We start from the raw sequence: 53,136 nt of genomic DNA, 5'->3' as shown, positions 1-53,136 counted from the left end.
CTCGCGAGCGCGGTCGTGCAGGCGCTGCTGACGCTGTCGATGCTGCTCGGGTTCGGCCTGTTCGTCTTCGTCTGGTGAGAAGGAGCCGCGACGCCGTCGGTTCGGCAGCTACTCGTGGGCGAAGTACGCCACGGAGCCGTCCTCGTCGTGGGCGTCGACGCGGGCGAAGCCCACGCGCTCGAACTGGACCATCGTGTCGACCGGCTGGTCGCGGACGCCCGGTTCCGCGTACCCCTCGACGACGCCGTCCATCGTCCAGAGCTCGACGGGCTCGTTGTCCTCCGCGGGCACCCAGTGCACCACGTCGACGCCCTCCTCGCGCACCGCCGAGATGTCGTCGCCAGTGTACTGGAGCGCGTCGCGGGTGAACCGGAAACAGCCGAGGCCCTTCAGCCAGACCCGCTCCTCGCGCTCGGGCAGGTCCTTCGGTTCGAGCAGCACGGCGGAACTGACCGGAATCTCGCGGACACCGCGGTCCTCGTGGTCCGGGTGGACCGGCGGCTCGCCGAACTCGGGCGCGCCGCCGACGATGCCGAGTTCGGTGCCGTCGCGCACGAGGAACTGCCGGTCCGCACCGTCGTCGATGAGGTCGCGGTTCTTCGAGTAGACCGACGACATCGCGAGGTCGACGTTCGAGGTCGAGGTGCCGAGTTCGATCATCGACTCGACGATGGCCTCGCCGCGGATGCCCCGCCGTCGAAGGCTCTTGATGGTCGGCGCGCGCGGGTCGTCCCAGCCGTCGAGTTCGCCCGCGTCGATGAGCTCCTTCAGCGTCGAGGTTGACATCTTCACGTCGTAGGCGTCGACCTGGACGTGGCCCCAGTGGACGACCTCGGGGTACTCCCAGCCGAAGTAGTCGTAGACGAACTGCTGGCGCTTCGCGGAGTCCTGCAGGTCGATGCCGCGGATGATATGCGTGATGCCGACGAGGTGGTCGTCGATGCCGGACTGGAAGTCGAGCATCGGCCAGCAGCGGTACTCCTCGGCCTCCGGACGGGGGTGTGGTGTGTCTATCATCCGGAACGCCACCCAGTCACGGAGCGCGGGGTTCTTGTGCTCGATGTCGGTCTTCACCCGCAGGACCATCTCGCCGGAGCTGTACTCGCCCGCGACCATCTCCTCGAACTCCGCCATCGTGGTCTCGGCGTCCTTCCCGCGATGCGGGCAGGCCTGCCCACTGTTCTTCAGGTCCGAGAACTCCCCCTGCGGACAGGAGCAGGTGTACGCCCCGCCCATCTCGATGAGCTCCCGTGCGTGCTCGTAGTACGTCTCCAGGCGGTCGCTCGCTTTCAGCACCTCGTCGGGCTCGAAGCCGAGGTACTCGATATCCTCCAGGATGCCGTCGTAGGCGTCGAGGTCCGGGCGCTTCGTCTCCGGGTCGGTGTCGTCGAACCGGACGCAGAACCAGCCGTCGTAGCGCTCCTTGTACGTCCCGATGACGGCGGGCATCCGCGCGTGGCCGACGTGCCACGGCCCGTTCGGGTTCGGCGCACAGCGCATCCGGACCTGGTCGTACGCCTCGGCGTTGTCCAGGTCCGGCAGCGTGTGCTGCTCGCCCTCGTCCTCGCTGTCGAGCTCCGCCAGCAGCTCCGGTGCGAGTTCGCCAAGCCGCTCGCGCTTCTCGGCGTGGTCCATCTGGTTGACGCGCCCGCAGACGCCCCCGACCACGCCGGGCACCTCGTCGCCGTGCTCGCGGAAGGAGGGGTTCTCGCCCATCAGCGGGCCCATAACCGCGCCGACGGCGGCGTCGCTCTCGTGCTTGACCGCGTTGAACAGGGCGTGCTTCTCGGCCGCTCGCTCGACCTGCTCGCGTAGCGAATCGTCCATTGACAGGGCGTACAGCCGGAACCGTCAAAACAGTCGTGATGTTCGTCCCGGGAGTTCGAGTCGCGATGAGCCGGCACCAGCGACGTAATCGGGCCAGCCGGGGCTTTCGGGCTGGCCTCGACTACGAAAGTATCCGTCCGGAAAGCCAGCAGACCCGGCGTGCTCCAGCCACCGTGGAGCCACCCACGTACCGCATCCACCAGCCGCACCGCAGGTAGCCACTATCACACCGAAGTCGTCGTCGCACGCACCGCAGTCGTTGCCTCCGCACCGCAATCGCACCGCAGACCGCACGTGTCGACCGGCGTCGCGCCGGTCAGACCACCCAGATTCGGAGTGCCGGTCGGGAAGCCGGCACAGCCACGGACACAGTTGGTGTCGCCCTACTCGGTCGCGGATTCGGGGAACCGGCGCGTGTTGAACACGCGCTGGGCGACGAGCGCGTCGGACATCTCGCCCGAACGCCACTGGTCGACCCACGTCGCCTCGACGTGGTACTCCTCGGCCTGGCTCTCGAACCGGTCGGCGATGGCCGCCTCGAGCCGGGTCGAGGGGCCGCCGCTGTCGATGATGAGCCCGTACGAGGAGATGACCTGACCGATCTCGTCGCGGGACTCCGCGCGGTCCGACGCCTGTGACTCGTACTCGAGGGTCACGACCTCGTCGCTGTACGTCATGCTCGTCACCGACATACCGTGTGTCTCCTCGAGGATCCAGCGCAGTTCGCCGAGGGTTCCCTCGCCGTCCTGGTTCGGTTCCGACTTCTGTACCTGGTTGCCGCCGAGGCACCCGGCGAGTCCCGCCAGGGCCGCGGCACCACCCGCGAGGACGCTCCGTCGCGTCGTGCTGCTGTCCTGTGGCATAGCTACGGGTAGACCGGGACAGCCACTAAAACCGCGGAGGGTTTCGCCCCGCGATACGGCGTTCGACTCAGGAACTGAGTCGTGCGAGAACAGTCAGTAGCCGCGCTCTATCAGGTAGTCGGCGATATCGCACAGCAGGTCGCGCGCCTCGTTGTCCGGGAGGACCTCGAGCCGGGACTTGCCGCGCTGCACGAGGTCGCGCGCGGTCTGGTTGGCGTACTCGATGCTGCCCGCCTCCTCGAGCGTCGCCACCGCGTCGTCAATCTCGGGTTCGGTGACCGCCTCCACGCTGTCGGTGTCGACCAGCCCGCCGACGTCGACGCCCTGCTCGCGGGCGTGGACCGTGATGAGCGTCTGCTTGTTCTCGACGAGGTCCGAGCCGCGCTGCTTGCCGAGCTGGTCCGACGGGACGGTGAGGTCGAGCACGTCGTCCTGTATCTGGAACGCCCGCCCGACGTCGAGGCCGTAGCCGTACAGCGCGTCCACGACCTCCTCGTCCGCGGAGAGGAGTTCGCCGGCGATGGCGGCCGAGGCCGCGTACAGGACCGCCGTCTTCTGCTCGATCATCTCGAGGTACTCATCGGGGTCGACGTCGCGTCGCGTCTCGAACGAGACGTCGAGACTCTGGCCCTCGCAGATCTTCGTGCAGGTCGACGCCAGCGTGTCGGTGGCTGCGACGACCCGCTCCGGTGGGGCGTCCGTCTCGACCATGATCTCGAACGCCTTCGAGTACAGCGTGTCGCCCGCGAGGATGGCCGTCTCCAGGTCGTACTCCTTGTGGACCGCCGGCACGCCCCGCCGGAGGTCGTCGTCGTCCATGATGTCGTCGTGGATGAGGGTGAACGACTGGATGACCTCGACGCTGACGGCGGCGGCCATGAGGTCGACGGGCTCGTCGGTCAGTGACTGGAACTCGCGGTAGTCCGCCGACATCGGCTCCACGTCGGTCAGCGCCTCCCCGACGACGAGCAGCACCGTGGGCCGGAGCCGCTTCCCACCCGCGTCCAGCAGGTAGCGAGATGCCTCGTACAGCCGCTCGGGCGACTTGATGGGCAGCTCCTCGGTGATGGCCTCGTTGACGAGTTCGCGTCGCTGGCCCACCGCCTCGAGCACCGTCTGTTCTCGCGTCTGCGGGTCTGTCATGCTGTCACTCGGTCAGCTGGATGAGGTTGCCGTTACGGGTGACGTGGAGGTCGCGGCCCATCTTGTAGCCCTCGCTCTCGCAGAGGTTGACGTAGCCGCTGAAGCCGCTCATGTCCTGGTGGGCCGGGATGATGTTCTGGGGCTGGAGCGCCTGCAGCATCTCGTAGTGACCCTCCTGGTTCAGGTGGCCGGAGACGTGGATATCGTCGTAGATGCGTGCGCCCTGCATCCCGAGCAGGCGTTCGGACTGGTAGCGCTGGCCCTCGTTCGTCGGCTCCGGGATGACCCGGGCCGAGAAGATGACCTTGTCGCCGTCCTCTAACTCGTAGGGGGTCTCGCCGCGTCCCATCCGGGTGAGCATCGCGCGCGGCTCGCCCTGGTGGCCCGTGACGATGGGCAGGAAGTTGCCCTTGCCCTCCTTCATGACTCGCTTGAACGTTCGGTCGACGGACTTCCGGTGGCCGAACATCCCGAGGTCGCCCGGGAAGTCGACGAAGCCGAGACGCTCGGCGGTGCCGGAGTACTTCTCCATCGAGCGCCCGAGCAGCACCGGCTGGCGGCCGATGTCGCGGGCGAACTCGACGAGGGACTTCACGCGGGCGATGTGGCTGGAGAACGTGGTGGCGACGATGCCGCCGGAGTAGTCCTCCATCGAGTACATCACGTCCTTGAGGTGCCGTCGCGCGACGGACTCGCTGGGCGTGCGACCCTTCTTGTTCGCGTTGGTACAGTCCTCGATGTAACAGAGGACCCCCTCGCCCTCGCGGCCGATCTCGCGGAACCGCTTCATGTCGATGGGGTCGCCGATGACCGGCGTGTGGTCCATGCGCTTGTCCAGCCCGTAGACGACCGCGCCCTCGGGCGTGTGCAGGACCGGGTTGATGGCGTCGATGATGGAGTGTGTGACGTTGACGAACTCGAGCTCGACCTGCCCGGAGTCGCCGATGGTCATCGTCTCGCCGGCGTCCATCTTCACGAGGTCGTTCTCGACCCCGAACTTCTGCTCGCTCTCGACCTGCTGCTTGACGAGCTCGATGGTGAACGGCGTCGCCACGACGGGCGCGTCGTAGCGGTGGGCCAGCTTCGAGATGGCCCCGATGTGGTCGAGGTGGCCGTGCGTCGGCACGATGGCCTGCACGTCGCCCTCGAGTTCGCTCATGATCCGGTCGTCCGGGATGGCCCCCATGTCGATGAGGTCCAGGCTGTGCATCTTCTCGGTCTCGACGTTGTCGTGGATGAGAACCTGCGAGAGGTTCAGACCCATGTCGAAGACGACGACGTCGTCACCGGCTCGGACGGCAGTCATCTGCCGGCCGACTTCCTCGTATCCGCCAATGGTTGCGATTTCGATTTCCATGGTTGTGTAGCACCGAAATGCCGCGTCTCGGTATGTGCAAACTCCCCCGGAGAACGGAACGCTACGCCCCGGCGTCTTACAGCGCGTCGGCGCGCATCCCGCTATGTGGGCGCGGGCGCTGCCGGAGTCGCCGGCACCGTCGCGACCACACTTACCCGCGGGGTCTGTTAACCGACCCTTCTCGGTCCGAGGTTAAAAGCACGTGGGTTACGCGATGGCGACCGCCGGATGCGGGTTGGACTGTGCCGCGAGTGTGCGGCGCTGCGACACGGCCTCCGGGCTACCGCTGTGTGAACGTTCCACAGGTTTAACTTTCACTGTGCCGTACCCGAGGTATGGCGTCGTGCTCGTTCTGTGGGCGGTCCGTCGAGGGGTTCCCGTACTCCTGCAACGAGTGCGGCGAGACCCACTGTGGCCGCCACCGCCTCCCCGAGCGACACGAGTGTCGAGGACTGGCGCGAGTCTCGGACAGGGCCGACGAGGACGCGGCCTTCATCGGCCGGACCGAGGAGCACGACAGACAGGACGGCGGCGTCATCGCCCGGGCCTTCGACGCGGTGCTGGAACCACTCCGCCGGCTTCGGCGGTAGCAGCCCGCTCCTCGCGACCGCGGTTCACCCGACGGTCGTCCCCGGCGCCTCGCCGTCGAGGAACGCGGACAGGTCGTCCAGCCCGAACACGCTCGCCGGCGTCGGCAGAGCGAGCAGCGTCCGCACCTTCCCGGCCATCCCGCCGGAGACGTCCGTGGACTCGGCCCCGCCGAGCGCGTCGGCGGCGTCGTCGAAACGCTCGATTCTCGGAATCACCCCACCGTCGGTGTCGAGGACCCCGGGGACCGTCGAGCAGAGGCCGACCCGGTCCGCGTCGAGGTCCCGCGCGAGCGACGTGACGATCTCGTCGCCCGAGAGCACCGTCACACCCTCGCCGCGGTGCGCGATGACGTCACCGTGGAGAACCGGGACGAACCCCTCGGCCCGGAGCGTCGCGACCTGTTCGGCCGGCAGCGTGAGTTCCCCGCCCGGGTCCCGGCTCGCGGCCGAGAGCGGATGCACCGGCACCGCCGGTACGTCGCGGTCGTGCAGCCGCCGCAGCACGAGCCCGTTCAGCGCCTTCATCGCCGAGTGGATCTCGGTCAGACCCCCGATTTCGTGGGTCCCCGCAGTCGTGCTGACGCCGTGGGCCTCGGCGTTGTGGTGGCCGAAGCTCCCGCCGCCGTGGACCACCACGAGGTCGTCGGTCGCACGCGCAACCGCGTCCGCCGCCCGGTCGAGCGCCTCGCCGTCGACGGTCTCGGCCCGGTCCTTGTCGGTGATGACCGACCCACCGAGCTTGAGGACGGTCGTCACGGGACGATCACCCCGTCCCGGGCGAGCTCGGCACGGAACGCCACCTCGCAGGACTGCGAGTACGACAGCGCCGTCTCCGTCGCCGGCGAGTCGTCGAGCGCGACGATGCAGCCACCGCCCCCAGCGCCCGTCAGCTTCGCGCCGTACGCACCCGCCTCGCGGGCGGTCCACACCATCTCGTCGAGCGACCGCGAGGAGACGCCCAGCGCCTCCAGCAACCCGTGGTCGAAGTCCATCAGCCGTCCGAGCTCGTCGAGCGAGGGGTCGTCCTCGGTCAGGACGGCCTCGCCACGGCGGACGATGTCGCCGATAGCGGTGACCGTGTCCGCCGCGAAGTCGTACCGCTCGCGCAGGTCGCGGACTCCCGCGACCAGCTCGCCGGTGTTGCCCGACCCGCCGTCGAACCCGATGACGAACGGGAGGTCCGGCGCGTCGAGCGTCCGGCAGTCCTCGCCCTCGACGCGGACCGCACCGCCCATCGCGGAACAGAACGTGTCCGCCCGCGACGCCTGCCCGTCCTGGACGTCGCTTTCGACCTGGTAGGCGCGGGTCGCGACCTCCCGCGGGTCCAGCTCGACGCCGAGCTCCGCCGCGGTCGCCGCGATGGTCGCGACGACGACCGCCGCCGAGGAGCCCAGCCCTGCACCGAGCGGGATCTCGCTCTCGACGGTGACGTCGAATCCCACGTCCGACACGTCGCAGGCGTCCCTGGCCTGCTCGACCGCACCGTCGACGTACTCCGTCGCCGCCTCGAGCAGCTCGGTGGGGACCTCCACGCCGAGCTCGTCCGTCGCCGCGCCGTACTCGACGGTGAACCCCTCTATCTCGAGGTCGCGGGCGTCGACGCGGAGCCTGCCGTCGGCACGCTCCTCGACCGCGACGGTCGCCCGCCGCTCGACTGCACACGGGACCGCCGGCTCGCCGTAGACGACCGCGTGCTCCCCGAACAGGTACACCTTCCCTGGGGCGCTTGCCGTGACCATACCGACTCTCTCCCCCGCCACTGGTATGAGTGTTGTCGATTCCGCGGGAGCCAGAACACTCCTAAGTATCGCAACCAATCTACACGTTAGGCACGTGTATCCGTCTCTCCGCCTCTACATCGCTTCGATGCTGTTCTCGGCTGTCGTCGCAGGCGGCCTCGCTGTGCTGGTCTCGCGTCGCGACGACGGCCGGGGTGGTCGCTGGTTCGCGCTCTCGGTCGGCGGCATCGCTCTCTGGACGGGGTCGCAGTCCCTGTCGGTGCTGGCCACCACCCGAGCCACGTCGATACTCTGGCTGAAACTGACGTTCCTCGGGTCCGCGGCCGCCGGCGTCGCACTCCTGCTGTTCGCCATGGTGTACACCGGTCGCGGCCACCTCGTGACGCCGCGACTCGTCGCGCTGCTCTCCGCGGAGCCGCTGCTGACCCTGACGCTCATGTTCACCACGGAGCGCCACGACCTCCTCTACAGGTCCATCGCGCTCGACACGGAGACGGGGCGGCTCCTGATCGTCGAATACGGCTCGATGTACTTCGTGCACCTCGCGTACATGTCGCTCCTGCTCGCGGTCACCACCGCGTTGCTGGTACAGCTCTGCTTCCGCGCCCGGAACCTCTACCGGGGGCAGGCCGTCGCCATCCTCGTCGCGGTCGGGCTCCCGTGGGCCGGCACCGTCGTCGACGGCGTCGTCTCTCCACAGTTGCGGGTCACCGAACCCTCGTTCGCCGTCAGCGTGATATCGCTCTGGTTCGGGCTGTTCTGGTACGACCTCGTCGAGGTCCCACCCGTCGCCCGGGCCCGCGTCCTCGAGACCCTCTCCGAGGGCGTGCTCGTCGTGAACGGCCGCGGCAGGATGGTCGACCTCAACCCGGTCGCCGCGTCGCTACTCGACCTCGACGAGTCCGCCGTCGGCGACCCGGCGACGGACGCACTCGCTGCCCACCCCCCACTGCGTGCCGTCGTCACCGACCCGACGGCGCGTACAGCCGACCCCATCCGCATCGACGCCGCGGCCGGCGAACGGTACCTGGAGGTCGAACGCACCACCCTCGGCGAGCACGCCGGCGAGGTGTTCCTCCTCCAGGACGTCACCGACCGCATCCGCCGCGAACGCGAGCTCGAACGCCAGAACGAGCGCCTCGACCAGTTCGCCAGCGTCGTCAGCCACGACCTCCGCAACCCGCTGAACGTCGCCGAGGGCTACGTCGACCTGCTCCACGACCACGTCGACGGACAGGAGGGCACCACCTACCTCGAGGAGGTCGAGACCAGCCACGACCGCATGGGTCGTATCGTCGACGACGTGCTCGCACTCGCCCGCGACGGTGACGCCGTCGAACAGCCCGAGCCCGTCCCGCTCTCGGACCTCGTCGCGGACGCCTGGGCGCAGGTCGAGACCGCCGACGCCACGCTCGCCTGCGAACTCGACCGCACCGTCCAGGGCGACCGCGGCCAGCTCCAGCGCAGCTTCGAGAACCTGTTCCGGAACGCGGTCGAACACGCTGGCCGGACCGTGACCGTCACGGTCGACGAACTCGACGACGGCAGGGGCTTCTTCGTCGCCGACGACGGCCCGGGCATCCCCGACACCGAGCGCGAGGCCATCATCGACTCCGGCCACTCGGGCACCGACGGCACCGGACTCGGACTCGCCATCGTCGAGAACGTCGTCCGCGCCCACGGCTGGACACTCGCAGTCACCGACTCCGAGCCCGGCGGCGCGCGTTTCGAGATCCGGGACGTCGAGTTCGTCGCCGTCGAGGCCACGGCGTGAGAACAGCAGTCGCTCCGTGCCGGTGGAGAACGGGAAAAAGTCAGCCAGTTCAGATACCGCTCTCGAAGTCGTCGAGGGAGTACGTGGGCTCGGCACCGCGGCGGTCGAGCGTCTCGTTGGCCAGCAGCCAGTAGACGACCGACAGCGCCTTGCGCCCCTTGTTGTTCGTCGGGACGACGAGGTCGACGTTGCTCGTCTGGTTGTTCGAGTCACACATCGCGATGACCGGGATGCCGACCGTGATGGCCTCCTTGACGGCCTGGGCGTCGCCGATGGGGTCGGTGACGACCAGCACGTCCGGCTCGATGTAGCCGTCGTACTTCGGGTTCGTCAGCGTGCCGGGGATGAACCGGCCTGTCCGGGCGCGTGCGCCGACCGCGTCGGCGAACTTCTCGGCCGGGAACCGACCGTACTGGCGCGAGGACGTGACGAGGATCTGCTCGGGATTGTAGTTCGAGAGGAAGTCCGCAGCCGTCCGGATGCGGCTGTCGGTCGTCCCGACGTCGAGGACGTACAGCCCGTCGGTCCGGACACGGTGGATGAACCGCTCCATGTCCTTGGTCTTCTGCTGGGTACCGATGTGGACACCGGCACCGAGGTAGTCCTCGACGGGGATGAGGAGGTCGGCCTCGTCGTCGGCCATGACGTCCTCGTCCATCGCGGACTCCTCCTCCTCTGGTTCGGCCTCGGCCTCGACGGCCTCGGCGTCCTGTTCCTCGGTGGGCTCGGCGTCCTCGACGGGTGCCTCGTCGGCCGCCTCGTCGGCGGCGTCGAGGTCCACGTCGGAGTCGGACGCGTCGAGCCCCTCCTGATCGGGTTCCTGGTCTGTCATAGTGCGTCGTCTGCGATTCGGATGAGTTCGTTCAGCTTGGCGGTTCGCTCGCCGCCGACCGCGCCCGTCTTGATGAACGGTGCGTCGGTCGCGACGGCGAGGTGTGCGATCGTCGTGTCCTCGGTCTCGCCCGAACGGTGGGAGATGACCGGGTCGTAGCCGTTCCGGACCGCGAGCTCGACCGCGTCGAACGCGTCGGTCAGCGTCCCGATCTGGTTCGGCTTGATGAGGATGCTGTTGCCGGCGCCGAGCTCGATGCCGGTCGAGAGCCGCTCCGTGTTGGTGACGAACAGGTCGTCCCCACAGACGAGCGTGCGGTGGCCCACGCGGTCCGTGAGCGTCGCGTAGCTCTCGTAGTCGTCCTCGTCGAGGGGGTCCTCGACGTAGACGAGGTCGTACTCGTCGACGAGTTCGGCGATGTACTCGATCTGCTCGTCGGTCGTCCGCTCGTCGTCGCCGTAGCGGTAGACCCCCTCGTCGGCGTCGTACAGCTCCGCGGCGGCCACGTCGAGGCCGAAGCCGACCTCGAAGCCGACCTCGTCCTCGACGAGCTCCGTCGCCTCCTCGACGATCTCGAACGCCTCGGCGTCGTCGATAGACGGCGCCCAGGCACCCTCGTCACCCTTGCCGCAGGGGACGCCACGCTCGTCGAGCAGGTCAGCGACGGCCTCGTGGACGGCCGCGTTCGCGAACACCGCGTCCGCGACGTTCGGCGCGCCGACCGGCGCGGCGAGGAACTCCTGGATGTGGGTCGCGTCGGCGGCGTGTTCGCCACCGCCGACCACGTTGCCCAGCGGAACCGGGAAGTTCTCGCCGCGGAACGCACCGCCGAGGTGCTGGAACAGCGGCGCGCCGAGGACGTCCGCACCGGCCTTCGCCGCCGCCATCGAGATGGCGACCGCGCTGTTGGCGCCGATGCCGGAGAAGTCGTCGGTGCCGTCCGCCGCGTTGAGTGCGGCGTCGACCTCGCGCTGGTTCCCGGCGTACACCTGGCCGACGAGACGCGGAATCGCGTCCTCGCGGGCGTTCGCGATGGCCTCGCCCGGTGGGAGTTCGACCGCCTCGTACTCGCCCGTGCTCGCACCCGAGGGTGCGGCCGCACGACCGAAGCCACCGCTCTCGGTGAGCACGTCGGCCTCGACCGTGGGGTTCCCACGGGAGTCGAGCACACGTCGGAGTCGGACGTCGCTGACGAGCGTCATTCCTTCCCTCGTTTGACCGTGAACGGGAGCGCGTTCGCGTCGTACTCCTCCGCAGCGACGAGGATCGGCTCCGTCTGGTCCGTCTCGATGAGGACCGGCGCACCGTATGACACCTGCAGCGCTCGCGCGCCGAGGATGCGTGCCTTCTCGTACCGGTTGTATCGTTGTCGGGGCATTACTGGTAGGGGCTCACGATGTCGACGAGGTCCTTGTGCGAGACGAGCATCCGGCGACAGCAGTAGCGGTCGACGCCGAGCTCGTCGAGCACCTCTTCGGGGTCCTCGTCACCCTCTCGGGTCCGCGCTTTGAACTCCTCCCAGTGCTCGCCGACGACGTTGCCGCACGTGAAACACCGGACTGGTACCATCATGGACTGATCACCTTAGCGGTAGGACTTCTGGTAGCGGGCCCGAGCGCCGGGACCGCCCCACTTCTTGGGTTCGGACTGGCGGACGTCGTTGACCAGCAGCGAGCGGTCGAACTCCATGTACGCGTCGCGGAGTTCGGCGTCGCCGGAGTGCTGGACGAGGCCACGGGCGATCGCGGTGCGCACCGCGTCGGCCTGGCCGCTGATGCCGCCACCGGAGACCTCGACGTCGACGTCCACGTCGTCGCGGACGTCGTCGACGATGCGGAACGGCTCCAGCATCTTGAGCCGGGAGATCTCGGGTTCGACGAGCTCGACCGGCTTGGAGTTGATTCGAACGCGACCCTCGCCTTCCGAGACGGTCGCGCGGGCGATGGCCGTCTTCTTCTTGCCTGATGTGTTCGTTACCATGTGACGTTAGCACCCAGTTCAGCCGAGACCTCACCCAGCTGGACGAACTTGATGTTCGAGAGCCGATCCAGCGACGTGCCGTCGAGCACCTCGCCGTCGTCGTCGTACGGGTTGCCGACGTAGACGCGGACGCCCTCGAACGCTTCGCGGCCTGCCGTCGTCTTGTACGGCATCATGCCGCGGATGGACCGCTTGAAGATGCGGTCCGGGCGCTTCGGGTAGTACGGGCCGCTGTCGGAGCCGACCTCGACACGCTTCCGGTAGGTCGACATGATGTCGTCCTCCGAGCCCGTGATGACCGCCTCCTCGGCGTTGACGACCGCGACCGTCTCGCCGTCGAGTGCGCGCTCTGCGACCTGGGACGCGACACGACCGAGGATACAGTCGCTGGCGTCCACGATGACGTCTGCGTCGAACTCTGCGAGACTCATCGGATCACCCGGACGTTCGAGCCTTCGGGGTTCTGTTCGATTGCCTGTTCCAGTTCGAGCGATTCGCCGACCTGGTCGATCTTGGTCTCCGCGGACGACGAGAAGTCGACCGCCGCGACCGTGACCGACTTCGAGAGGGCACCCGAACCGAGCACCTTGCCCGGGACGATGACCGTCTCGTCTTCCTGTGCGTATCGCTCGATCCGACCGAGATTGACCTCCGCGTGCGTGCGTCGGGGCTTCTCGAGTCGGGTTGCTACGTCGCTCCAGACGTCAGCGTCCTTCTCTCTGGACACCGACTTCAGCTTGGCGATGAGACTGCCGAGCCGTGGGTTTGTCTTACTCATGACTTTCCTCCTGCTAGTTTCGGTAGAAGTGGATGCAGGGAGCAGGATTTGAACCTGCGGACCCCTATGGGACAGCGCCCTGAACGCTGCGCCGTTGGCCAGACTTGGCTATCCCTGCTCGCACCCTTGCGGGTACACATCCCTTCTGTGCCCCCCTTCAAACCACTTTCGATTGTCGACCACGAAGCGGGGACGGGAGCGTCGTCGCTCCGCGTGCGAGACCAGGTGGTCTCGCCCCCGCGAGCGGCAGTCAGGGTGTGGTTGGAAGGGGTCATATTCTTACAACGATACCGCGTCTTCGAGCTCGAGCGCGCGCGACTCGATGGAGTCGGTTGCGCGGTTGACGAGCTCCTCGACCGTCATCGACCCGTCGGTCTCGACGTGGAACACGAACGCCTTCTCGACGTCGTGCACCGCGACTTCCTTACCCGGGAACTTCTGGGTGAGGTCGTTGTCGAATTCGGCCGTGTCGACGAGTTCGCCGTCGATCTCGACGACGCCTCGCACGATGTTCGGTTCGCTCTCCTCGAACTCGTCGGCGTCGCCGACGACCTCCACGCGCTGGAGGTGCCGGTAGCCGACCGAGACGCCGCCCTGATGCTTGGCGTGAGCCTTGCCGGTTTCGAGGACCGCGTCGGCTTCGAGTTCGAGACGCTGGCCGTCCTTCAGCTCGATGATGGGGACGTTCTGGTCCGCGGGCTGGACCATGTCGTCCGCGCTGACGAGATCGCCGGAGTACGCCGTCGCCGGCCCCGCCACGTCGATGGAGAGCGTGACGACGTCGTCCTCGTCGAACTCGGCCGGCGGGGTCGTGAGCGGCACGAGCCCCAGGCGGAGCGCGATCTGCTCGTCGAACATCACCGACGAGTTCTCGATGACGCGAACCTCGTCGATTGCGAGGGTGGGCACGTCTGCGATCATCGTCCGGCGGATGCCGTTCGCGAACGCGGGGGTGACCCCGCGAACGAGGAACAGCGCCTTCCGGTCGCCGCGTTCGACGAACTCGACCTCGTAGTCCTCGTCCATGGCTCAGAACCCGCCCTTGCCTTTCGGTGCTCGGGACCCGTCGTGCGGGATCGGCGTGACGTCCTCGATGCGGCCGATCTCGAAGTCCTCACGGGCGAGTGCGCGAATCGCTGCCTGCGCACCCGGACCGGGGGACTTCTGCAGGTTGCCACCGGGGCCGCGCACGCGAACGTGCAGGCCCTCGATGCCAGCCGCGCGGATCTCGTCCGCGATGGACTCGACCATCTGCATCGCCGCGTACGGCGAGGCCTCGTCACGGTTCTGCTTGACAGCAGTTCCGCCGGAGGACTTCGCGATGGTCTCCGCGCCGGTCAGGTCCGTGACCGTCATGACGGTGTTGTTGAACGATGCGTGTACGTGGGCGACGCCCCACTTGTCGTCTTCTTGTTCTGCCATGTTACTGACCCTCCGCACGCTCGGGGTGCAGGTCGTCCGCGAGCGGACTGTTCTCGTCGAACGCGATGCTGTCCTCCTCGGACACCTCGACCGTGTACGAGGGCACGCGAACGCGTGCGCCGTCGACGGTGATGTGTCCGTGGACGATGAACTGCCGCGCCTGGCTGGTCGTGTTGGCCAGCCCCTTGCGGTAGGCCACCGTCTGGAGGCGGCGTTCGAGGATGTCCGAGATCTCGAGCGACAGGACCTGGTCGAGCTGGTCCTCCTCGTCGAGGATGCCGATGCGCTTGAGTCGTGTGAGGAACTCGCCGCCTGCGGTGGCGACCTCGTCCTCGGACTGGGTCTGACCGAGCAGGTCACGGGCCTCGCGACGGTAGTCGCGCAGCTCGGACTGTGCTCGCCAGAGCTCCTCCTTGTTCTTCAGGCCGTAGCGCTCGACGAGGCTGTGTTCCTCGCTGATGCGCTCGCCCTGCCACGGGTGGTTCGGCGTCTCGTAGGACTTCGTGTTGCTACCGAGCGCCATTATTCGTCACCCTCCTCGGCGGCCTCCTCGGCCTCCTGCTCCCGGATCTCCTCGACGTTGACGCCGATGGTCCCCTCGGTACGACCGGTGGACTTCGTGCGCTGGCCGCGCACCTTCTGTCCCTTCTTGTGCCGGACGCCCTTGTAGGAGCTGATCATCTTCATCCGGTTGATGTCGTAGCGCCGCGACATCTGGAGCTCGTTGCCGACCTCGTGGGTGGTCTCGCCGGTGTAGAAGTCGTTCTGGCGGTTGGTGAGCCAGTCCGGAACTTCGTCGGCGTACTCCTCTACTTTCTCGACGACGGCGTCGATCGCGTCGTCGTCCAGACGGCCGAACGTGGCCGTCCGGTCGACGCCCGCCTTGTCGGCGATGATACGCGCCGTGCGTCGGCCGATGCCGTTCATCTCGATGAGCGAGCGTTCGACGGACTTCGTCCCATCGAGGTCTGTCTGCCCGATGCGGACGAAGTACTGAAGGTCTTCGTCGTCTTGCTCGTCCTGTGGTTCTTCTGCACTCATGTGTGGTGGTGTGCGAAGTGCCCGCTGCACTTCTGGTTGGATGGTCACACCGTGCCCAAAAGCCGGTGTGAAGTTCCGACGTCGTGGCTGGGATTCGAACCCAGGAGGCTTGACGCCACAGAGTTAGCAACCCTGCGCCTTGGGCCAGGCTTGGCTACCACGACTCGCGTGTGTTATCTCCGCCCTCTCGGACTCGGGACCGATGCCCCTACAGCGTAGTGCGTCTTCACCTTTTCCGGTACACTACTTAAGCCCAACGGAACGCCCCCGTGGTGAGGAACCGTCGCACGCGGGCGGTTCGTTCACTTTGAAACGTCTCGACTACGGCCTCGAAACCGTCGTTCGTTCGTGTTCCCCCTCCTCGGACGCCTGTACTTCTTCAGGGTAGTTCTCGTCGAAAGTGATGGTAAGACGGTACGAGTCGACCGATTCGTCGCCCTCACAACCGCTGTTTTCCGGTTCGACGCCGGTAGTACCGACAGCGACTGTCAATACCTTCGTCTCCTCATCGTACGTAATCGAGTCGAGTGCTGCTCGGCTGCAGTTCCCGGACCCGACACGGAGCGAGCCGAATACGAGAATTTCACCATCCCCTCGATTGAATCGGACTCTGGGAGGGTCTTCGAGGTCGGGAATTTCTTCGTCCGTGTTTCTACTCTCGTCGAGTACCGTGAATTCAGCGTGGACGTATGCGGGAGGACCCTGCGTAGAGGACGAGATATTCAGTGCGCCCAGGCAACCGGAGAACGCGACTGTTGCAGTAGTTGCCGCTTTCACGGCCGTTCGCCGGTTCATACCGACTCCACTGGGGCCGTGATATTAAATTATTATAAAAATAATGTTTTATTTGTATGCAAACCATTGCAGGGCACGAGGCGGTAGAGCGGGCCGGGAGGTTCAGTCGGTCGAGCCGTAGCCGTCCTCAACCCCGCCGTCGTACACGGGTTCCGGTCTGCTCCCGTCGGTGTCGGACACGGCGGGCGTGTCCAGATACTCGTCGTTGACCTCCCACTCGCCGTCGCCGTTCCGGACCATGTACTCGCCGTAGAACGGGACCCGGTTCGCGACGGTCTCGCGGAACGTCTCTCGAATCTCCGCTTTCGACATCTCGCCCATCGAGCGCAGGTCGTCGTTGCGGTTGAGACAGCCCTTCAGGTAGCCGTCGTGGGTGACCCGCACCCGGTGGCAGTTCGCACAGAACGTCGGGTTCTCGACGGGGTCGACGATCTCGACCATGCCGCCGGTCGTGCCGTCCACGTCAGCCTCCTCGGGCGCGTCCTCGTCTCGAATCCAGTAGCGCCGTCGGTCGTGCATCTCGCGGTGTTCGACCCGGTCTGCCCGCTCGCCCAGCCAGTCGTGGACGCGGTCGATGTCGATGGCCCACTCCGGTTTACCGACCAGCTCGGGCATGTACTCGATGAGCTGGAGCCGGAGCCCGTCGTTCTCCGCGACGTGGTCGACCATCTCGGGGACGTAGCCGGCGGTCTTCTCGAAGACCACCATGTTGAGCTTCACCGGCGCGAGCCCCGCGTCGAGGGCGGCTTCGACGCCTTCGAGCACTCGGTCGTACGCGCCGGACTGCGTGACCGCGGCGAACTGCTCGGGGTCCAGTGCGTCCTGCGAGACGTTCACCCGCGAGAGCCCGGCGTCGACGAGGGCCTCGGCCCGGCCGGGCAGGAACGTCCCGTTCGTCGTCATCGAGGCCTCCATCGAGTCGGGGGTGCGCCGGATGATCTCCTCCAGGTCCTGCCGGAGCATCGGCTCGCCGCCGGTGAACTTCACGCTGTCGACGTCGAACTCGGCCGCGACCTCCAGAAAGCGGACCACGTCGTCGGCGCTCATCTCGTGGTCCTGGGCAGCCATCGGGCCGCGCGTGTCGCCCAGCCCCTCGTTGTGGCAGTAGACGCAGTCGAAGTTGCACCGGTCGGTCAGCGAGACCCGCACCCCGGAGACCTCCCGACCGAACTCGTCTGCGAGCATGTGTCACACGATGGGCTCGAACGTGCTTAAATCCGCCGTCGAGACGCGGCGGGGCTGACCGCTATCGCGCCGGCGCGCCTGGTTACATGCCCGGAATCGTCTCCAGCTCGCCGGCCTGCACGCCCCAGAGGTCGGCGTAGGTGCCGTCCTCGGCGAGCAGTTCGTCGTGCGTACCGCGCTCCTCGACCCGCCCGTCCTCCAGCACGAGGATCTGGTCGGCGTCCTTCACCGTCGAGAGTCGGTGGGCGATGGCGACGACGGTCCGGTCCGAGACGAGTTCCTCGATGCTCTCCTGAATGCGGAGCTCGGTCTCCGTGTCCACGTCGGAGGTCGCCTCGTCGAGCAGCAGGATGTCGGGGTCCCGCAGCAGCACGCGGGCGATGCCGATGCGCTGGCGCTGCCCCCCGGAGAGTTTCACACCGCGCTCGCCGACCTCGGTGTCGTAGCCGTCCGAGAAGTCGGTGATGAACTCGTGGGCGTCGGCGGCCCTCGCGGCCTCGCGTATCTCCTCGTTGGTGGCGTCGAACTGCCCGTAGGCGATGTTGTCCCGGACGCTCCCGTAGAACAGGTAGGTGTCCTGGCTCACGTAGCCGACGCTGTCGCGCAGGCTCGCCGGCGTGACCTCCCTGATGTCCTGGCCGTCGACGCGGATCTGCCCGTCGTCGACGTCGTAGAGCCGGAGCAGGAGCTTCAGGACCGTCGACTTGCCGGCCCCGGTCGGCCCGACGAGCGCGAGCATCTCCCCGCCCGAGACGTCGAAGGAGACGTCCTCGAGGACGGTCTCGTCGTCCTCGTAGCCGAAGGTCACGTCGTCGTACTCGACGCGCCCGTTCCGGACCGAGAGCTCGGGGAGGTCCCCGTCGGCCCCGAGCGTCTTCGGCTCGTCCATCAGTCCGAAGATGCGCTCGGCGGAGGCGCGGGCGTTCTGGTAGAGGTTGACCAGCTCGCCGAACTGGCTCATCGGCCAGATGAACCGCTGACCGAGGTAGACGAACGCGACGAACGTCCCGACCGACAGCGACCCGCTCATGAACGGCGGGGCCTGGTTCGTCAGCACCCAGTGGCCGCCGACGGCGAAGGTGAGCACGAAGCCGACGCCGGCGGTCAGTCGGAGGCCGGGGAAGAACTTAACGCGCGTCGTGATGGCGTCCCAGTTCTTCTCGAAGTACTCGTTCGAGGCGTCGCTGACACGGTCGGCCTCGAAGTCCTCCGTGGTGCTGGCCTTGATGACCTCGATGCCGCCGAGGTTGTTCTCCAGCCGGGAGTTCAGCTGCCCGACCGTCGAGCGCACCTCGGAGTACATCGGCTGGATGATCTGGACGAACTTGTACGTGAAGTAGCCGATGAGCGGCACCGTCACCATCGTCAGGATGGCCAGCTGCCACTGGAGGTAGGCGAGCAGGACGGCGGTCACGCCGACGTTCACCACCAGCATCGTGGCGATGAACAGCCCGCCGTTGAGGAACTGCTCCAGCCGGTTCACGTCGTTGTTCAGGACGCTCATCAGCTCGCCGGTCTGCTTGTCGGCGAAGAACGCGTAGTCGAGCCGCTGCATGGCGTCGTAGCTGTCCGAGCGCACGTTGTGCTGGACCGACTGGGCGAACGAGTTCAGCCCCAGTCCCATCAGCCAGGTGAACACCGTCGAGCAGACGTACGTCAGCCCGACAGCCCCGACCGAGAACCAGAACCGCCCGGTCCGCGAGTCGGGAACGACCGTCTGTGGCACCAGCGGCAGCGAGTACTGCGGCTTCGTCTGGAGGAACACCGCGTCGATGGTCTCGGCGAGCACGTACGTCGGCAGCAGCGCCATCGTGTGCGCGGCCAGCCCCATGACGACGCCGCCGACGATTGCCAGCCAGTTCTCCCGGCCGTACTCGCGGAACAGCCGGACCATCGGGCGGTCCACCCGCTCCCGTTGCGCCTCGAACGCGTCGTCTTCGTCGTCGTGTGGTGTGTCCGTCATCGTGTCGTCGGTGGTGTCTCTGGTCGTCCGGGGCGTCGCGGTGTATCGGTCGTCGGTTCCGCCGTCGTGCTGTGCGTCGCGTCAGTCGTCGTCTCGTGCATCGGTTCCATCGTCGTGCCGTTCGCCGCGTCCGGCGTGGTGTCGTACATACTGTCGTTCCTCACGTCGAGTTCGCGTGATTCACCCGACCGAGCGTGGGGTCGGGCGTCGATGCTCTGGTGTGTGAAACAGTCGGGTAGTCGGTGCAGCGTGGGCGTGAGTAGCCGCAGTGCCGCGGCTACGGCCGAGGTGAGGCCGACCGCCCCACCCTACCGGGTGACCCGAAGAATCAGGCGTCGAAGACGGGGAGCTGGAGCATCGTTCTGACTCGTCCAAGCCGTCACCGCCTTGTACAAAAAAGTTGTTCGAGCCTTGATATCATACCACAATTGGTTTCCGGACACCAGACCCGCTGGCCGCGGGCGGCAGGCCTTTGTCGTGCGCCCGGCTACCGCGGGGCATGACCGACGGCGACGATGCGAGCGACGCGTTCGGCGCGCTCGGCAGCGAGACCCGGATGGCCGTCCTCCAGTCACTCGTCGAGGACGGCAGTCCGGTCGACCGGTCGTTCTCGGCGCTGTTCGACGCCAGCGACGAGGACACGTCGGCCGGCTTCGCCTACCACCTGCGCCAGCTCGACGGCACCTTCGTCCGGAAGCGCGAGGACGACCGCTACGAGCTGACCGACGCCGGCCTGCGTGTCGCCCGTGGCATCGCGGCCGGGGCGTACACCGACAGCGTCGATAGAGCGCCCGTCGCGCTCGACGACCCGTGTCCGTTCTGCGAGGCGGACTCCCTCGAAGCCCACGTCGCCGACAACGTCACCACGGTCGGCTGCACGGCCTGCGAGCGCGACCTGCTCGAACTGCCGTTCCCGCCAGCGGGCTACGCGACGCACGACGACGAGGCTCTCCCCGACGCCTTCGACCGCTACCACCGCCACCGCATCGGCGCGTTCGACGACGGCGTCTGTCCGACCTGCGGCGGGCGGGTGCGGACGCGGGTCGAGCCAGTCGGCGAGGACGACGCTGGCGGAGACGGTGGCGACGGAACGGGCGAAGGGGCCGTCGACAGACCGCAACCCGTCACCGCCCGCTACGCCTGCGAGGGCTGTGGCGACCGGCTGCGCTGTCCCGTGGCCCTCACCGTCCTCGACCACCCGGCCGTCGTCGCCTTCTACCACGACCACGACCGGGACGTGGCCGACCGCTCCGTCTGGAACGTCGGCGGCGAGTGGGCCGAGACGCTGCTCTCGACCGACCCCCTCGCGGTGCGCGTGACGACCCGGCTCGACGACGAGGAGCTGGCGCTGTACGTCGCTCGCGACGGCTCGGTCGTCGAGAGCCAGCGACGGGGCGTCGAGACAGCGACCCCGGAGGCCGGCGACGCGGAGGCGGCAGAGGCGGAGTCCGCCTGAGAAACGGCGTCAGGACGGCTGTTCCTGGACCCGGAGCGCGACCCGGCGCACCGCCGGCAGTGCAACCAGTGCGATGGCGAGTTCGAGGCCGCCCACGACCAGGAACGCAGTCAGGTAGTTCGCGGACTCGACGACGAGCCCGCCGACGAGAAAGCCCGTCAGGAAGCCGAGGCTCCCGAACACGTTGAACCCGCCCATGGCGGCCCCGCGCCCGTCCGCGGCGGCGATGTCGGTGACGAGCGCCATCGTCGCCGGCGCCATCAGCGCACCGCAGACCCCGGCCGCGACCATCGCGGCGGCCGCGAGGAGGTAGACCGGTGCGAGGCCGACCGCAACGATGGTCAGGCCGTAGACGACCGAGCCGCCGACGACCGGCAGGAACCGGCCGACTCTGTCGGAGAGCGAGCCGAAGGGGTACTGGAGCAGGGCGAACGGGAGGAAGAAACACGCGAGCGTCAGCCCCGCCATGGCGGCGCCGAGGTCGAACACGTCGCGGAAGTAGTAGACGCCGACGAGCGAGAAGAAGCCCGCCGTCGACCGGTCGATGAAGCCGAAGGCGTACGGCACTCCGAGCGACGGCCGGTCCCGGAGCCGGGCGAGGATGTCGCCGACACCGGGGCTCTTCGTCGGCGTGCGGTCGGGCACCGTGGCGGCGAGCAGCCCCGCCGAGAGGAGCACCGCCGCGCTCGCGTACAGCGGGGTCAACGCTCCGAGGGTGGAGAGCTGGCCGCCCACGACCGAGCCCAGCGCCGCGCCGAGGCCGATGGCGATACCGGCCGCACCCATGTTCCGGCCGTGCCCACCCGAGAGGTCCATCAGCATCGTGATGGCGAGCGAGAACGCGCCGATAGTCAGCGCACCGCCGGCGAGCCGGACAACGAGGACGACCGCCCAGCCGAGCCCGAGCGCGGGGAGCTGCGTCAGCAGGAGGTAGCAGGCGGCACCGCCGGCGGCGCCGCCGACGACCCAGGGGACGCGCTTCCCGGTCACGTCGCTCAGCGCGCCCCAGACGCCCGCGAACGTCACGAAGGCGGCGAACTCGGCGACGAGGAACCACATCCCCGCCTGGATACCCGCCGGTGCGCCGAGCGCGACGACGAGGTCGGAGAGGCCGGGGTAGAGGAACACCTGCGAGACGAGCACGCCCCAGACGACGAGGGCCAGCCGGAGCCGTGCGGAGCGTGCCGTCGATTCCATACCAGACAGTCGGGACCGGGGAGACAAAACGCATGCGCATTCCGCCGGTACCGACGCCGAGAACGGCCTACGAGGCCCCCCGGAAGTGGCCAGCGGCCACGTCCTCGTCCATCGACCGGAAGCCGTCCGCGTCCATCGTGGCGACGGCGGCCTCCCCGGGCGTCAGCTCGTCCGTCCCCGTCCGGAGCGCGTCGAGTGCGAGTGCGATGCCGTCGTCGGTTCCAAGGCCGTCGGTGAACTCTGTCTCGAGGTAGTCGCGGATCTCGTCGCTCCCGCTCCCGATGGCCGTCGCGCGCCACGCGGAGGGCGTCCCCGACGGGTCCGTCTCGTACAGTCTCGGCGCGCCGTCGACGACGCCGCCGACGAGCAGTCCGACGCCGAAGGGCCGCATCCCGCCGGTCTGGGTCGACTCCTGGACGACCTCCGCGATGGCCTTCGCCGTGGTCTCGACGCCGGGTGCCTCGCCGTAGCGGAGTCGCTCGGCCTGGGCGAACCGGCGGGCCTCGTCGACGAGCCGCCGCGCGTCGGCGACGTGGCCCGCGCTCGCGATGCCGAGGCGGCCGTCCACGTCGTGTATCTTCTCGACGCTGTCGCGTTCGAGCAGGGGCGACCGGGTGCTGGTGTCCGAGGCGAAGACGACGCTGTCCTCGGTGGTGACGCCGACGGTCGCGCTCCCCTTGCGGACGGCCTCGCGGGCGTACTCGACCTGGTAGAGCCGGCCGTCCGGCGAGAAAATGCTGGTGCCGCGGTCGTAGCTCCGCCGGTCGTCGCCGTCCTGCATCTACATCACCTCCGCCGCGTCGACGGTCTCGTCGAGTTCGACACCCTCGCTGGTGACGGTGCCGACCGTGACGCCGTTGCCGCTGGCCACGTCGCGCTCGCTGGCCGCGGCGACCGCGTTGGCGGCCAGTTCGCGGGCTTCGGCGAGGTTCTCGACGCCTTCGGCGCGACCTTCGAGCGTGCCGTAGGCGACCTGCATCCCGCTGCCGCCGGCGGCGTAGTCGGTCTCCATGACGCTGCCGCCGCCGTCGAGTTCGTACACCGCGGGACCGGTCTCGTCCACGCCCGCGAGCACGACCTGCGCGGGGATACCGCGGACGAGGGTCCCCGCGACGTTCGCCAAGGCCTCGGTGGAGAGCCGCTCGCCACGGCGGGCCTCGTACAGGTTCGCCTCCGCGCGGAGAGTGTCGGTGAAGGACTGGAGCGGGCCGACGGCGCCGGAGAGCGCGAGCGCGGCGCTCTCGGTGACCCGTTCGACCTTCGTCACGTCCTTGTTGGCGACGAACTGGCCACCGAGGCTCGCCCGGCGGTCGGCGGCGACGACGACCGCGTCGGGAGCCGTCAGCGCGACGATGGTCGTGCCGGTCTCGACGACCGGCCCGTCGGTCTCGGTGTGTGACACCTCGAACTCGGTGCGCTTTGCCGTCCGGATACCTGGGTCGGGCATGGGAGATGCCAGGGCTCGGCGGTGGAAAAATGTTAGCTAAAGAATATTTTAGTCGGTCGGCCGCCCGTCCTCGGAGGCTCCCGCCTTCGAAGCCCTTACCATCCGTTCGCCCGGAGTAGGACACATGGACGAAGACGCCGTCCTCGACCGTCTCGGCACCGTCGAGGACCCCGACCTCGGTGACGACATCGTCTCGCTCGGCCTGGTGAACGACGTGTCCGTCGACGGCGACACCGTCGCCATCTCGCTCGCCCTCGGTGCGCCGTACTCGCCGAACGAGACCGCCATCGCCGACGCGGTGCGCGAGGCGTTCGCCGATACGGACGTCGAACTCGACCTCTCGGCGCGCATCGTCGACGACCTCTCGGCCGGGGACGAGGTGTTCCCCAACGTCGAGAACGTCATCGCCGTCGCCTCGGGCAAGGGTGGGGTCGGCAAGTCGACGATGGCCGTGAACATCGCGGCCGGACTGGCCGACATGGGCGCGAGCGTCGGCCTCTTCGACGCCGACGTGTACGGGCCGAACGTGCCCCGGATGGTCGACGCCGACGAGCCGCCGGGCGCGACCGAGGACGAGCAGCTCGTCCCGCCCGAGCAGTTCGGGATGAAACTGATGTCGATGGCCTTCCTCGTCGGCGAGGACGACCCCGTCATCTGGCGCGGCCCGATGGTCCACAAGGTCCTCACCCAGCTCTGGGAGGACGTGGAGTGGGGCCACCTCGACTACATGGTCATCGACCTCCCGCCAGGCACCGGCGACACGCAGCTCACCCTGCTCCAGACAGTGCCCGTCACCGGCTCCGTCATCGTCACGACGCCCCAGGAGGTCGCGCTCGACGACGCCCGCAAGGGCCTGGAGATGTTCGGCAAGCACGACACCGTCGTCCTCGGCATCGCGGAGAACATGGGGACGTTCAGGTGCCCCGACTGCGGCGGCGAGCACGCCATCTTCGGCGAGGGCGGCGGCGAGCGCTTCGCCGACGTGCACGACATGCCGTTCCTCGGGTCGGTCCCGCTGGACCCCGCCGTCCGGACCGGTGGCGACGAAGGCCGGCCGGTCGTGCTCGACGAGGACAGCGACACCGGCGGGGCGTTCCGGGGGATTACGGAGAACGTCGCGAACAACATCGGCTTCGTCCGGCGACAGAAGCAGGCGAACACCCGGTGACGAACGATGAGCGAGGACAGCACCCCGGCCGACGGCACCGACCCGCTGCCGGACCCGGACCCGGAGACCGTCGCGCTCCTCCGTGACGTCGCCGAGGAGATCCGCGCCGACAGCTCCGAGTCCGAACAGCTCGCGAACATCCTCTACCGCACCAGCGACATCTACGACCCCGACGAGGAGACGACGCCCGAGGACGTCGTGAAGAACGTGAAGTTCATCCTGGAAGTGAAGGAACGCGGCGGTCTCGGCCGGTAACTCCAGACGACTTTTGTCCGTGCCGGCCCAGGCTCCCGACGTGGACGCCAACCAGGACGACCTCGCGAACCCGTTCGGCATGGACGAGGACTGCACCAACTGCGACCTCTGCGAGCGGCGCGAACGGGTCGTCCACGGCTACGGCGACGTGGGGGCGGACTTCCTGTTCGTCGGCGAGGGGCCGGACGCCAACGCCGAGGCCGCCGGCGTGCCGTTCGGCCGCGACGAGGCGTTCGGGCGGGTGCTGCAGCGCCTCGGCCTCCGGCGCGTCGACGACGACCCCGACGAGCCCGAGCTCGCGAACGTGTTCCTCACCTTCCTGACCCGGTGTCACCACGCCGACCGTGCGGCCACCGACGACGAGGTCGGCACCTGCGAGCCGTACCTCAACGCCGAGATACGGATGATAAACCCCGAGATCATCGTCCCCGTTGGCGAGCGGGCGCTCGCGGAGATCGGCACGGAGTACACGACGACCCCCGCCGCCGAGCTCGACCTGTACGCCCAGCACGGTGAGGCCATCCGGGGGCGCGGTTTCGAGCTCGTACCGATGATTCCGCCACAGGAGGCGACCGACGAGCAGGTCCAGACGTTCGTCGAACGGTTCGCGGCGCTCATGGCGTCGGACTACCGGCAGACGAAGGGGCGACGAGAACGCTGAGCGGACGCCTGGCTACCAGTACTGCCGCGACAGCCAGCGGCGCGACCGCCCACCCACGGCGAGCAGCCCGACGACGACGAGGACCACCAGCGCGAGCGTCGCCGCGGCTGGCGCGACCGACACCGATTCGGGCGGTGCAGCGAGGCCCGTCCCGAGGAGGACGACCGAGGTAACCGCCGAGAGGACGATGCCGAACGGAACGAGGAACCCGAGCGCCTTCAGCCAGTTCATACCGACATACGCGGTCTGACCCGACTTAATTCCCACCCATCGCGCAGGAACGGCGGCTTGAAGGCCCCGCGGCCGACAGGTTCGGATATGACACTCGTGGTCGTCCTCGCCGAGCCCCCGCGCGAGGGACTCGTCCTGCCCCGACTCGCTGACACCTCGCCGCTGTCACACGCCGAGGCGGCGGACTGCTACGCGGCGATGCTCGCCGATGCCGTCTTCGCCGCCGACAACTCCGGCGGTGACGTGCTGGTGAACTACCGCAGCGACGACGACCTCCCCGACGAGTTCGTCGACGCCGACGAGTCCGCCGAAGACGCCGTCCGTGCCGTCGTCGACCGCGCCGCGGCGGACCCATCGGACGTGCGCTTCGAGGTGCAGGTCGGGTCGACCCGCGACGGCCGCGTCGGCAACACCGTCACCCACCTGCTGCGGAACGAGGGAGAGAACTCGGTGCTGACCCTCGACGGCAACGCACCCCTGGTCGGCCGGAAGGACATCGACAGCGCGGCGATGAAGCTCCGGACTTCGGACGTCGTCGTCGGACCCGCCACCGACGGCCGGGTCTGGACAGCGGCCTTCTGCGAGGCCATCGACTTCGACGGCGCGTTCACCGGCCCCACGGTCGAGACCCTCGTCGACCGCGCGACCGACGCCGACCTCGACGTGGACTTCCTCCCGAGCTATCGGACCGTCGAGACCGGCTCCGACCTCGCCGACGTGGTCGCGCTCGTCCGGGCCCGCGCGAAGGCCGGCCGCATCGTCCCCAAGTTCACCACCGAGTTCGTCCGGGACCACGGGCTCCACGTCGTCGACGGCGAGGACGGACCGGAACTCGTCCGCGACTGACCTACTTCTGGCCCCAGAAGCCGTCGCCCTTCCGGACGACGATGTCGTCGGTCACCCGAACCTGACACGCGAGCCGCAGCCCGGATTCGGACGAGTGCGGGGGGAAGTTCAGCCGCGCTCGCTCGCGGCGGGCGGGCTCGGACGGCTCGACCGCGCCCTCGATTGCCACCGCGCAGGTCCCGCAGGTCCCCAGACCGTGACAGGAGACCGCGGTCGGCCCGTTGTGTGGCGACAGCCCCGCGTCGAGCAGCACGTCGCGGAGCCGTGCGCCCGACTCGCACTCCACGGTCTCGCCATGGAACTCGACTGTCGGCATACCCGTCGGTTGGGGCCGGAGAAAGTTGGGTGCTCGGGCGATGGGGGGGGGCGCGCAACCGACAACTCTTAGGAGCCGAACGCAGAATCACCGCACGAGGTGGGGTGGCAGAGCGGCCTATTGCGCCTGCCTTGAAAGCAGGTGGCGTCATGCCTCCTGGGTTCGAATCCCAGCCCCACCGCTTCTGCTCCGAACGACCGTGAGGAGCGAAGCGGCTGCAGCTGGCTCCGACCCCGACGAGTCCAGGCCCGCGAACCGGGGAGGAACGGTTCGGCTCGGTCGGGTTCCCGGTCCCACCGCTTCGCTCGACGGAGTCAGGACCCACGCCGCCACGGCGCTCACCGCCGACCAACCAGGCATCTGATTCATCCGTCTCCCCAGCGTACGTGGTAGTATGAACAGACTCACGAAGACGGCGCTCGCGGGCGGCGCGCTGGCACTCGGGGCCTGGGTCGCCTGGGGCAGCTACTCGTCGCGGTCGGCCGAGGAGGTGCCGTACGAACGGGTCCGTGAGATAGACGGCGTCGAGCTACGGCGGTACCCGCGGACCGTGCTCGTCGAGACGACGGCGTCGGACCAGCGGACGGCGTTCCGACGGCTCTTCCGGTACATCTCCGGCGAGAACGAGCGGCAGGACGAGGTCTCGATGACTGCACCGGTCCGCTCGGACGGGAGCGACGGCGAGTCCGTGTCGATGACCGCGCCGGTGCGGTCGGACGACGCCGACGGGAGCGGGACGCGGATGGCGTTCTACCTGCCCGCGGAGTACGGGCCGGAGTCCGCCCCGGTACCGACGGAGTCGACGGTCCGGCTGGTCGTGGAGCCGCCGAAGACGGTCGCAGTCGTCGGGTTCTCGTGGTACGCGCCGGGCTGGCGGGTCGAGCGGCTGGAGGCGCAGTTGCTCTCGACGCTCGACGGCGCGGGCATCGAGCCCACGGCCGAGCCGTCCCTGCTGCGGTACGACGACCCGTGGACGCCGCCGTTCATGCGCCGGAACGAGGTCGCCGTCGAGGTCGCCGGGGCTGACTGACCCGGGCGGCGGACTGCTGCCCGGCACCGTAACCAAAGATTTACGCGCCCAACCAAACACAGCCCTGATATGTCAGAGCGAGTCGCGGACGCCATCGTCCGCCGCGAGCTGCTCCTCTCGCTGGTCTACGTCGCCGTCGCGGGAAGCGTCTCGACCATCGGCTGGAGTCCCCGTGGACTGGCCATCGGCACCGTGGTCGCGGCCGTCTCGTTCCTCCTGGTGGCGGCGTCGGACCGGAGCGAGGCCGGCAAGTGGGCGCTCGTCGGCATCGGAACCCTCGCCATCGTCGCGCTCGCGGTGTCGACGGTGACGAACTCGGTTCCGGTTGGAGCGATCGCCCCGTCTATGCTCGGGATGGCGGTCGGCTTCGGGCTGAACCGGGTGCTGTTCGGCGTCCTGTCGCCGGTCCCTGAGCCACGTCGACGGCGAGAGGCGGCCGACTGACGACCGCTTGCCGCCGACCCACGGACTTTTGCTTACCGCCGTCGACATCTCGGGTATGGAATCCGAGAGGACTCACCCGGCGGTCCGGCGGACGAAGCGGGTCGCGTGGCTGCTCGACGAGGCCATCCGCATCCCGGGCACGGACCGGCGTGTCGGGCTCGACCCCGTCCTCGGTCTGCTGCCGTTCATCGGCGACTTCGTGACGGCCCTCTTCTCGCTGTACATCGTGCTCGAGGCCGTCGTCGCGGGCGTGAAGAAGCGGACCGTCGTCCGGATGCTGGTCAACATCGGCCTCGACGTCGCGCTGGGGAGCGTCCCCGTCGTCGGCGACATCTTCGACGCGACGTGGAAGGCGAACGTGAAGAACCGGAAGCTGCTGGAGGAATCGCTGGCGGCCTGATGCTCGCGGCGCTGGCGCTACGGAAAACGGTTTCCGTCTCACCCGACTCGGTCGGCGTATGTCCTACTGGGTGGTCCAGTCGTTCGCGGTCGAGAACCCCCGGGAGCGGCTCCAGACGCTCCGGAGCCGGCTCACGCTCGCGGACGACTTCGCGAACGTCGTCGACACCGGGCCAGCGGACCCGGGAGACCGAGTGCCCGACGTTCAGTACGAGGTCATCGCGCTGACCACGAGCAGACTGCGACAGCCGGACATGGCCTCCGCGTACGCCATCAAGAGTGACGACGAGACGCTGTTCGGACCGTTCATGCAGGCGGTGCTGGAGCCGGGCGAGTCCGGCTGCGTCCTGGGGGTGAACGACACCTCGGACGCCGGGAGCGGCCACGTCTACCGGAAGGGTGCGGACGGCGAGGTCACCATCGTCGATCGCGTCTCAGACGACGGGGACGCGCGGGGCGAGGCGGCCGCGAGCGAGTGTGCCCGGCAGTACGGCTTCCGGCCGTTCACCGAGCCGCAGTCCTCGCTCGAACACCTGGCACGCGAGCACGACGACCCCATCGTCAGGTACCGTGAGCTGACGACCATCGAGGCGGTCCTGGCGGACGAGTTGCGGTGCGAGGACTGCGGCTCGACGGCGGTGAGCGAGGACCGCGACCGGAACCTCGACCGGGTGTACGAGGCGCAGTACCGCTGCGAGGACTGCGACGAGGTGTTCCGGGCCTACCACCTCCACGAGCTCCCGTCGCCGCGCGAGGACTGCCAGCACTGCGGCGGCTCGTTCGAGGAGCGCGACGTGCAGTACCCCGCACTCGGGTCGACGGCGTTCGAGTGCGACGGCTGCGGCTTCGTCACCTTCGATACGCTGTCACTCCCCGACGCCGACCTGGCACCGGACGGCACCCGTTCGGACCCCATCGCCCCGGACGCCGCTGCCTACCGTTCGGAACACGGGCTGGAGTAGTCGAGAGCGGAGGAGCGCAGCAGCGGCGGTCGATTCACGGCTCCGGGGACTACTCCCAGGTCGTGTCGACGGTGAGCGCACGCTCGAGCAGCTCGTCCTCGTAGGCCTCGCCGGTCTGGTCGGGGTGGCGCTCGTCGATGGTCCGGACCGTCTCGACGGTGTTGACGAAGTTCTTGAACGTCGCCTCGTCGACCATCTGTCCCTCGACGGTGACCGCGCCGGTACCACCGGATTTTGCCTCCTGGAACGCCTCTATCTTGCGGACGTCGCGGGCCAGCTCGTCGCTCGTGGGCATGTGGATGCGGTTCGCCTGGATCGTCTGTTTGGGGTAGAGCGACCACGAGCCGTCGAGGCCGACGCGGGCCTCGCGCTCGACGTGGTCGGCGTAGCCGTCCCCGTTGTAGAAGGTGACGCCGGCCCGCTCGGTGAACAGCCGGTCGTAGGGGCCGCCGATGGCGACGAGGTCGTTCGCGCTGGCCTCGTTCGAGAGGTCCTCGAGCAGGCCCCCCCACTCCGGTCGTTCGCCGTCGAGTTCGCGGCCGCCGAGTTCGGCGGTGTAGTCGACCGGACCGAACACGAGTGCGTCGAGCCGGGAGTTCGAACCGAACAGCGATATCTCGCGGAGGTCGGACTTCGCGGCGGCCGTCTCGACGATGACCGCCATCCCAATGGCGTCGTCGGCGAAGCCGAACTCGCGCTCTGCGTCCGCGACGACGCCTGCGGCATCCTTCACGTCCGCCAGCCGGCCGACCTTCGGGACGACGACGCCGTCGATGTGCTCGCCGACCTCCTCGACCAGCGTGCGGATCTCCTCGCGCCCCTGCTCCCGTGCGCCCTCGTCGTCGTAGGCCCACTGCACGCGGGGCCAGATCTCGCCGGGGAACGCGTCGGCGTGCTCGGGCAATCGGTCGACGACGTTCTCCAGCGCCTCGGCCTTCATGTCGGGTGCGGTGCCGTCCTCCAGGTCGGGGACGAGCCAGTCCGGGCAGGCGAACCCCTCGCTGTCGAGGGCGCTGTCGAGGTACTTCGCCGTGTTGTCCCGCGGGACGGCGGCCGGTGCGGTCTGGAAGGTGCGTGCGATGTCTGTCATTGCTGGATGAGCGCGCGACGGGTGCCCGAGTAGACGGGTGCGTCGTGCTGGTTGAACGCGATGTGCTCGAAGGTGACGGTGCCGGCGTGGTCGTGGGTCGCCTCGGCGTCGAGCACCCGGGTGAAGCCGTAGACGGTGTCCCCGGGCGTGACGAACGTGTGGAAGCGCTCGTCGTCGCAGCCGAGTTCGCGGTACGTGGCCTCGTCCGAGCGGGCGTGGCCGAGCGCGACCGACCGAGTCACGTCGCCGTAGGCCACGATGTCGCCCGAGGGCGAGTCGGCCATCACGTCCACGTTGTGGTGCTGCTTGGCCGTGTTGAGCGTCATCAGCGGGAGCGTCGCGACCAGCACGTCGTCCATCGTCCGCCCGCGCTCGTGCCGGTAGGCGACCGCGGCGTCGCGGTCCTCGGCCTCGTCGAGCGCCGCGGCGAAGTCACCGAAGCGGTCGCCGTCGGGCGTGACGAACTCCTCCGGCGGCGCATCGTCCGCGTCACCGTCCGTGGCGTCGGTGTCGCCGCCATCGGCCGCAGTTGCGGACTCGCCGCCGTCGGTGGCGACGGGCTCGCGCCGCGGTATCATGTTCGTCCGCTCGTAGCTGACCAGGGGATCGCCGGTCTCGGCGTCGACGCCCTCCGTCTCCCAGGTGACGATGCCGTACTCGGGGCGCGAGGAGGAGGTCGCGGTCGACTCCACCGTCGACGAGACCCGAACCTCGGTCCCCGGCGTCACCGTCTGGTCGTGGTACCGGACGTTCGTCCGGCCGAGGAAGTAGCCGCCCTTCTCGGAGAGGTCCTCCACGGTCGGCCCCATCACGGCCGCGAGCAGGTAGTCCGGGTGGACCGGCGGCTCCTCGAAACCGGCTTCGCGGGCCGCGTCGGTCCGCCAGTACATCGGGTCGTGGTTGAGGGTCTGGCTCGCCCACAGCTCGTTGGCGTAGTTCGAGAGCGTGAGCCCGGGGGCGTGCGCTATCGTCTGGCCCTCTGTGAAGTCCTCGAAGCAGTTGCCCTTCTCTCGGGTCTCTGTCCTGTCCAGTATCGTCGTGAACGTCTCCGTGTCTGTGTAGTCCATGTGTCGTCGGTCGTCGGATAGTCCGCAGTCAGATCAGTCGTCGGCCGTCGCCTCCGGCGTCGGTCGCATCCGGGCGAGTGAACGTCGCATCTCGTTGGTCACGACCATGAAGCCCTCGTCGAAGCCCATGCCGGGCTTGGCGAGGGTCTGGGCCGCGTCGGTCGCGAGCGCGACGTGCGCACAGGTTCGCGCGGACGTGACCGTCTCGTTGCAGGTGCCGCCGAGGTACGCCCGGGTGTCGGTCCCCTCGCAGTAGCGCACGGCCTCGGCGGAGCGCTGGATGCCGCCGAGGTCGGGCGTCTTCACCTGCACGAGGTCGGCCGCGCCGGCGTCGACGAACGCCCGAACGTCGGCGAACGTGTTGCACCACTCGTCGGCGACGATGTCGACATCGACGCCGGCCGACGCGAGCCCGTCGCGCAGTTCGGCCATGTCGTTGATCTGCTCCTCGCGGCCGCCGGCGTCCATCGGCCCCTCGACCTGCACGTCGAACGGGTCGGCGGCCTCGGCGAGCGTCGCGAAGTAGTCGGTCACGGCGGCGCGGTCGTACGGCGCGCCGAGCACGTCGCCGAGCACCCCGTAGACGTCGACGTGGATGGTCGGCTCGTAGCCGTCGGGGCCGAGTTCGACCGCCCGGGTGGCGAGCCAGTCGACGTACTCGCGCAGGGCCTCGCCGTCCTCACCGAGCTTCTCGACGCTGTTGAACAGCCCGTGCGGGAGGACGGGGACGCCCTTTATCATCATCTTCTCGGCGTTGCCGTAGCGGTCGTCGCCGGACTGGCCGAACACCGGAACCGGCTCCGTCGCGGGTGTCGTCCCGAGCGCGTCGGCGAGTGTCTCGGTCATCGTCCGGCGTTCGGCGAGCGCTGCCGCGTCCAGCAGCGCCTGCGAGACGCCGTACCGGACCGCGGTGTGGAGCTGGCCCGCGTCGTCGCCAGTGGCTCCTGTCGTGCCGCAGTCGTCCGTCGGACGCTCGGCGGGCAGCTCCTCGACGATGGAGGCGTTCTCCGCGAACGCGGCCGCGTCGCGCCCCCGGAGCGCCGCGGCGACCGTACCCTCGACGACCGGGCGGTACGCCTCGGCGCGGAAGAGCGGGTCGCGCCCGCCGGCACCGGAGTACTGGACCGCACAGCAGTCGCCCGTCGCGACGCTACCGTCTTCGAGCTCCAGTTCGACGGTGAGCGCCTCGCCGGCCTCGCGGATGTCGTCGAAGCCGGGCGTGACCGGCTCGCCGTCGTAGGCGAAGCCGTCCTGGGTCGCGCCGTCCTTGATGGCGCGCTGGTCGTCGAAGAAGAAGCCCGAGACCGTCGGGACGGCCCGGACCGCCTCAATCCGCACGGGTCTCACCTCCGTCGCGGCCCCCGCCCGTGTCGCTCGTCGGTCGCCCGATGAGCTTGCCGTCGCTGATGGCGTCGACGTCGTCGGCGACCATCCGGAAGGACTGCTTTCGCCCCTCCGTCTCGGCCCGGTCGGCGAGTCGGGCCCGGTGGATCTCCTTGATGTCGTCGTCCATCGCCAGCTCGCCCCACTCGAAGATGCGGACCCGGCCGTCGTCGTCGCGGGCCGGGAGCACCGCGCCCTCGGCCGCGTCGCTCGGGGCGAACGGGACGTCGAGGGCCCCGGACTCGAACGCCTCGATGGTGCCCTGCGCGACGTCGCCGTCGCCGTGGGCCTCGATGGCGTCCATGAGACAGCGGGTCTCGCGCTCGATGAGCGCCTGCTCCTCGTCGACGCCGTCGAGGACGATGTCCTGCTCGACGACCATGTCGATGAGCTGGCGCGTGGTGCGGAGACCGGCCGCGTTGGCCTCCTTCGTCGGGACGCCCTGGAACTCCTGTGGGGACTTCGTGATGACCTTGTCCGGGCGTGCGATGGCGGCGGTGGTGCCGCCGAGGCCGATGACGCCGTTGGCGCGGGCCTCGTCCGGCGGGAAGCCGCCCATCCACTCGTGGAAGACGGTCGTGACGCAGACCTCGTCGCGGAGGTACTCGTTGCCGAGCTTGCGAAGCGCGCGCAGCGCGGCGACGTCCTGCACGACGTTGCCGACCTGCCCGTAGCCGAGCGTGAGGCTGCGGACGCCCTGTGTCGCCGCGAGCTTGCCCTCGACGAGCATGATGGCGATAGCGATGCTCGGGGGGACCAGCGTCCCGGTGAGCGGGCCGAACGGCTCGCGGTTGATGGTGACGCCGCGTTCCGTGTACGCGCCGGCGAGGCGGTCGACGTACTGCCAGTGCTCGATGGTCTGGGCGAGGCTCCCCTCCTTGGTGTAGGGGATGTTGTACGAGATGGGACCGCCCTCGAAGCTCTGGAAGCCGCCGGCGAACGTGACGGCGGCCAGCAGTCGCGCGTCGGGTGTCCCGTGACGGACCTCGATGGGCGCGTCGACGCGGTCGACGAGCTCGCGACAGCCCTCGACGCCGTGGTTGACGGCGGGGAAGCCGTTCAGGGTCGCGTCGCCGGACTCGCGGGCGTTCTCCAGGCCCTCCTGGGCCTTGCCGTACTCGTTGTCGCGCGTGTACGAGTCGATGGTCGTCGGGAGCAGGTCGGCCGCCCCCTCACCGTGGAGGTGTTCGAGCAGGCTGACCTGGTCGTCGAGACACGGCACGCCGGCGCGTGGCTGGAGCAGCGGTCGGTCCGCCGACTCCAGCACGTCCGCGAACTGCTTGTGCGCGGGCAGCGACTCGTGGTAGGCGATGGCCTCCTCGAAGTCGACCGCCGAACCGGTCGGCCAGTCGTCGCGGATACGTTCGTCGATGCGTTGCAACTCGTCGGCGGTGAGGCGTTCGTCGCGTATCATCAGGCCTGAACCCGATCCGTCTCGGCCTCCCGGGTGGAGATCCCCAGGTCCCGTTCGAGGGACCGGATGACCTCTTCCGGTGCTGTCTCCGAGTCGAAGACCTTGTCGAAGCCGAGCTTCCGGAACGTGGTCCGGGTCTGCTCGAAGTCGTCCTGACCGACCGCGAGGTTGCCACCGATGTAGGTGGTGACGTCGACCTCCTCGCGGGCCAGGAGCTCGTGGAACCCCTGACAGTCCTGCTCGGCGTGCCCGTACAGCGAAGAGACGAGTACAGCGTCGGCGTCGTGCTCGCTCGCGGCTGCTGCGAACTCCTCCTGGGAGGTCTGGACGCCGAGGTTCTCGACATCGAAGCCCGCTGCGGAGAGGGCCTGGTCGAGGATCGTGATTCCGACGACGTGTGCGTCGGAGCCGATGACACCGAGGATGACTGTCGTGGGCATGCAGTACTCGCCAAGTTGCATGAACAATCCTTAAAGTTAATGGTTTTTCATGATAATACACCTTAAACAGCCTAAACTACCCCAATGTGAAACAACCACAATGTAATGATTTATCCGGAAGGTTTTAGCGCGGGGACCGGTTCGTCCACGCCATGGGAGCGCTCGAAGACGTCACCGTCGTCGACCTCACGCAGGTCCTCGCAGGCCCGTACTGTACGATGCTGCTCGCGGACATGGGCGCGGACGTAGTGAAGGTCGAACGGCCGGGGGGCGACCTCATCCGGCCGAACCCACCCTTCGCCGAGGACGCCGACGAGGAACCCTACGGCGGCTACTTCCAGTCGGTCAACCGTGGCAAGCGCTCGATAGAGCTGGACCTCGGTGACGACCGCGACCGCGAGGACTTCCTCTCGCTCGTCGAGAAAGCGGACGTGGTCGTCGAGAACTACCGCGCGGGGACGATGGAGCGGTTCGACCTCGGCTACGAGACCCTGCGTGAGCACAACCCCGAGCTCGTCTACTCCTCCATCCGCGGCTTCGGCGACCCGCGCACCGGCGAGACCCACCGCCAGGGCCAGCCGAGCTTCGACCTCATCGCGCAGGCGCTCGGCGGCGTCATGGAGATAACCGGCGAGGAGGACGGCCCACCGACGAAGGTCGGCCCCGGCATCGGCGACCTGTTCACCGCCGTCCTCAACGCCGTCGGCATCCTCGGTGCGCTGCACCACCGCGACCGCACCGGCGAGGGCCAGTACGTCGACACCGCGATGTACGACGCCATGGTGTCGATGTGCGAGCGCACCGTCTACTACTACTCCTACACCGACGAGGTGCTCACCCGGCAGGGGAACTCGCACCCGACGCTGTTCCCGTACAACTCCTTCGAGACGAGCGACGGACACGTCGTGGTCGCGGCCTTCTCCGACGGCCACTGGCGGGCCCTCTGTGAGACGATGGACCGCCCCGACCTGGTGGCGGACTACCCGGACGCCGGCTCGCGGTTGCGCAACCGCGACGCGCTGCGCGAGGAGATCGCGGACTGGACCCGAGAGCACACCGAGCAGGTGGTCGTCGACGCACTGGCGGGCGAGGTCCCGGTCGCGCCCGTGCAGGACACCGCGGACGTCTTCGACGACCCGCACGTCCACGAGCGCGAGATGCTCGCCGACGTGGAACAGCCCGGGGCGGACCGCGACGTCACCGTCGCCGGCTGCCCCATCAAGTTCTCCGAGACGCCGACCGGCCCGCAGGCGCGCGCACCCCTGCTCGACGAACACCGCGAGGAACTCCTCGGCGAGCGGAGCGACGAGGGCGCAGAGCGCGCTGCCGGCGACGACTGACCGCGCCGCTTCCGCCGTTAAACGTTCGTGCGAGCGAAGCGAGCGCGATTCACCGGGCGCGAACGCAGTGAGCACCCGGCCTTTTTCACCCATGTTTTTCGAGGAGCGGTGCGCCGAAGGCGCACCCGACGAAGAAAAAGATGGTTTCACAAACCCTTTTGAGGGTACCGTTCTCAGAGAGCGTATGAGCAACCAGTGGCCCCACGACCCTGACGGTGAGCAGGGCAGCGAGGGGATGCGCAAGTACGGGATGGCGGTCCTCGCGAAGAAGCTGGACGAGGACGAGGGATTCCCGCTGAAGGCGTCGGAGTTCGTCGAGGAGCACGGCGACGAGCCCGTCCGTCTGAACTCGAAGCGCGTCGTCAGCGTCGCGGACATCTTCGAGCACGTCACGGAGGGCGAGTTCGAGGACATCGTCGCGTTCCACAAGGCCGTCGGCAACGCGATGCGTGCGGGTGGCTTCTGGGAGTTCCACCCGAAGGCCGGCGAATCGAACGTCAAGCACGCCTGAGTTCTCGCGGCTTCCGTCTCGGTCACCGTCGTTCGCGAGCGGCCGCTCAGTCCTCGTCGCTCGGTTCGACCGACATCGCGTGCTCCGTTGCGAGTGGCTCCGACCCGTCGGCGGTGGGGAACTCGAAGCGCGCGCCGCCGTGCTCGCTCTCCGTCACCGTGGCCGTCCAGTCGTGCGCTGTCGCCACCTGGTGGACGATGGCGAGGCCGAACCCGGTGCCCTCGTCGGTCGTCGTGTAGCCGGAGTCGAACACCTCGTCGCGGGCCGCTTCGGGGATTCCCGGGCCGTCGTCCGCGACGTAGAATCCGGCGCGGTCGTCGAGCGGCCCGACACGGACGGTCGCGTCCGGGCGGCCGTGGTCGACGGCGTTCCGGAACAGGTTCACGAAGAGGTCAACGAGCCGGTCGCGGTCCGCACGCAGCCGCACGTCACCGGTGGTTTCGAGCCGTGCGTTCGGGAGGTGGACCGACGACCACGCCTGGCCCGCGGTGGCCGTGAGCGACAGCTCGTCCGGTTCCTGGACGACCGAGCCGGACCGCGCCAGCGAGAGCAGGTTCTCGATGAGGTCGCGCATCCGCCCGTGCGCCCGCTCGACCTCGTCGAGGTCGTCGAGGTCCTCGTCCGGGCCGATGCGGTCGGTCGCCAGCTGGAGGTGCCCCTCGGCGATGTTCAACGGGTTGCGGAGGTCGTGACTGACGATGCTCGCGAACTCGTCGAGGCGCTCGTTCTGCCGGGCGAGCTCTCGTTTGCGCTCCTTGGTCGGGGTGATGTCCGCGTAGAAGCCGTACACCTCGTCGGACTCCGACGCCGTCAGGTCGACCGGGACGACGTGGACGAGGAAGTCCCGCGGGCCGTCGGCGGCCACCAGTCGGAGCTCCGTCGGGGCCGTGTTGTCCGCGGCTTCGATGCCCGGGAACACGCTGACGCCGCCCGCGGTCTCCGGGGCGGTCAGCACCGTCTCGAGCGGCCGTCCGACGACCGACCCGGCGTCGAAGTCGAACGTCCCGGCGAACGCCTCGTTGACCGCAGCGATGGTGGGTGTGCCCGCCGTTCGAAGCCTGACGACGGGGTCGGGGACGTTCTCGAACAGCGCTGCGAAGCGGTCGCGCTCCTCGCGGAGGGTCCGCTGGAAGCGGATCCGCTTCACGCTCTCGGCGACGTGCTGCATGAGCGTCTCCGCGAGGTCGACGTCGGCCTGGTCGAACGCCGCGACCTCCTCGGAGATGGCCTGGAACACCCCGATATCGGAGATGGGGACGGTCAGCCCCGACCGGTAGGTCATCTGTGTCGGGTCCGCGTCGAGCACCTGGCGGAGGTCCTCGGTGTACATCGCCTCGCCGGTCCGCGCGACGCGAGCGGCGACGCTCTCCCCGTCGAGCGGCACCGACTCCACCCCCTCCTTGGGCATCTCGGCCGAGGTCTGGACCGGCTTCAGCCGCCCGTCCTCCACGATGTCGATGTTGGACATGTCGAACTCGAGGACCATGTCGGCCGCGTCCACGGCGACCTGGTAGATGTCGGCCTCCACGGTACAGGACTCCAGGTCCATCGCCACGTCGTGGAGCGTGTCTATCTTCGCCGCGGTCTCCTCGGGGGTCACGGTCGGACGGCCCGCGGCGTCGAGTCCCGCTTCGACGGCGGACGCGACCCGGTCGTACGCGGCCATCGTGGCGGGCGAATCGACTGCGCCGGCTCCCCCGAGCTGCTTCGGCACGTACGCGTCCACGCCCGCGTCGATGGCGTCGCTCGCGACAGCCTCCGACCCAGCGTCGGTGAACAGGACCCTGGTCAGGTCCGGATAGCCGCCGCCCAGCCGGCAGAGCAGCTCCACACCGTCGCCGTCTTCGAGTCCGTGCTCGCTCACGATGCAGTCGACCGAGCCGTCGGCGACCGCTTCCTCGGCCGCCGTGGCCGTCGCTGCGGACCTGACGACCACCGACTGGTCTGTTGCAGTCAGACGCGTAGCGAGGTCGTCGACGACCTCCGTGTTCGCGTCGACGACGAGCACGACGTGGGTGGACATGGGTGTCTTCGGGAACCCGTTGACGCGGAGACAATTAAATCGCGTGGCCCCGGCAGGGTACCGTCTCGAATCTGGATGTAGTTCCACTTATACGGATGCAATCGAAAGCTCCGCGCAACAGTGACGAACACGCAGATCACGCTGATCCAGATCGACAACTACGGCCCGTGGACTGTCACGCCGGAACCCCGTCGGGAGGTCGACCTGCAGACCCTGCAGTCGCGTCTGTACGCCGACCTCTCCCAGCTCGTCGGGAACCGCGACGGTTACGTCTTCTTCACGCGGTTCGACAACATGGTGGCGGTGACGAACGGGCTCGATATGGACGACCACGCGCTCATCCAGGAGTCGGTACGGAACCGCTACCCGGTGACCGTGAGCTTCGGCGTGGCGACGGGGACCTCGCCGGTCCACGCCCTCGCCGATGCCACGAACCTCATCCAGGACGCCGGGAGCGCACAGGACAAGTCCCGCCGGGAGATCCTCGACGGGCGCGTCATCGAGGAGGCGTTCCGAACCGACGACGACGTACAGATCGCTCACTTCGACGTGGTCGACGCCACGGGCAAGTACACCGACGAACTCGACGCCTTCGGCGCGTTCATCGAGATCGAGCAAGCGTACGCCTCGCTGATGCGGTACATGTACGAGGCCCACGACTCGCTCTCCTTCTTCGTCGGCGGTGACAACATCATCGCCGTCTGTCCCGACCTCGACGCCGCGGCGTACGACGACGCCATCGAGCACGTCCTCGACGAGACCGGTATCCAGGTCCGGGTCGGGGTCGGTGAGGGGTCGACGCCGCACGACGCGGGCTACGCGGCGAAGCACGCGCTCGAGGTCGGGCGCGCGGACGAGTCGCTCGTCGAGTTCCACTGACCACCACGTACCGCAACCGCGAAACTTCGTTTGGAAGCCCGATAAAGCTGCTGCAGGTAGATTTTAGAGCAGCCGTGCAAAACCGTCACATATGGAACGCGATGTGTCGATTCGTGATGTGACCGCGCGAGAGTTCGTCGGCGTCAGTGAATCAGATTCGGTGCACAGCACCGTCCAGCTCATGCACGAGGAGGACGTCGGCAGCGTCCTCGTCTTGCGAGGGTCGACCCCGGTCGGCATCATGACCGAACGGGACGTCCTCGAGATGGTGGCGACCGGCACGGACCCGGAATCAACCTCGGTCGGGGAGCTGATGTCCCAGCCGGTCATCACGATGGCCGCGAGCCGACCGCTCGCGGACGCGGCGGAGACGATGTCGCGGGAGGAGATCCGGAACCTCGTCGTCACGGACGGCACCGATGCCGAGGATATCGTCGGCGTGCTCACCGAGCGGGACGTCATCGAAGCCGCGAGCACCCTCCAGGCCTCCCGGTCGCTCGACACCGAGGCGACCATCGAGGGGGTCGCGACCGCGGCGACCGCCGTCGAGAGCGAGGCTACCCTCCCCGAGGACGAGTACGGTTCACAGGGCGTCTGTGAGCTCTGCGGGGCATTGACCGATTCGTTACACGACTCGAACGGCCAGTTAGTCTGTTCCGACTGCCGACAGGTCTGACGCGCATCTCCGTCTCCTCTCCGGGTCGCCCGACCACTTCGGGAGGCAAATTTATAACGCAGGGGTAAGTATGACGGTAGCATGGCACGGAAACTGCAACGGCGCGAAGTGCTGAAGACTACCGGAATCGCTGGAACTGCAGGGTTAGCAGGTCTGGCAGGGTGCATTGGTGGGGGCGGTGGTGGTGGTAGCAGTCCCGACATGATCACTGTCGTCGGATACCCGGAGGACGGTATCCAGCTGTTCCGGGACTTCTACAGCAGCTACGGCGACGATACGGACATTCTCATCCCCGACGGTCTCCGCGACCCCGACCTCCCTGGACAGGTCGGTGACGACATGAGCAACATCACCGGGACCGCGCCCGCAGCAGGGGGTCCGGCCCAGTCCGCCTACGAGTCGCTGTACCAGGATGTCTACGGTGAGTCGCCGGGCGTCTTCTCGTCCCAGTCGTACGACTCCGCGGCGGTCGGCATCCTCGCGAACGCGGCCGCCGGCGAGAACTCCGGGACCGCGATCCGCGACCAGATGCGCAACATCGCCAACCCGGACGGGATGGAGGTAACGCCCGACAACTTCGTCGAAGGCGTCGAGGCGGCCGCGAACGGCGAGCCGGTGAACTACCAGGGTGCGTCGAGCTCGGTCAACTTCGACCAGAACGGCGACCCTGCGTCCGCAGCGTACGCGCTGTGGGAGTTCGACGGCGACAGCACGTCGACCATCCGGACCGAGAACTTCGCAGGCGCGAACCCGGAGGGGTCCGGCCCGTCGGCCGACGACATGCCCGGTGGCATGGGTCGCGAAATCATGCTCGGGATCCTCCTGCCGGAGACCGGGGCGCTCGCATCGACCGGTGAGTCGATGATCAACGCCTCGCGGATTCCGCCCCAGCAGGTCAACGAGTCCGACATCGACCTCACGGTCGACACGCAGCTGGAAGACACCGAGACGAACTCCCAGTCGGGTGTCAGCGCGGCGAACTCGCTCGTCAACGCCGGCTACCCGTACATCTGTGGGACCGCGTCGTCCGGTGTGAACGTCCCGGTCTGTCAGGAGGTCCTCATCCCGGGAGAGATCGTCGGCTGCTCCCCGTCGAGTACCGCGCTTTCCGTGACGAACCTCGACGACAACGACTACGTCTTCCGGACCGCGCCCTCGGACCGCCTGCAGGGCCGCGTCATGGCACAGGTCGCCTCCGAGGATCTCGAGGCCGAGACCTGTGCGACGCTGTACATCAACAACGACTACGGCCAGCAGCTCTCCGAGCGGTTCTCGTCCGTGTTCGAGGACGAGTTCGACGGCTCGGTCTGGCGCCAGGTCGCGTTCAACCAGGGCGAGTCCTCGTACTCCTCCGTGGTCAGCGACGCGATGTCGGCCGAGTAAGCGACGACCAGACACACTCCCTTCTTTCGACGCCTCGACCGACGAGCGACCGCGCTCCGCGGGCGACCCTCGAGTTGCGGACCTCGGTGGCAACGGCCGGCGAACGGGCGACGGCGGCACCGCTGGCGACGACTGTGGCACCGAAAAAACCGCGGGTCCCCTCAGCCGCCCAGGAAGTCCTGGCGCACCTGCGGGTCGTTCAGGAGGGTCGTCCCCTCGTCCTCGTAGCGGTTCTTCCCGTCGACGAGGACGTAGCCGCGGTCACAGCGGCGCAGCGCCTCCTTCGCGTTCTGCTCGACCATCAGGATGGCCGTCCCGGCGTCGTTGATCGCGTCGATGCGGTCGAACATGTCCGCGACGAGGTCGGGTGCGAGCCCGGCGGAGGGCTCGTCGAGCAGGAGCAGGTCGGGGTCGAGCATCAGCGCCCGACCCATCGCGAGCATCTGCTGCTGGCCGCCCGAGAGCGTCCCGGCCTTCTGTGTCTGGCGCTCCTCCAGGATGGGGAAGCGGTCGAACACCTCGTTCAGCGCGTCCTGGGGGACCTCGTCGAGGATGTACGCACCCATCTCGAGGTTCTCCCGGACCGACAGCGAGCTGAACACGTTGTCGTTCTGCGGGACGTAGCCGAGGCCGAGGTGGATGATGTCCTCCGGCCGCTCGGCCGTGATGTCCCCGCCGCCGAACGTCACCGTCCCGCCCATGTGGCTGGTCAGTCCGAACACCGACTTCATCACCGTCGACTTGCCGGCCCCGTTCGGGCCGACGATGGTGACGTACTCCTGCTCGGTGACGTCGAGGTCCACGTCGGTCAGGATCTGGAGGTCACCGTAGCCGGCGTCCAAGTTCCGCACCGAGAGCAGGCTGTCCTCGTAGAGGGTGACGTCCTGGGCGGCGCTCGTGGCCGCCCCGCCGTCCGTGGCCACGTCGTCGGGGCTCATACCTCACCCCCGAGGTAGGCCTCGATGACGTCCTCGTTGTTCCGTACGTCCTCCGGGGTCCCCTCGGTGAGGATGCGACCCTGGTGCATGACGATGACTTTCTCGCAGTTCTCCATGATGAGGTCCATGTCGTGTTCGACGATGAGGAACGTGTAGCCCTGGTCGCGCAGCTCGTGGATGTGTTCGAGCAGGCGCTCCTCCAGCGACGGGTTGACGCCGGCGAACGGCTCGTCCAGCAGGAGCATCTGCGGGTCGGTCAGCAGCGCACGGGCCAGCTCCAGCAGTTTCCGCTGGCCACCGGAGAGGTTCTCCGCGTACTCGTTCGCGAGGTGGTCGATGTCGAAGAACTCGAGCGTCTCCCACGCGCGCTCGAGAATCTCCTGTTCCTGCTGGTTCACGCTGTTCCGTGCGTAGGGCAGGACCGACCGCCAGAGCGCCTCGCCGCGCTGGTGCTTCGGCGCGACCATCATGTTCTCGAGGACGGTCATCTCGCCGAGCTCCCGGGCGATCTGGAAGGTCCGGACGAGACCGCGGTCCGCGACCTGGTACGGCTCCAGTCCGGTGATGTCCTGGCCGTTGAACTCGACGCGGCCGCCGTCGGGTTTGTGCGTGCCGGTGATGCAGTTGAACGTGGTGGACTTCCCGGCCCCGTTCGGGCCGATGAGGCCGGTCATGCTCCCCTTGTCTATCTCGAACTCGACACCGTCGACGGCCGTGATACCGCCGAAGTGCTTCTCGAGCCCGCTGACCTTCAGCGGCACCTCCGCGGTGTCCCCGGCCCCGCCGAGCGTGGTCAGCGTCCGGTCGTCGGTCTCGTCTACACCGCCCGTGCCTCCGGAGGTCTCGGGTTCGCTACTCATCGGTCTCACCTCCGTCGGTCGCGACGGTGTCACCGCCGCCCGAGCGCTTGATCGGCCGGGTCAGGGGGATGCTGGACGCCGGCTCCTTCCGGTGGCCGAGCATCCCGTCGGGACGCCGGTGCATCAGCACGATGAGCACCACGCCCATCATGAACAGCTGGAGCTGCCTGATGCTGTCGAGCGTGTAGAGCAGGAACGGCACGACGTCACCGTTCGAAACCGGCAGCATCGCCTGGCCGAAGCTCGACGGTGCCTCGGGGTTCCCGAGCGCCGTCTCGATGACGTTCTTGAAGTACCGCGGCCCCTGGAACAGGAACGCCGCGAACACCGCACCGCCCATGACGCTGCCGGAGTTCGACCCGGCACCGCCGATGATGAGCGCGATCCAGATGTAGAACGTGATGCGCGGGCGGAACGTGTTCGGCGTGACCGAGCCCTGCGTGCCGAACCAGAGGATGCCGACCAGCCCCATCAGGGCACAGCCGACCACGAACGACTTTATCTTGAACATGTTCGTGTTCTTCCCGAGCGCGTTCGTCACGTCCTCGTCCTCGCGGATGGCCTTGAGCACCCGCCCGAACGGGGAGTTCCCCATCCGACGGATGACGACGTAGAACCCGCCGAGGATGAGCAGCAGGACGGCGGAGTACGCGAAGTTGTCGACGACGGGCTTGGGGTTGTTCGGGATGAAGTTCGCCACGAAGTCGACGACGATGCCGAGGTACACGTCGTTCCACAGCCACCCCTGTTCCCCGAGGATGAGGTCGAACGGCGCACTGAGCGCGCGGATCAGGCTCTCGAGGGGGTCCTGATAGTCCAGGATGACCCCGTCACCGCCACCGAGGCCGACGCGGTAGCCGGCGATCTCGTGGCCGCTCAGCGAGTCCGACAGCAACGAGAACCGGACGATCTCGGAGAGCGCGATGGTGACGATTGCCAGGTAGTCCGCACGCAAGCGGAGTGCCGGCAACGCGGCGATGAGCCCGAGCAGCCCGGCCGCGACCGTCCCGCCGATGATGCCGATCCACAGCGGCAGGCCGAACCCGCCGATCTCCGCTGCACTGGTCCCGGAGCCGAACACCGGCTTCGAGAGGATGCCGGTCACGTAGACGCCGGTCGCCATGAACCCGACGATACCGATGTTGAACAGCCCCGTGTATCCCCAGTGCAGGTTCAACGCGAGGGAGGCCATCGCGAACACGGCGATCCAGAACGTCAGCTGGCCGATCTGGTTCATCAGCCCCCGGAACGGGAACCCGATGACCAGTCCGGCGAGGAGGTAGATGATGTAGATGCCGAGGAGCATCGTCAGCAGCATCAACCCGTCGTTCCGGAAGTCGATGCCCATCACTACCGCACGCTGTTCCTCCGTGCTCTGCCCGTACTCACCCCCTGATTCGTCGTCGCTCATGCTGTAGACCTCCCTGCGAAGATGCCCTGCGGACGTACCACCAGGACGAGGATCATCACGCCGAACGCGGCGGCACGGGCGAAGCCGGACGGGATCCAGATCACTGCCGTCGAGGCGGTGAGCCCGATCACCAGGCCGCCCGCGATGGCGCCGTACACCGAACCGATACCGCCGAGGATGACCGCTGCGAAGATGAGCAGCAGCAGCAGCCAGCCGTCGTTCCAGCTGATCGTGCCCTTCCAGAGCACGAACATGAACCCGGAGACGCCCGTCAGGCCGCCGCCGATGATCCACGTCGAGCGGATGACGCGCTCGGTCGCGATGCCGGTGATGCGCGCCAGCGCCTCGTCGTCCGACATCGCCCGCATCGCCTTCCCCAGCTTCGTCCGCTGGAGCAGGATGTGGACGCCGAGCATCAGGCCGCCGGCGACGAGGATCAGCAGCACGTCGTGTGCAGTGACCGCCACCGTCCCGTCGATGACGTTAGGCCGGATGCCGGGGAGCGATCCGGTGTTGGTCACCCCGCGCGTGCCCGAGTCGAACACGAACTGGATGACGTACCGGAGCGCGAACGCCACGCCCACGCTCGTGATGAGGAGCGGAATGCCCCCCGAGCCGCGGATCGGCTTGTAGATGAACTTGTCGATGGCGAGCGCGAGCGCGACGGTGAACACGCCGGACACCACCAGCCCGGCGAGCACGGCCAGCGGCGTCTGGACGGCGTTGATGCCGAGCGCACCACCGAACACCGAACCGCCGGAACCCACCAGCGCCAGCGAACCGATGTTGGCAGCGGAGCCGAAGCCACCGGCGATGACGTACGTGGTGGCCCACCCCGAGAACGCCCCCGCCGTGATGTAATCACCGTGGGCGAAGTTCGCGAAGTTCAGAATACTGTACGTCATCGAGAGCCCGATACCCGCCAACCCTATGACGAGACCCCGAAGCACTCCGTCGAGAACCAGACTCATCATCCGCGCGATGGTGAGGTTACCAGTCGCGAGCTGTCTGACGAGGTCGAAGACGAGCAGTACTGCGATTATCCCCAGTACTGCCGTCATCGGCTTCTCGACTATCTGGCTGCGGGCCCTGTCGTACGTGCTTGATGCACCCATGGATGTCCCTTACACACAAAGCGGAACAAGGAGATAGATAAATCTTGCCCGACCATACACCCGTTTCACCTCCGCGACTGCGTGCGATTGGTACCCAATGCCATCCTCTCCTCCCCGCATTTCAGTACGCACAGCGACCGGGAGACGGCTCGTGACCGGCTGCGGCCCCGAACGACCCCACTGTGGGTCGGCGGCACGGATGGACCCACAAAGAAAACTCTTTCACCGGGCCCGCCACACCTCGAACCATGCCGGTAGGGACCCTTGACGACCTCTCGGTCGCCGGGCGTCGAGTCGGGGTACGCGTCGACATCAACAGCCCGCTCGACGACGGGGGCCTCGCCGACGACGCCAGGCTCCGCGCCCACGAGCAAACACTCTCCGAGTTGCTCGAGAAGGATGCGCGCGTCGCCGTCCTCGCACACCAGGGCCGCCCCGGCGGTGACGAGTTCGAGACGCTCGCCACCCACGCCGAGCGGCTCGACGAACTGCTCGACGCGCCGGTCAGCTACGCCGACGCCAACTTCGGTACTGCTGCCCGGGAGGCCGTCGAGTCCCTCGAACCGGGCACCGCCGTGGTCCTCGAGAACACCCGTTTCTACGCCGAGGAGTACATGCAGTTCGAACCCGAGGAGGCGGGCGAGACCCACCTCGTCGCGGGTCTCGCCCCGGCGCTCGACGCCTTCGTCAACGACGCCTTCGCCGCGGCCCACCGCTCGCAGCCCTCACTCATCGGCTTCCCGCAGCACCTGCCCAGCTACGCCGGGCGCGTCATGGAGTCGGAGCTCGACGTGCTCGGCGACGTCGAGGCCACCGAGCGCCCCCGCGTGTACGCCCTGGGAGGTGCGAAGGTCTCCGACTCCATCGACGTGGCCTGGAACGTGCTCGAATCCGGACTCGCCGACCAGGTGCTGACCGCTGGCGTCGTCGGCAACGTGTTCCTGCTCGCCGACGGCGTCGACATCGGCGACGCCAGCGCCGACTTCATCTACGACGAGGGGTACTGGGACGAGATCGACCGCGCCGCGGACCTGCTGGACGCCCACGGCGACCGCATCCGCTTCCCGCAGGATGTGGCCGTCGAGCGCGACGGCGAGCGACACGAGATCGGACTCAACGCACTGCCCGGGAACGAGGGTGAAGCAGCGATGGACATCGGCTCGGAGACGCTGCGGATGTACAAGTCCGTACTCGCGGACGCCGAGACGGTCATCCTCAACGGGCCCGCGGGCGTGTTCGAGGACCCCACGTTCGCAACCGGGACGAGAGAGCTGTACCGGGCCGCTTCGGACGTCCCCTTCAGCATCGTCGGGGGTGGCGACACCGCCGCCGCCATCCGTCGGCTCGGTATCGACGGGTTCAGTCACATCTCGACGGGCGGTGGGGCCTGCCTCCGGCTGCTCACGGGACAGGCTCTCCCGGCCGTCGAGGCGCTGCGCCACGGCTACGATGCCGATTGAACCGGCCGCACTGGACGAACTCGACATCCTCGTCGACCTCTGGGTCGACCTCGCGAGCGAGCAACGACCCCACGGCACCCACGTCAGGCGGACGGAGAACCGGACCACGATGCGCGAGCGGCTCGCACGTCACGTGGTCGACGGCTCGGTCCTCGTCGACCGCACCGACGGCGACATCGTCGGCTTCGTCTCCTTCGAGCGCACCGACTCCGACGTGAGCGTCGACGCCGTCCGCGGGCTCGTGAGCAACCTCTACGTCGTGCCCGGGTACCGCGGGGCGGGGCGCGGTGCTGCGTTGCTGGCGGCGGCCGAGACGGCGCTCCGCGAGCGCGGCGCCGACGTCGTGCAGCTCGAGGTCATGGCGGACAACGCACGCGCGCTCTCGTTCTACTTCGACCAGGGCTACGCGGAACATCGCTACGTCCTCCAAAAACGCGTCGGAGTCGAAAGCCATACTAAGGCCAACGACCACGACTGAGTTGCGGACCGTGCCAAGGGAGCATGGGCGGTGCATGCACTCGACTTGTAATCGAGACTTCGTGGGTTCAAATCCCACCCTTGGCTCTTCTTCGAGCGAAGCGAGAAGAGAGCCACAGGTGTGGATTTGAACCAGGGAGCGGTACGAAGTGCCGCGACCGTGGTTCGAATCCCACCCGGAACGCACTACCCGATGGTGTCGTACTCGTCGTCGAAGAGGTCTTCGTCGAACTCGTCGGCTGACTCCTCGACTGTCCCGGCCGCTTCGCGGTGGTCGACGTAGAACGCGACGAGGTAGGTCCGGGTGAACGCGCCGACGATGCCGGCGGTGAGGAGGGTCGTGGCCACGATGATGCCGACCTCGGTACCGGAGAGCTGTGCGTAGACGTTCTGGACGGTTTCGGGTTCGACCGACTCGAGGTTGTCGGGGTCGATGCCGAGGCTGGTGAACACGAAGTAGGCCGTGAGGAGGGAGGTCAGCAGACCCGGCGTCCAGCGGACGACCGTGAACCCGATGGTGCTGAGGAGGTTGCCACGCACGAACCGGTAGCTCTGCTTGAGGCTGTCGAACACGTCGGCGTCGTCGACGACGATTGCGGCCTCGTAGAACTGGAGGAAGACGACGGTGGCGAGGTAGAGGAGGAGGAAGGCGAAACCGACGAGCCCCGGGACGATGAGTGCAGTCGGGCTGACGCCGCCCTGAACGCCGGAGACGCCGACCGTCAGGACGGTGACGAACGCCAGCACGACGACGGCGACGAACACGACCACGAAGACGACCAGTGCGAAGAAGATGGCCGCGACGAGCAGCGAGACGAAGTTCTCCCGGCCCGCGCGCACGAACGTTGCCAGCGAGGTCGTCCCGTCGAGGCCCTCCTCGGCCATCCCGTAGATACCGCCGATGAGGAACGGGACGACGACGACCGTCGCGAGGTTGAACAGCGATGCGACGATTGGCAGACCGCTCCACTGGAGGAGTATCTGGGGCAGCTGTACGATGGCGAACGCGGTGGCGACGAGGAACAGGATCGGGTTCCGTGCCAGCGTCGACCCGGCGTGTTTCGCCGCGGAGATTGCACCCATACGCGTTCCGCCGCGGTGCGGGCGTATAAATCATATCATACGGGTGTGAGGAAAACGGACCGAAACCGACGCATGCCCGCCGCCCGTCGAAACGACCATGCGAGTGAGTGTCATCGGCGGGAGTACCGTCTCGGCGGCGGTGTACGAACAGGCCGTGAAGGTCGGCCGGCTGCTCGCGGAGCGCGACCACACTGTCGTCTGCGGTGGGTTAGGTGGCGTGATGCGTGGCGTCTGTGAGGGCGCGAGCGGGGGCGGTGGCCCGACCGTCGGCATCCTCCCCGGTGAGGAGGTCGCGGCGGCGAACGAGTTCGTCGACATCCCCATCGCGACGGGCCTCGGCCACGCTCGGAACGCCCTCGTCGTCATGAACGGTGATGCGGTCGTCGCCATCGACGGTGGCCCGGGGACGCTCTCGGAACTCGGCCTCGCGGCCGTCTACGACCGACCAGTCGCGGGGCTGGGGACCCACGACGTGCCTGGTGTGAGACAGGTCGGTACAGCCGCCGCCGCGGTCGACCACGTCGAAGCGCATGCGTGATGCTACCGGGTGACGAAAGCGACTGTTGTAGTTATAGGTGCGTTTATTGACAGTCCGGCTGTAGGGAGTGGTGTCGGCACTGGACCCGCCCACTCTGACCGAAACCCGACGGAGGTGTTGCCCGACGCCTCCCGACCCCACTGCCGACAGTTTTCGGACGGCAGTTCACTCCTCGAACACTCGCGCGTGCAGGCCGTCGGCCACCACGTCCATCAGCGTCTGGAGGTTCCTCGCGTCGTCGCGATTGTACCGGACGAGCGTGTCGAGGGCCTCGTCGCTGCCGCGCTCGTACTCGTGCCAGAGTCGGACCGCGTCCTGGCCGGTGATGTCCGGCTCGTCCCGGCCGATTCCGACCTCCTGTTCGATGGTCTTGAGGCCACCGGTCAGCCCCAGCCGCTTGCAGGGGTACATGAGGTCGACGTGTGGCACGTCGACGTCGACGTCGAACGAGGTCTCGAGGAACGGCACGTCGAAGCGCGCCCCGTTGAACGTCGCGACGAGCGCCGCGTCGTCGAACTGCTCGCGGAGCGCGCCCGCGGTCAGGTTGTCGCCCTGGACGAGCGTCGTCGTCTCGCCGTCCTGGTGGAACGAGACCGTCGTCACGTCGTCGCGCTCCTGCGAGAGGCCGGTCGTCTCGATGTCGAAGAAGCAGGTGTCGCCGCGGAAGTTCTCGTAAAACCGCCAGCGTTCGCTGCTGGGGAACTGCTCGTCGAAGAAGCGGCTGTCGCCCGCCTCCAGCCGGTCGGTGGCCGTCTCGATGAACGTCTCGATGCGGTCGGCCGTCGTCGTCCCGACGACCGAGCCGTCGAAGTCGTCCCAGTGGGTGATGCCAGCGCGCCAGAGCTCGCGTTCGGTCTGCTCACCGACGCCCCGGACCGGAATGAAGCTGTTCTCGATTCGCACGGTCGTACCTCGGTCAGGCGGATAGAAAAGCTGTCGTTCCGCCGGCCCGGACGCGTCGCCTCAGAGGTCCTCGAACGCCTCGATGCGCTCGCGCCACTCCCCGGGGACCGGCCGGGACTCCTTCGCCTCGGGGTCGTAGGCGACCTGGACCGTCTCGGCCGTCGCCGCGACCTCGCCCGATGCCCGGACCTCGTAGGCGAAGTGGATGGTCGAGGTGCCGACGTCGGTGACCCAGATGGCGACCTCCACGTCGTCCTCCAGGGTGATCGGTCGCTGGAAGTCGATCTCGAGGTGGGCGAGGACGCTCTCCAGGGAGTCCGCCGTCCCGAGCACCTCGGGGAGGTACTCCACGCGCGCCGCTTCGAGGTAGGAGGAGTAGATGGCGTTGTTCACGTGGCCGAGCAGGTCGACATCGTTGTACCGGACGTCGATATCGACGGTGAAAGGGTGTTCGCGCATACCCACCGTCGCCGCCCGAGGCACCTTCGTCTTGCGGTAGCGGCCAGGCTTCGGTGTGCGAACAGACAGCGTGAAGACGGCCGTTCCGACGTTCAGTCCTCGCTTCTGGCGAGGTACAGCGTCCGGTCGGTGATCTGGATGAGCGCATCGGCCCAGCTGTCGAGGGCGTCCGCCGTCGCGCCGGGAATCTCGACCGCGACGACGCCATCGCCGTCGACCTGCAACTCGGCGTGGTCGCTCCCCGTTCGCCCGAGGTAGTTCCGGAACTGGTACCGGAGCAGTTGCTCGCTCGACCCGGAGAGCTCGGTGCCGCCGTCGGGCACCAGCTCCAGCCTCGCGACCTCGTTCTCGGCGCTGGCGCTGAGCCCGTACGCCTCGCCCGACAGCGGGAACGTGTACTCGGTGTCGTCGAGCTCCTCGGCCCCCTGGGGAAGCGGCAGCGAGCTCACGTCCGGTGAGATGCTCGTCCCGCCGACCTCCTGGGTGAGCGTCGTCAGCTCCTGCTCGACGAGGTCACCGACGCCCGCCGGCTCGTCGGTTCCGGGGCCGGCCGCGGCCGCGCCGCCATCGGTGTCGGCCGAACCGGCAGTGTCCTGCCCGGTCCCGTCGGCGGCCGCGCTCGGGGCGTCGCCGCTCTCGACACCGGGCATCGTGCCGTCGTCCTCGTGGCCGTCGTCTTCGCTCTCCGGAGCGTCGCCTCCCTGCAGGACTGCGGCTGCGACCGTCTCCGGGTCGGCGCGACCGGACGCTTCCGCGTCGGTCTCGTCCTGCGTTGAGTCCCCGGCGACCGCGGCATCTGCAGCCGCAGGGTCCTCGAACCCGGCTGGGTCCGACAGCCCGTTCGAGGTCCCCACGTCCGCCGGCTCCGCGTCCGTCTTCCCGACCGACGCGTCGTCGAAGTCGGCGAGCGCCGGTGCGGTCCCAACAGCATCGTCAGCGTCGTCTGGCCGTTCGTCCGGCCCGTGCTCGCTCGTCTCCGCGATCGCACCGGTCGAGCGTGGGTGCGATTCGAACTGGGTCGCGTACCACGGTTCGTCGGCTGCGGTCTCGAATCGGCCCCCAGCCTCGTCTCCGTCGGCATCGGTGAACAGGTCGGGCGAGGGCCCCAGCCCACGGTTCGTCCGGGCGTCCTGCCCGAAGGTTCGAACCGCCTCGGTGGCCGAGTCGTCCGGTTCGAAACCGTCCGCCGTCTGCTCGTCCTCGTCGTCGAGCAGTTTCGCGATGGAGCCGTCCAGCTCCCGGTCGGACGTGGGGGCCGCGCCACCTTCGGCAGCCGCGGCGTCCGAGGCGTGAGGTCTCTCGGCGTCCACGGCGTCCGTAACGAAGCCGTCCTCGGTGTCGGCGCCCTGGTCGTCGTCCGCTTCGGCCTCGTCGGTCGCGGCATCGTCTGTAGCGGGAGCCCCGTCCTCCGTGAGGTCGTCGTCCGTGCCGCCGGCGTCTTCGCCGCCCGCCTCGTCCGCGGCGTCCGGCGCGTCGGCTCCACCCTCGCTCTCGCCGTCCGCAGGCTCTTCGTCCGCTTCCCCGTCGTCCTCCGTGGCGCTATCTGCCGCCGTGTCACCCGTCCCACTCTCACCCGTGGTCGAATCCGCATCCGTCTCGTCGTCCGACTGCGCGCCGGTCTCGTCCGGGTCGATATCGGCACTGCCCGCATCCAGACCCTCGGTCGCCCTGGCGTCCGCGTCGGTCGACGTCCCGGCGGCCGACGAAGCGCCGGCAGGTGCAGCCGCGTCGGACCCGGTCCGCCCGGTCCGACCGTCGGCCAGTTGCACCTGGCCGACGACGCCCTCCGGCGAGGGCTGTGCCGCCTGCAGACCACCCACCTTCGACTGGCCGCTCGACGTCGTCGGTGTGCCGACTCCGGGCGTGGCGACGGTCCGGGCCGCCGTGCGTGCCGGTGGCGACTGGGGCTGACGCTCTGCCGCGGTGCCACGCCCGTCGGCGGTGGCTGCGGTACGGCCGACGGTCCGGCCCTGCCCCTCACCGCG

The 53,136-nt window shown here is 68.2% G+C and carries 60 protein-coding genes and 4 tRNA genes (2 of these 64 running past the window's edge); 22 read left to right on the top strand and 42 right to left on the bottom strand.

Annotation, left to right across the window (positions count from 1 at the left end; genetic code table 11):
* Positions 1-78, top strand: the end of a protein-coding gene (locus BLT27_RS03965; RefSeq protein WP_089731781.1) for a DUF456 family protein. 426 nt of this gene lie to the left of the window's left edge; the window shows 78 of its 504 coding nt (coding positions 427-504); the start codon falls outside the window, past its left edge; its stop codon occupies positions 76-78.
* Positions 79-108: 30 nt separating this feature from the next.
* On the opposite strand, the gene BLT27_RS03960 is transcribed toward BLT27_RS03965, so the two are convergent.
* The 4 genes from BLT27_RS03960 to BLT27_RS03945 all read right to left on the bottom strand — a co-directional run bounded on the left by BLT27_RS03960 (position 109) and on the right by BLT27_RS03945 (position 5,190).
* Positions 109-1,827 carry a glutamate--tRNA ligase gene (locus BLT27_RS03960; protein ID WP_089731732.1) on the bottom strand — a complete coding sequence of 573 codons (1,719 nt, stop codon included), beginning with the start codon at positions 1,825-1,827 and terminating at the stop codon, positions 109-111.
* 383 nt (positions 1,828-2,210) lie between these two features.
* A complete protein-coding gene (locus tag BLT27_RS03955; protein ID WP_089731731.1) occupies positions 2,211-2,690 on the bottom strand; it encodes a DUF8159 domain-containing protein in 480 nt (159 codons plus the stop codon).
* Positions 2,691-2,783: 93 nt separating this feature from the next.
* Positions 2,784-3,833, bottom strand: coding sequence for a geranylfarnesyl diphosphate synthase (gene idsA3, locus BLT27_RS03950; protein WP_089731730.1), 1,050 nt, complete (start codon positions 3,831-3,833; stop codon positions 2,784-2,786).
* Between the two features lie 4 nt (positions 3,834-3,837).
* A complete protein-coding gene (locus tag BLT27_RS03945) occupies positions 3,838-5,190 on the bottom strand; it encodes a ribonuclease J (protein ID WP_089731729.1) in 1,353 nt (450 codons plus the stop codon).
* 335 nt (positions 5,191-5,525) lie between these two features.
* Here BLT27_RS03945 and BLT27_RS03940 point away from each other — a divergent pair, with 335 nt between their 5' ends.
* Positions 5,526-5,780 (top strand): AN1-type zinc finger protein, encoded by a 255-nt coding sequence (locus BLT27_RS03940; RefSeq protein ID WP_089731728.1) that lies wholly within the window; start codon positions 5,526-5,528, stop codon positions 5,778-5,780.
* 24 nt (positions 5,781-5,804) lie between these two features.
* Here BLT27_RS03940 and BLT27_RS03935 read toward each other — a convergent pair whose 3' ends face one another.
* Both BLT27_RS03935 and mvk read right to left on the bottom strand, forming a co-directional pair.
* On the bottom strand, positions 5,805-6,536 hold the full coding sequence (locus BLT27_RS03935) for an isopentenyl phosphate kinase (protein ID WP_089731727.1): 732 nt from the start codon (positions 6,534-6,536) through the stop codon (positions 5,805-5,807).
* On the bottom strand, positions 6,533-7,519 hold the full coding sequence (gene mvk, locus BLT27_RS03930; RefSeq protein ID WP_089731726.1) for a mevalonate kinase: 987 nt from the start codon (positions 7,517-7,519) through the stop codon (positions 6,533-6,535). Before mvk ends, BLT27_RS03935 begins: the two co-directional genes overlap by 4 nt.
* A gap of 127 nt (positions 7,520-7,646) precedes the next feature.
* Between mvk and BLT27_RS03925 the strand changes: the two genes are divergently transcribed.
* Positions 7,647-9,293 (top strand): sensor histidine kinase, encoded by a 1,647-nt coding sequence (locus BLT27_RS03925; protein WP_175526375.1) that lies wholly within the window; start codon positions 7,647-7,649, stop codon positions 9,291-9,293.
* 49 nt (positions 9,294-9,342) lie between these two features.
* On the opposite strand, the gene rpsB is transcribed toward BLT27_RS03925, so the two are convergent.
* From rpsB to BLT27_RS19625, 17 genes are all read right to left on the bottom strand, one after another.
* Positions 9,343-10,125 (bottom strand): 30S ribosomal protein S2, encoded by a 783-nt coding sequence (gene rpsB, locus BLT27_RS03920; RefSeq protein WP_089731724.1) that lies wholly within the window; start codon positions 10,123-10,125, stop codon positions 9,343-9,345.
* Entirely contained in the window at positions 10,122-11,327 is a 1,206-nt protein-coding gene (gene eno / locus BLT27_RS03915; protein ID WP_089731723.1) for a phosphopyruvate hydratase, read from the bottom strand. Before eno ends, rpsB begins: the two co-directional genes overlap by 4 nt.
* Positions 11,324-11,503: a DNA-directed RNA polymerase subunit K gene (locus BLT27_RS03910; protein WP_089731722.1), complete on the bottom strand. Its 180-nt coding sequence runs from the start codon at positions 11,501-11,503 to the stop codon at positions 11,324-11,326. Before BLT27_RS03910 ends, eno begins: the two co-directional genes overlap by 4 nt.
* Positions 11,503-11,697, bottom strand: a complete 195-nt coding sequence (locus BLT27_RS03905) for a DNA-directed RNA polymerase subunit N (protein ID WP_089731721.1) — start codon at positions 11,695-11,697, stop codon at positions 11,503-11,505. The genes BLT27_RS03910 and BLT27_RS03905 overlap by 1 nt, the downstream gene beginning before the upstream one ends.
* Before the next feature lie 12 nt (positions 11,698-11,709).
* A complete protein-coding gene (locus BLT27_RS03900) occupies positions 11,710-12,105 on the bottom strand; it encodes a 30S ribosomal protein S9 (protein ID WP_089731720.1) in 396 nt (131 codons plus the stop codon).
* Positions 12,099-12,536 (bottom strand): 50S ribosomal protein L13, encoded by a 438-nt coding sequence (locus BLT27_RS03895; RefSeq protein ID WP_089731719.1) that lies wholly within the window; start codon positions 12,534-12,536, stop codon positions 12,099-12,101. The genes BLT27_RS03900 and BLT27_RS03895 overlap by 7 nt, the downstream gene beginning before the upstream one ends.
* Positions 12,533-12,928 carry a 50S ribosomal protein L18e gene (locus BLT27_RS03890; protein ID WP_368086024.1) on the bottom strand — a complete coding sequence of 132 codons (396 nt, stop codon included), beginning with the start codon at positions 12,926-12,928 and terminating at the stop codon, positions 12,533-12,535. The genes BLT27_RS03895 and BLT27_RS03890 overlap by 4 nt, the downstream gene beginning before the upstream one ends.
* Positions 12,917-13,001, bottom strand: a tRNA-Leu gene (locus tag BLT27_RS03885). Before BLT27_RS03885 ends, BLT27_RS03890 begins: the two co-directional genes overlap by 12 nt.
* Before the next feature lie 161 nt (positions 13,002-13,162).
* The gene (locus tag BLT27_RS03880; protein ID WP_089731717.1) at positions 13,163-13,909 is read right to left on the bottom strand and encodes a DNA-directed RNA polymerase subunit D; all 747 of its coding nucleotides are present in this window, start codon (positions 13,907-13,909) and stop codon (positions 13,163-13,165) included.
* A 3-nt stretch (positions 13,910-13,912) separates the two neighbouring features.
* Positions 13,913-14,305, bottom strand: a complete 393-nt coding sequence (locus BLT27_RS03875; RefSeq protein ID WP_089731716.1) for a 30S ribosomal protein S11 — start codon at positions 14,303-14,305, stop codon at positions 13,913-13,915.
* Between the two features lies 1 nt (position 14,306).
* The gene (locus BLT27_RS03870) at positions 14,307-14,828 is read right to left on the bottom strand and encodes a 30S ribosomal protein S4 (protein ID WP_089731715.1); all 522 of its coding nucleotides are present in this window, start codon (positions 14,826-14,828) and stop codon (positions 14,307-14,309) included.
* Positions 14,828-15,346 (bottom strand): 30S ribosomal protein S13, encoded by a 519-nt coding sequence (locus BLT27_RS03865; RefSeq protein WP_089731714.1) that lies wholly within the window; start codon positions 15,344-15,346, stop codon positions 14,828-14,830. The genes BLT27_RS03870 and BLT27_RS03865 overlap by 1 nt, the downstream gene beginning before the upstream one ends.
* Positions 15,347-15,425: 79 nt before the next feature.
* Positions 15,426-15,510, bottom strand: a tRNA-Ser gene (locus BLT27_RS03860).
* 157 nt (positions 15,511-15,667) lie between these two features.
* Positions 15,668-16,141, bottom strand: coding sequence for a hypothetical protein (locus tag BLT27_RS19020; protein ID WP_139172241.1), 474 nt, complete (start codon positions 16,139-16,141; stop codon positions 15,668-15,670).
* Between the two features lie 102 nt (positions 16,142-16,243).
* Positions 16,244-17,326, bottom strand: coding sequence for a GTP 3',8-cyclase MoaA (gene moaA / locus BLT27_RS03855; RefSeq protein ID WP_089731713.1), 1,083 nt, complete (start codon positions 17,324-17,326; stop codon positions 16,244-16,246).
* A gap of 82 nt (positions 17,327-17,408) precedes the next feature.
* Complete coding sequence (locus tag BLT27_RS03850; protein ID WP_089731712.1) at positions 17,409-19,289, bottom strand: ABC transporter ATP-binding protein; 1,881 nt, start codon at positions 19,287-19,289, stop codon at positions 17,409-17,411.
* Entirely contained in the window at positions 19,286-19,438 is a 153-nt protein-coding gene (locus BLT27_RS19625; protein ID WP_175526374.1) for a hypothetical protein, read from the bottom strand. Before BLT27_RS19625 ends, BLT27_RS03850 begins: the two co-directional genes overlap by 4 nt.
* A gap of 350 nt (positions 19,439-19,788) precedes the next feature.
* Here BLT27_RS19625 and BLT27_RS03845 point away from each other — a divergent pair, with 350 nt between their 5' ends.
* Positions 19,789-20,745 (top strand): DUF7351 domain-containing protein, encoded by a 957-nt coding sequence (locus BLT27_RS03845; RefSeq protein WP_089731711.1) that lies wholly within the window; start codon positions 19,789-19,791, stop codon positions 20,743-20,745.
* A gap of 9 nt (positions 20,746-20,754) precedes the next feature.
* Here BLT27_RS03845 and BLT27_RS03840 read toward each other — a convergent pair whose 3' ends face one another.
* From BLT27_RS03840 to BLT27_RS03830, 3 genes are all read right to left on the bottom strand, one after another.
* Positions 20,755-21,942, bottom strand: coding sequence for an MFS transporter (locus BLT27_RS03840; RefSeq protein WP_089731710.1), 1,188 nt, complete (start codon positions 21,940-21,942; stop codon positions 20,755-20,757).
* Positions 21,943-22,009: 67 nt separating this feature from the next.
* Positions 22,010-22,723, bottom strand: a complete 714-nt coding sequence (locus BLT27_RS03835; RefSeq protein ID WP_089731709.1) for an archaeal proteasome endopeptidase complex subunit alpha — start codon at positions 22,721-22,723, stop codon at positions 22,010-22,012.
* The gene (locus tag BLT27_RS03830; RefSeq protein ID WP_089731708.1) at positions 22,724-23,389 is read right to left on the bottom strand and encodes an Ntn hydrolase family protein; all 666 of its coding nucleotides are present in this window, start codon (positions 23,387-23,389) and stop codon (positions 22,724-22,726) included.
* A gap of 124 nt (positions 23,390-23,513) precedes the next feature.
* Here BLT27_RS03830 and BLT27_RS03825 point away from each other — a divergent pair, with 124 nt between their 5' ends.
* From BLT27_RS03825 to BLT27_RS03815, 3 genes are read left to right on the top strand one after another with little or no spacing between them, the layout of a single operon-like run.
* The gene (locus BLT27_RS03825) at positions 23,514-24,557 is read left to right on the top strand and encodes an Mrp/NBP35 family ATP-binding protein (protein WP_089731707.1); all 1,044 of its coding nucleotides are present in this window, start codon (positions 23,514-23,516) and stop codon (positions 24,555-24,557) included.
* A gap of 6 nt (positions 24,558-24,563) precedes the next feature.
* Positions 24,564-24,812 carry a DUF7976 family protein gene (locus BLT27_RS03820; protein ID WP_089731706.1) on the top strand — a complete coding sequence of 83 codons (249 nt, stop codon included), beginning with the start codon at positions 24,564-24,566 and terminating at the stop codon, positions 24,810-24,812.
* Between the two features lie 40 nt (positions 24,813-24,852).
* Positions 24,853-25,473, top strand: coding sequence for a uracil-DNA glycosylase (locus BLT27_RS03815; RefSeq protein ID WP_089731705.1), 621 nt, complete (start codon positions 24,853-24,855; stop codon positions 25,471-25,473).
* Between the two features lie 12 nt (positions 25,474-25,485).
* On the opposite strand, the gene BLT27_RS03810 is transcribed toward BLT27_RS03815, so the two are convergent.
* A complete protein-coding gene (locus tag BLT27_RS03810; protein WP_089731704.1) occupies positions 25,486-25,704 on the bottom strand; it encodes a hypothetical protein in 219 nt (72 codons plus the stop codon).
* An 87-nt stretch (positions 25,705-25,791) separates the two neighbouring features.
* On the opposite strand from BLT27_RS03810, the gene BLT27_RS03805 reads away from it, so the two are divergent.
* Positions 25,792-26,550: a DUF2064 domain-containing protein gene (locus BLT27_RS03805; protein WP_089731703.1), complete on the top strand. Its 759-nt coding sequence runs from the start codon at positions 25,792-25,794 to the stop codon at positions 26,548-26,550.
* 1 nt (position 26,551) lies between these two features.
* Here the strand turns inward: BLT27_RS03805 and BLT27_RS03800 are convergent, their stop codons facing one another.
* On the bottom strand, positions 26,552-26,866 hold the full coding sequence (locus BLT27_RS03800; protein WP_089731702.1) for a 2Fe-2S iron-sulfur cluster-binding protein: 315 nt from the start codon (positions 26,864-26,866) through the stop codon (positions 26,552-26,554).
* Between the two features lie 98 nt (positions 26,867-26,964).
* Here BLT27_RS03800 and BLT27_RS03795 point away from each other — a divergent pair.
* The 5 genes from BLT27_RS03795 (at position 26,965) to BLT27_RS03775 (ending at position 29,701) form a co-directional block, all read left to right on the top strand.
* Positions 26,965-27,047 (top strand) — tRNA-Ser (locus tag BLT27_RS03795).
* A 213-nt stretch (positions 27,048-27,260) separates the two neighbouring features.
* Positions 27,261-27,896, top strand: a complete 636-nt coding sequence (locus BLT27_RS03790; RefSeq protein WP_175526373.1) for an SOUL family heme-binding protein — start codon at positions 27,261-27,263, stop codon at positions 27,894-27,896.
* Positions 27,897-27,965: 69 nt separating this feature from the next.
* Positions 27,966-28,340: a hypothetical protein gene (locus tag BLT27_RS03785; protein WP_089731701.1), complete on the top strand. Its 375-nt coding sequence runs from the start codon at positions 27,966-27,968 to the stop codon at positions 28,338-28,340.
* Between the two features lie 55 nt (positions 28,341-28,395).
* Complete coding sequence (locus BLT27_RS03780) at positions 28,396-28,740, top strand: DUF4112 domain-containing protein (RefSeq protein ID WP_089731700.1); 345 nt, start codon at positions 28,396-28,398, stop codon at positions 28,738-28,740.
* A gap of 58 nt (positions 28,741-28,798) precedes the next feature.
* On the top strand, positions 28,799-29,701 hold the full coding sequence (locus BLT27_RS03775) for a hypothetical protein (RefSeq protein WP_089731699.1): 903 nt from the start codon (positions 28,799-28,801) through the stop codon (positions 29,699-29,701).
* 49 nt (positions 29,702-29,750) lie between these two features.
* Here BLT27_RS03775 and citE read toward each other — a convergent pair whose 3' ends face one another.
* Genes citE through glmS form a run of 5 tightly spaced genes read right to left on the bottom strand, consistent with a single transcriptional unit; the run spans position 29,751 to position 35,095 of the window.
* The gene (citE, locus tag BLT27_RS03770) at positions 29,751-30,791 is read right to left on the bottom strand and encodes an L-malyl-CoA/beta-methylmalyl-CoA lyase (protein ID WP_089731698.1); all 1,041 of its coding nucleotides are present in this window, start codon (positions 30,789-30,791) and stop codon (positions 29,751-29,753) included.
* A complete protein-coding gene (mch, locus tag BLT27_RS03765) occupies positions 30,788-31,858 on the bottom strand; it encodes a 2-methylfumaryl-CoA hydratase (protein WP_089731697.1) in 1,071 nt (356 codons plus the stop codon). Before mch ends, citE begins: the two co-directional genes overlap by 4 nt.
* Positions 31,859-31,891: 33 nt before the next feature.
* Positions 31,892-33,196, bottom strand: coding sequence for a methylaspartate ammonia-lyase (locus tag BLT27_RS03760; RefSeq protein ID WP_089731696.1), 1,305 nt, complete (start codon positions 33,194-33,196; stop codon positions 31,892-31,894).
* The gene (locus BLT27_RS03755; protein WP_089731695.1) at positions 33,186-34,655 is read right to left on the bottom strand and encodes a methylaspartate mutase subunit E; all 1,470 of its coding nucleotides are present in this window, start codon (positions 34,653-34,655) and stop codon (positions 33,186-33,188) included. The genes BLT27_RS03760 and BLT27_RS03755 overlap by 11 nt, the downstream gene beginning before the upstream one ends.
* Positions 34,655-35,095: a methylaspartate mutase subunit S gene (gene glmS, locus BLT27_RS03750; protein ID WP_089731694.1), complete on the bottom strand. Its 441-nt coding sequence runs from the start codon at positions 35,093-35,095 to the stop codon at positions 34,655-34,657. Before glmS ends, BLT27_RS03755 begins: the two co-directional genes overlap by 1 nt.
* A gap of 152 nt (positions 35,096-35,247) precedes the next feature.
* Here glmS and mct point away from each other — a divergent pair, with 152 nt between their 5' ends.
* Both mct and BLT27_RS03740 read left to right on the top strand, forming a co-directional pair.
* On the top strand, positions 35,248-36,435 hold the full coding sequence (gene mct / locus BLT27_RS03745; RefSeq protein ID WP_089731693.1) for a succinyl-CoA:mesaconate CoA-transferase: 1,188 nt from the start codon (positions 35,248-35,250) through the stop codon (positions 36,433-36,435).
* Positions 36,436-36,619: 184 nt separating this feature from the next.
* A complete protein-coding gene (locus BLT27_RS03740) occupies positions 36,620-36,946 on the top strand; it encodes a DUF5785 family protein (protein WP_089731692.1) in 327 nt (108 codons plus the stop codon).
* A gap of 46 nt (positions 36,947-36,992) precedes the next feature.
* On the opposite strand, the gene BLT27_RS03735 is transcribed toward BLT27_RS03740, so the two are convergent.
* A complete protein-coding gene (locus BLT27_RS03735; protein WP_089731691.1) occupies positions 36,993-38,969 on the bottom strand; it encodes an ATP-binding protein in 1,977 nt (658 codons plus the stop codon).
* 120 nt (positions 38,970-39,089) lie between these two features.
* Between BLT27_RS03735 and BLT27_RS03730 the strand changes: the two genes are divergently transcribed.
* From BLT27_RS03730 to BLT27_RS03720, 3 genes are all read left to right on the top strand, one after another.
* Complete coding sequence (locus tag BLT27_RS03730) at positions 39,090-39,848, top strand: GTP cyclohydrolase III (RefSeq protein WP_089731690.1); 759 nt, start codon at positions 39,090-39,092, stop codon at positions 39,846-39,848.
* A 91-nt stretch (positions 39,849-39,939) separates the two neighbouring features.
* Entirely contained in the window at positions 39,940-40,524 is a 585-nt protein-coding gene (locus BLT27_RS03725) for a CBS domain-containing protein (RefSeq protein WP_089731689.1), read from the top strand.
* Between the two features lie 81 nt (positions 40,525-40,605).
* Positions 40,606-41,907 carry an ABC transporter substrate-binding protein gene (locus BLT27_RS03720; protein ID WP_089731688.1) on the top strand — a complete coding sequence of 434 codons (1,302 nt, stop codon included), beginning with the start codon at positions 40,606-40,608 and terminating at the stop codon, positions 41,905-41,907.
* Between the two features lie 161 nt (positions 41,908-42,068).
* On the opposite strand, the gene BLT27_RS03715 is transcribed toward BLT27_RS03720, so the two are convergent.
* Genes BLT27_RS03715 through BLT27_RS03700 form a run of 4 tightly spaced genes read right to left on the bottom strand, consistent with a single transcriptional unit; the run spans position 42,069 to position 46,231 of the window.
* The gene (locus tag BLT27_RS03715) at positions 42,069-42,845 is read right to left on the bottom strand and encodes an ABC transporter ATP-binding protein (protein ID WP_089731687.1); all 777 of its coding nucleotides are present in this window, start codon (positions 42,843-42,845) and stop codon (positions 42,069-42,071) included.
* On the bottom strand, positions 42,842-43,705 hold the full coding sequence (locus BLT27_RS03710) for an ABC transporter ATP-binding protein (RefSeq protein WP_089731686.1): 864 nt from the start codon (positions 43,703-43,705) through the stop codon (positions 42,842-42,844). Before BLT27_RS03710 ends, BLT27_RS03715 begins: the two co-directional genes overlap by 4 nt.
* Complete coding sequence (locus BLT27_RS03705) at positions 43,698-45,053, bottom strand: branched-chain amino acid ABC transporter permease (RefSeq protein WP_089731779.1); 1,356 nt, start codon at positions 45,051-45,053, stop codon at positions 43,698-43,700. Before BLT27_RS03705 ends, BLT27_RS03710 begins: the two co-directional genes overlap by 8 nt.
* Positions 45,054-45,112: 59 nt before the next feature.
* Positions 45,113-46,231, bottom strand: coding sequence for a branched-chain amino acid ABC transporter permease (locus BLT27_RS03700; protein ID WP_089731685.1), 1,119 nt, complete (start codon positions 46,229-46,231; stop codon positions 45,113-45,115).
* 248 nt (positions 46,232-46,479) lie between these two features.
* On the opposite strand from BLT27_RS03700, the gene BLT27_RS03695 reads away from it, so the two are divergent.
* The 3 genes from BLT27_RS03695 to BLT27_RS03685 all read left to right on the top strand — a co-directional run bounded on the left by BLT27_RS03695 (position 46,480) and on the right by BLT27_RS03685 (position 48,255).
* Positions 46,480-47,691, top strand: a complete 1,212-nt coding sequence (locus BLT27_RS03695) for a phosphoglycerate kinase (RefSeq protein ID WP_089731684.1) — start codon at positions 46,480-46,482, stop codon at positions 47,689-47,691.
* Positions 47,681-48,169, top strand: a complete 489-nt coding sequence (locus BLT27_RS03690; RefSeq protein ID WP_089731683.1) for a GNAT family N-acetyltransferase — start codon at positions 47,681-47,683, stop codon at positions 48,167-48,169. Before BLT27_RS03695 ends, BLT27_RS03690 begins: the two co-directional genes overlap by 11 nt.
* Before the next feature lie 12 nt (positions 48,170-48,181).
* A tRNA-Thr gene (locus tag BLT27_RS03685) sits at positions 48,182-48,255 on the top strand.
* A 99-nt stretch (positions 48,256-48,354) separates the two neighbouring features.
* Here the strand turns inward: BLT27_RS03685 and BLT27_RS03680 are convergent.
* Positions 48,355-49,251: a DUF7847 domain-containing protein gene (locus tag BLT27_RS03680; protein ID WP_089731682.1), complete on the bottom strand. Its 897-nt coding sequence runs from the start codon at positions 49,249-49,251 to the stop codon at positions 48,355-48,357.
* A gap of 97 nt (positions 49,252-49,348) precedes the next feature.
* On the opposite strand from BLT27_RS03680, the gene BLT27_RS03675 reads away from it, so the two are divergent.
* Positions 49,349-49,789, top strand: a complete 441-nt coding sequence (locus BLT27_RS03675) for a TIGR00725 family protein (protein ID WP_089731681.1) — start codon at positions 49,349-49,351, stop codon at positions 49,787-49,789.
* Between the two features lie 165 nt (positions 49,790-49,954).
* Here the strand turns inward: BLT27_RS03675 and BLT27_RS03670 are convergent, their stop codons facing one another.
* The 3 genes from BLT27_RS03670 to BLT27_RS03660 all read right to left on the bottom strand — a co-directional run.
* Positions 49,955-50,692: a ribonuclease H-like domain-containing protein gene (locus BLT27_RS03670; RefSeq protein WP_089731680.1), complete on the bottom strand. Its 738-nt coding sequence runs from the start codon at positions 50,690-50,692 to the stop codon at positions 49,955-49,957.
* Positions 50,693-50,752: 60 nt separating this feature from the next.
* The gene (locus BLT27_RS03665; protein WP_089731679.1) at positions 50,753-51,151 is read right to left on the bottom strand and encodes an acyl-CoA thioesterase; all 399 of its coding nucleotides are present in this window, start codon (positions 51,149-51,151) and stop codon (positions 50,753-50,755) included.
* 92 nt (positions 51,152-51,243) lie between these two features.
* Positions 51,244-53,136: the 3' portion of a hypothetical protein gene (locus tag BLT27_RS03660; protein ID WP_089731678.1), read on the bottom strand. Its footprint extends 201 nt past the window's final position; 1,893 of the gene's 2,094 nt are visible here — the last part of the coding sequence; its start codon lies off the right edge, out of view; its stop codon occupies positions 51,244-51,246.

This window comes from Haloarchaeobius iranensis (assembly GCF_900103505.1).
GTDB lineage: Archaea > Halobacteriota > Halobacteria > Halobacteriales > Natrialbaceae > Haloarchaeobius > Haloarchaeobius iranensis.
This window is presented reverse-complemented; position numbering and strand designations above follow the sequence as displayed.

What these genes read in the sequence shown, in the direction of transcription:
- BLT27_RS03880 (WP_089731717.1), bottom strand. Translation starts at nt 13,909, where the DNA reads ATGGACGAGGACTACGAGGTCGAGTTCGTCGAACGCGGCGACCGGAAG.
- BLT27_RS03865 (WP_089731714.1), bottom strand. Translation starts at nt 15,346, where the DNA reads ATGAGTGCAGAAGAACCACAGGACGAGCAAGACGACGAAGACCTTCAG.
- BLT27_RS03955 (WP_089731731.1), bottom strand. Translation starts at nt 2,690, where the DNA reads ATGCCACAGGACAGCAGCACGACGCGACGGAGCGTCCTCGCGGGTGGT.
- mch (WP_089731697.1), bottom strand. Translation starts at nt 31,858, where the DNA reads ATGGACTACACAGACACGGAGACGTTCACGACGATACTGGACAGGACA.
- BLT27_RS03675 (WP_089731681.1), top strand. Translation starts at nt 49,349, where the DNA reads ATGCGAGTGAGTGTCATCGGCGGGAGTACCGTCTCGGCGGCGGTGTAC.
- BLT27_RS03905 (WP_089731721.1), bottom strand. Translation starts at nt 11,697, where the DNA reads ATGATGGTACCAGTCCGGTGTTTCACGTGCGGCAACGTCGTCGGCGAG.
- BLT27_RS03940 (WP_089731728.1), top strand. Translation starts at nt 5,526, where the DNA reads ATGGCGTCGTGCTCGTTCTGTGGGCGGTCCGTCGAGGGGTTCCCGTAC.
- rpsB (WP_089731724.1), bottom strand. Translation starts at nt 10,125, where the DNA reads ATGACAGACCAGGAACCCGATCAGGAGGGGCTCGACGCGTCCGACTCC.
- BLT27_RS19625 (WP_175526374.1), bottom strand. Translation starts at nt 19,438, where the DNA reads ATGTACGACACCACGCCGGACGCGGCGAACGGCACGACGATGGAACCG.
- citE (WP_089731698.1), bottom strand. Translation starts at nt 30,791, where the DNA reads ATGACAGACATCGCACGCACCTTCCAGACCGCACCGGCCGCCGTCCCG.
- BLT27_RS03800 (WP_089731702.1), bottom strand. Translation starts at nt 26,866, where the DNA reads ATGCCGACAGTCGAGTTCCATGGCGAGACCGTGGAGTGCGAGTCGGGC.
- BLT27_RS03925 (WP_175526375.1), top strand. Translation starts at nt 7,647, where the DNA reads ATGCTGTTCTCGGCTGTCGTCGCAGGCGGCCTCGCTGTGCTGGTCTCG.
- BLT27_RS03700 (WP_089731685.1), bottom strand. Translation starts at nt 46,231, where the DNA reads ATGGGTGCATCAAGCACGTACGACAGGGCCCGCAGCCAGATAGTCGAG.
- BLT27_RS03775 (WP_089731699.1), top strand. Translation starts at nt 28,799, where the DNA reads ATGTCCTACTGGGTGGTCCAGTCGTTCGCGGTCGAGAACCCCCGGGAG.
- BLT27_RS03695 (WP_089731684.1), top strand. Translation starts at nt 46,480, where the DNA reads ATGCCGGTAGGGACCCTTGACGACCTCTCGGTCGCCGGGCGTCGAGTC.
- BLT27_RS03825 (WP_089731707.1), top strand. Translation starts at nt 23,514, where the DNA reads ATGGACGAAGACGCCGTCCTCGACCGTCTCGGCACCGTCGAGGACCCC.
- BLT27_RS03735 (WP_089731691.1), bottom strand. Translation starts at nt 38,969, where the DNA reads ATGTCCACCCACGTCGTGCTCGTCGTCGACGCGAACACGGAGGTCGTC.
- idsA3 (WP_089731730.1), bottom strand. Translation starts at nt 3,833, where the DNA reads ATGACAGACCCGCAGACGCGAGAACAGACGGTGCTCGAGGCGGTGGGC.
- BLT27_RS03830 (WP_089731708.1), bottom strand. Translation starts at nt 23,389, where the DNA reads ATGCCCGACCCAGGTATCCGGACGGCAAAGCGCACCGAGTTCGAGGTG.
- BLT27_RS03715 (WP_089731687.1), bottom strand. Translation starts at nt 42,845, where the DNA reads ATGAGCCCCGACGACGTGGCCACGGACGGCGGGGCGGCCACGAGCGCC.
- BLT27_RS03810 (WP_089731704.1), bottom strand. Translation starts at nt 25,704, where the DNA reads ATGAACTGGCTGAAGGCGCTCGGGTTCCTCGTTCCGTTCGGCATCGTC.
- glmS (WP_089731694.1), bottom strand. Translation starts at nt 35,095, where the DNA reads ATGCCCACGACAGTCATCCTCGGTGTCATCGGCTCCGACGCACACGTC.
- BLT27_RS03960 (WP_089731732.1), bottom strand. Translation starts at nt 1,827, where the DNA reads ATGGACGATTCGCTACGCGAGCAGGTCGAGCGAGCGGCCGAGAAGCAC.
- BLT27_RS03725 (WP_089731689.1), top strand. Translation starts at nt 39,940, where the DNA reads ATGGAACGCGATGTGTCGATTCGTGATGTGACCGCGCGAGAGTTCGTC.
- BLT27_RS03665 (WP_089731679.1), bottom strand. Translation starts at nt 51,151, where the DNA reads ATGCGCGAACACCCTTTCACCGTCGATATCGACGTCCGGTACAACGAT.
- BLT27_RS03780 (WP_089731700.1), top strand. Translation starts at nt 28,396, where the DNA reads ATGGAATCCGAGAGGACTCACCCGGCGGTCCGGCGGACGAAGCGGGTC.
- BLT27_RS03680 (WP_089731682.1), bottom strand. Translation starts at nt 49,251, where the DNA reads ATGGGTGCAATCTCCGCGGCGAAACACGCCGGGTCGACGCTGGCACGG.
- BLT27_RS03835 (WP_089731709.1), bottom strand. Translation starts at nt 22,723, where the DNA reads ATGCAGGACGGCGACGACCGGCGGAGCTACGACCGCGGCACCAGCATT.
- BLT27_RS03785 (WP_089731701.1), top strand. Translation starts at nt 27,966, where the DNA reads ATGTCAGAGCGAGTCGCGGACGCCATCGTCCGCCGCGAGCTGCTCCTC.
- BLT27_RS03705 (WP_089731779.1), bottom strand. Translation starts at nt 45,053, where the DNA reads ATGGGCATCGACTTCCGGAACGACGGGTTGATGCTGCTGACGATGCTC.
- BLT27_RS03790 (WP_175526373.1), top strand. Translation starts at nt 27,261, where the DNA reads ATGAACAGACTCACGAAGACGGCGCTCGCGGGCGGCGCGCTGGCACTC.
- eno (WP_089731723.1), bottom strand. Translation starts at nt 11,327, where the DNA reads ATGACGCTCGTCAGCGACGTCCGACTCCGACGTGTGCTCGACTCCCGT.
- BLT27_RS03690 (WP_089731683.1), top strand. Translation starts at nt 47,681, where the DNA reads ATGCCGATTGAACCGGCCGCACTGGACGAACTCGACATCCTCGTCGAC.
- BLT27_RS03740 (WP_089731692.1), top strand. Translation starts at nt 36,620, where the DNA reads ATGAGCAACCAGTGGCCCCACGACCCTGACGGTGAGCAGGGCAGCGAG.
- BLT27_RS19020 (WP_139172241.1), bottom strand. Translation starts at nt 16,141, where the DNA reads ATGAACCGGCGAACGGCCGTGAAAGCGGCAACTACTGCAACAGTCGCG.
- BLT27_RS03755 (WP_089731695.1), bottom strand. Translation starts at nt 34,655, where the DNA reads ATGATACGCGACGAACGCCTCACCGCCGACGAGTTGCAACGCATCGAC.
- BLT27_RS03840 (WP_089731710.1), bottom strand. Translation starts at nt 21,942, where the DNA reads ATGGAATCGACGGCACGCTCCGCACGGCTCCGGCTGGCCCTCGTCGTC.
- mct (WP_089731693.1), top strand. Translation starts at nt 35,248, where the DNA reads ATGGGAGCGCTCGAAGACGTCACCGTCGTCGACCTCACGCAGGTCCTC.
- mvk (WP_089731726.1), bottom strand. Translation starts at nt 7,519, where the DNA reads ATGGTCACGGCAAGCGCCCCAGGGAAGGTGTACCTGTTCGGGGAGCAC.
- BLT27_RS03720 (WP_089731688.1), top strand. Translation starts at nt 40,606, where the DNA reads ATGGCACGGAAACTGCAACGGCGCGAAGTGCTGAAGACTACCGGAATC.
- BLT27_RS03820 (WP_089731706.1), top strand. Translation starts at nt 24,564, where the DNA reads ATGAGCGAGGACAGCACCCCGGCCGACGGCACCGACCCGCTGCCGGAC.
- BLT27_RS03945 (WP_089731729.1), bottom strand. Translation starts at nt 5,190, where the DNA reads ATGGAAATCGAAATCGCAACCATTGGCGGATACGAGGAAGTCGGCCGG.
- BLT27_RS03870 (WP_089731715.1), bottom strand. Translation starts at nt 14,828, where the DNA reads ATGGCGCTCGGTAGCAACACGAAGTCCTACGAGACGCCGAACCACCCG.
- BLT27_RS03845 (WP_089731711.1), top strand. Translation starts at nt 19,789, where the DNA reads ATGACCGACGGCGACGATGCGAGCGACGCGTTCGGCGCGCTCGGCAGC.
- BLT27_RS03805 (WP_089731703.1), top strand. Translation starts at nt 25,792, where the DNA reads ATGACACTCGTGGTCGTCCTCGCCGAGCCCCCGCGCGAGGGACTCGTC.
- moaA (WP_089731713.1), bottom strand. Translation starts at nt 17,326, where the DNA reads ATGCTCGCAGACGAGTTCGGTCGGGAGGTCTCCGGGGTGCGGGTCTCG.
- BLT27_RS03910 (WP_089731722.1), bottom strand. Translation starts at nt 11,503, where the DNA reads ATGCCCCGACAACGATACAACCGGTACGAGAAGGCACGCATCCTCGGC.
- BLT27_RS03875 (WP_089731716.1), bottom strand. Translation starts at nt 14,305, where the DNA reads ATGGCAGAACAAGAAGACGACAAGTGGGGCGTCGCCCACGTACACGCA.
- BLT27_RS03900 (WP_089731720.1), bottom strand. Translation starts at nt 12,105, where the DNA reads ATGGTAACGAACACATCAGGCAAGAAGAAGACGGCCATCGCCCGCGCG.
- BLT27_RS03710 (WP_089731686.1), bottom strand. Translation starts at nt 43,705, where the DNA reads ATGAGTAGCGAACCCGAGACCTCCGGAGGCACGGGCGGTGTAGACGAG.
- BLT27_RS03850 (WP_089731712.1), bottom strand. Translation starts at nt 19,289, where the DNA reads ATGACGGACACACCACACGACGACGAAGACGACGCGTTCGAGGCGCAA.
- BLT27_RS03895 (WP_089731719.1), bottom strand. Translation starts at nt 12,536, where the DNA reads ATGAGTCTCGCAGAGTTCGACGCAGACGTCATCGTGGACGCCAGCGAC.